Below are 54,721 nucleotides of genomic sequence, written 5' to 3'. Positions count from 1 at the left end.
TTCAGCGGTAGAGATGCGCGGGCCGTTTGGTTGACTGCTCGATGTTGGCCGAAGCGGCGACGAGCAGATCGGTCCCGAGCGCGATGAGCGCGCGGGCGGCCGCGATCTCCTCGCCGATCATCGGCGCACTCGGATCTTTGGGATTGCGGTAGGCATCCCCCGTCGTGGCGATGCTGTCGTCACGGAGCCGGGCATGCGCCGAGGCGTGGGTGTGAACATCGTCCTCGAAGAACTCGATCTCGACGTGCCACTTGTTGGTCAGATCCTTGTCGTACATGTCGATCACCTTCCCGATTCCAGGGTGCGCTTTGCGCCGCCTGATGTCGATACGTGACCAGTGCCGATGGGGCCGTTCTGGCCCCGCGGGAGTGCATCTGGCAGCTCGTCGAGGAATTCGGCGCCGCAACACCCGACTGCTCCCCCGGCAGCCATCTCAATGCCCGCCTTGCAGTGACTTTCGTCCCTGGTGCGAGCGCGGTCGCACAGTGTGAGCTAACGGTGACAAGCAGTCGGGTATCGGAGGCATCATGTCAGAGGCGATGGTCGTGATGCGGCGGCGGTCAGACTTGGACCCGGCACTGATATGCGCTATGGAAACCCCACCCACTCAGCGTGATTTCTCAACGCGCACCGAGGATGTCGGCGATCGGGGCGCGGGGCCGACCGACTGGGCCGTTCTGGTCGTGACCTGGGGTCCACACCCTGGATCGCGGTTCCTGTTGGATTCGGCGGTCACGTCCATCGGCAGGCTGCGCGACAGCGACATCTTTCTCGATGACATCACCGTCAGTCGACGGCACGCTGAAATCCGTTGGCACAACTGCGCATTCTCATTGGCAGACGTCGGCGGTCTGGACGGCACCTATCTCAACGGTGAGTTGGTCGATGCAGCCGCGCCGCTCAGCAGTGGAGACCTGGTTGCGGTCGGCGAGAGTCAACTGGTCTTTCTCACTCATCCTGCGGTACCCGCCTCATGGCACCACCCCGTCAACGCGGGGCAAGAGTCCGAAAACGTCGGCGTCCATTAGTCGGCGACGCCGGGGCCCGGTGGGAACTGCCGCCCGTTACGGGTAGACGGTGTAGCAGCTCGTACCACCGATTCCGAGTACGTATACCGAGGTGCAGCGCTGAAAACTGCCGTCTGGCTGAAGCGGGCCATCACACTGGTAGCCGCCATTGCCCCACACGACCGCGCCGCCGCACGGTTGCATAGGCGACGGGGCCTGGCCCCCCACCCGGGCGATTCCACCGCCCACAAGACCAACCAGCAGTGCCGTCAGCAACAGGACCATCACGCCCGCGACAGCAACCGCCACACCGACCAGAAACCGCTTCGCATAAATGGATCTCGTCATCGGAACCCCTCAACCAACACCTAAACCGGGTTCCCTACTGTGCGCTCGCCTGATCACCCACCGACAGGGACTTTGGGCCCGTGATCGCGCCCCGCAATGCCCCCATTCAGCCCCGCGCAAGCGCGCGGCGGCCCGTCGTCCCCAAGCTGCCGATACGGGATGAGTCGCGCCGGATTCAGGTGTATACAGATTGAGTAATCTGTTCACTCCGGTCGGGGTGACACGACAGCCTTGGCCCAGGAGAACCCAGTGAGCACACAGCGCAGCGCCCTCATCGTCGGCGGGGCTTCCGGCATCGGCTGGGCCTGCGCCCAGGGTCTGGCCGCGCAGGACTACCGCGTCGTCATCGCCGACCGGAACGCCGAACTCGGCGCGGCCCGCGCCGCCGAACTCGGCGCACCGCACTCGGCGGTCGTTGTCGAGGTGACTGACGAGGCGTCCGTCGCCGCCGCCTTCGAGCAGGCCGGCGAACTCGACGCCGTGGTCAGCTGCGCCGGGTTCTCGACCTTCGGACTCATCGTGGACATGCCGGTCGACGATTTCCGCGCCGTCGTCGACTGCTGCCTGACGGGCTCGTTCATCGTCGCCAAGTACGCCGGCCGGCGGTTGCGCGAAGGCGGGTCACTGGTGTGCATCTCGTCGCTCAACGGCCGCCAGCCGGCCATCGGCATGAGCGCCTACAGCGCCGCCAAGGCCGGCCTGTCGATGCTGACCGAAGTGGCCGCATTAGAGTTGGGCCCCAAGGGAATTCGCGTCAACGCCGTCGCCCCCGGCTTCGTGCACACCCCGCTGACCGAGGGTGCGGCGCTGATCCCCGGCGTCGTCGACGAGTACGTGGAGAACACCGCTCTGGGCCGCGCCGGCACCCCCGAGGACATCGCCAATGCCGTGCTGTTCCTGTGCTCGGAGCAGTCGTCATGGATGACGGGCGAGGTGCTGGACCTCAACGGCGGCGCGCACCTGAAGCGCTATCCGGACATCATGAGCCACATACTCAAGCTCGCGTCGGGGTAGCCGCCGGCCCCGAATCCGACAGAATCACCGTTATGGACACCGATTTCACGGTCACCCAGAAGCGGGCACTTGCCGTCGCGACGGTTTTGGCGGTCGGGTTCGGCGCATATTTCCTGCGCGGCCAGTTCATCCTGGTCGTGATCGCCGGAGTGGTGGCCTACCTGTTCACCCCGTTGTTCCGCCGGCTGTCCACGCGGCTGAGCACCGGCCTGTCGGCCACCCTGACCTTGCTGGCAGCCCTGGTCATGGTGATCGTGCCGATCGGCGCCGCCATCGCCATCGGCGTCGTCCAGATCGGCAACATGGTCCGCAACGTGTCGGACTGGGTGAGCCGTACCGACATGGGCGCGGTCGGTACCCGTTCGCTGCAGGCCGTCAACGACCTACTGGCACAAATCCCGTTCCTGCACGACGTGACGCTGACCCGTGAGTCGCTCCAGAAATGGATCATCACGTTCGCGCAGCGCGCCGGCGAGTGGGGCCTGAACGTGCTGCAGGACGCCGCGGGCGGACTGTTCGGCGCACTGGCCGGCGCGGTGATCTTCCTGTACGTGTTCATCTCGCTGCTCACCAACGGCGACGAAGTGGTCCTGCTGATCCGCCGGCTCAATCCGCTCGGCGAGGAGGTCACCGACCTCTACCTGGCCAAGATGGGCGCCATGGTGCGCGGGACGGTCCTGGGCCAGTTCGTCATCGCCCTGGCCCAGGGTGTGGCCGGCGCGATCTCGATCTACATCGCCGGATTCCACGACGGGTTCTTCATCTTCGCGATCCTGCTGAGCGCGCTGTCGGTGATCCCGCTCGGCGGCGGTGTCGTCAGCATCCCGTTCGGGATCGGCATGGCACTGTTCGGCAATGTCGGCGGCGGGCTGTTCGTCATCGCGTTCCACGTCCTGGTGGTCACCAACATCGACAACGTGCTCCGGCCGATCCTGGTGCCCCGGGCCGCCCGGCTGGATTCGGCGCTGATGTTGCTTTCAGTGTTCTCCGGGATCGCGATGTTCGGCTTCCTGGGCCTGGTGATCGGCCCGGTGCTGATGATCGTCGTCGTCACCACGATCAGCGTGTATCTCGCGGTCTACAAAGGCGTCCCGCTCAGCGAACCCGACCCCGACGAACGTCCGGGCCGCCTCGCCCGGCTGATCGCCGCGATCCGGGCCCGCCGAACACCGCCCGCAGCACCACCCGCTAAGGCAGCGGCGTCGCCTTCTGCGTCGCCTCTGCCAGAGTCCGGTAGTCCGCCGCACCCGCCGACCCACTGACGGCCACCTGCGCCGGCCCGGTCGGACCATTGAGCTTGGCCGTCCAGATCGGCTCGGTGCCCTGCTGGTCCTCGCCCGCACCCTCGTAGACCACCCAGTGCACGCCACCCAGGTCCCGCGCCCCGGTCGGGTACATACCGCTGTGGATCGAGGACACCAGCTTCTCCTCGTCGGCGTTGCTCTGGATCAGCGCCACGTACATGCCGGCGGCCGTGAGATAACCCACCTTGGACGTCAGCGCCCGCGCGGACTGCTTGGTGACGGGGTCGGTACGGCCGCCGTCGATGCTGCCTCGCGATCCCGAATTGGCGTGCCACCCGTCCGGGAGCACCGGCACCCGGATCGGAATGTGCAGGGCAGCAGAGTCGGCCTTGAGCGCGGCCGGGGCGTCGTACTGCGGTGCCGGGCCCTTACCCGGACCTTGCGGCGCAAATGAACACATCCCGAGCATCCCGGCCAGGGCGACGCACGCCACGACCAGCGGCACGATGGACCACAACATGTCGCGGCCGTCCTGCAGCAACCGGTCCTTGGCCGGGCGGGGCACCGGCACCGACTGACCCTCGGCAACCACGTTGGGTTCGGCGGCGGGCCGCCCATCAGCTGCTGGGGCGGGCGGACCCCCAGGCTCCGGGGATGATGACGTCACGGTGCTCAGTATCCCAGCTCCCCGAAGCGCACTGCCTAATGGGACAATTTGCGCATGACGCCTTCGCGCCGGGAAGCCCCAGACCGCAACCTCGCACTCGAACTCGTCCGGGTCACCGAAGCCGGGGCCATGGCCGCCGGCCGCTGGGTCGGCCGTGGCGACAAGGAGGGCGGCGACGGCGCCGCCGTCGACGCCATGCGTGAGCTGGTCAATTCGGTCTCGATGCGCGGTGTGGTGGTCATCGGCGAGGGCGAAAAAGACCACGCGCCGATGCTCTACAACGGCGAAGAGGTCGGCAACGGCGACGGGCCGGACTGTGACTTCGCCGTCGACCCCGTCGACGGCACCACCCTGATGAGCAAGGGCATGCCCAACGCCATCTCGGTGCTGGCGGTCTCCGAGCGCGGCACCATGTTCGACCCGTCGGCCGTCTTCTACATGAACAAGATCGCCGTCGGACCCGACGCGGCCGACGTCATCGACATCACCGCACCCATCGGCGAGAACATCCGCCGGGTCGCCAGGAAGCTCAACGAGTCGGTGGCCGATGTCACGGTGTGCATCCTCGACCGCCCCCGGCACGCCCAGCTGATCAGCGACGTCCGGGAGGCCGGTGCGCGCATCCGGCTGATCTCGGACGGTGACGTCGCCGGCGCGATCTCGGCCTGTCGCCCCGAATCCGGCACCGATATCCTCGCCGGTATCGGCGGTACTCCGGAGGGCATCATCGCCGCGGCGGCGATCCGTTGCATGGGCGGCGCGATCCAGGCCGTCCTCGCCCCCACCGACGACGCCGAGCGTCAGCGGGCCCTGGACCGCGGCTACGACCTGGAACGCGTGCTGACCACCGAAGACCTGGTGGCCGGCGACAATGTCTTCTTCTGCGCCACCGGCGTCACCGACGGCGACCTGCTCAACGGCGTCCGTTACTTCGCCGGCGGCTGCACCACGCAGTCGATCGTCATGCGGTCCAAGTCCGGCACCGTCCGGATGATCGAGGCCTACCACCGGCTGTCCAAGCTCAACGAGTACTCCGCGGTGGACTTCACCGGAGACCTCTCCGCCGCGTACCCCCTGCCGTAGTTTCCGTTCACCTCAACAAAAGGGAGCACATGTCCGACAACGCTGTCGAAGTGGAGTACCGGATCGAGCACGACACCATGGGCGAAGTCCGGGTGCCGATCAACGCCCTGTGGCGCGCGCAGACGCAACGGGCGGTGGAGAACTTCCCGATCTCGTTCCGCGGCCTCGAGCGCACTCAGATCCGCGCGCTGGGTCTGCTCAAGGGCGCCTGCGCACAGGTCAACAAGGACCTGGGCCTGCTGGCCCCCGAGAAGGCCGACGCGATCATCGCCGCCGCCGGTGAGATCGCCGACGGTCTGCACGACGACCAGTTCCCCATCGACGTGTTCCAGACGGGCTCGGGCACCAGCTCGAACATGAACGCCAACGAGGTCATCGCGTCGATCGCGGCGCGCAACGGCGTTGATGTCCACCCCAACGACCACGTCAACATGTCGCAGAGCTCCAACGACACCTTCCCCACCGCCACGCACATCGCGGCGACGGAAGCTGCTGTGCGCCACCTGATCCCGGCGCTTGAAGTGCTGCACGAGTCGCTGGCCAACAAGGCCCGCGCGTGGCGCACCGTCGTCAAGTCCGGCCGTACCCACCTCATGGACGCGGTGCCCGTCACCCTGGGCCAGGAGTTCGGTGGCTACGCCCGCCAGATCGAGGCGGGCATAGAAAGGGTGCGCGCGTGTCTTCCTCGTTTGGGTGAACTGGCCATCGGCGGCACCGCCGTCGGCACCGGCCTGAACGCTCCCGACGGCTTCGGCGCCAAGGTCGTCGAGGTGCTGATGAACCAGACCGGCATCGCCGAACTGCGCACCGCCGCAGACTCTTTCGAGGCCCAGGCCGCCCGCGACGGGCTCGTCGAGGCGTCCGGCGCGCTGAAGACCATCGCGGTGTCACTGACCAAGATCGCCAACGACGTGCGCTGGATGGGCTCGGGCCCGCTGACCGGCCTCGGCGAGATCCAGCTGCCGGACCTGCAGCCGGGTAGCTCGATCATGCCGGGCAAGGTGAATCCTGTTCTGCCCGAAGCGGTTACCCAGGTCGCCGCGCAGGTCATCGGCAACGACGCGGCTGTCACCGTCGGCGGCCTGTCCGGCGCCTTCGAGCTGAACGTCTACATCCCGATGATGGCCCGCAACGTGCTGGAGTCCTTCACGCTGCTGTCCAACGTGTCCCGGCTGTTCGCCGCCAAGTGCATCGACGGCCTCGTCGCCAACGAGGACCACCTGCGCACGCTGGCGGAGTCGTCGCCGTCGATCGTGACGCCGCTGAACTCGGCCATCGGCTACGAGGAGGCCGCCAAGGTCGCCAAGGAAGCCCTCAAGGAGAAGAAGACCATCCGGCAGACGGTCATCGACCGCGGCCTGATCGGCGAGAACCTCTCCCTGGCCGAGCTGGACAAGCGCCTCGACGTGCTGGCCATGGCGAAGGTCAAGGACGGCGAGTAGTTCCTCGCGGCAAGGATGCCCCCTTCGTGGGGAGGGGGCATTTTTGCGTCTCGGGCGCATTTCACATCGCAGGTGAAGCGAATGTGAACAGCTCCTTACTGGACGGATACTGCCGGGAAACGGGAATCGACCGGTGCATTTGCGATCGTGTGGCAATGACGGCAGAGCTCACTGATTCGCCTGCAGGTGTTCAGCTGGATGCCGTCCCGTGCATGACAAATGGGCGCTACCACGTGCCGCACCCGCACGCCGATGAGCCGCAACCCAAACCCCAGGCCGATGTCCTCAAACTGGTGACGACCTCACCGGGTCAACGAAATGCCGACGTGCTGCAGGCCCGGCTGTTCATCGAACTGCTCGAAGACGAACTGGCCGAACTGAATTCGCATCTGGCGGCGACCGAGCGACGGGCTGCCAAGCAGGGCGCCGACAAGCATCGAGATGTGTTGCGCAAGCGGATCGCCGACATCATGGCGATGCTCGATGCGATCGGAGACCGCTTCCCCACTGCCTAGTCTGAAGGCAATCGGCTACTGACCGTTGTTCACGCCACCGGAGTTGGCGCCCGGGATGTCCGTGATCGGGATGTTCGGCATCGGGGCCGGCGAGGGGGTGTTGGGCAGCGTCGGAATCTCGGCCGGCGGAATGTCGGTCAGATCGTTGACCGGCGGCCCGTTCTCGCGGCTGCCGTAGCTGGTGCCCGGCTCTCGGTGGCCGACCATCTGGCTGACGGTCACCATGTGGTAGCCGTTGGCCTTGAGCACCGGGATGAACTGCTGCACGAGATCGACGGTCGACGAATAGGTGTCATGAAACAGCACCACCGAATTCGGCTTGATCTGTGTCATCAGCATGTAGCGGGTGGCCGCGGTGTTGGAGTCGTTGGCCCAGTCGAACGGGATGACGTCCCAGTTGATGTCGGCCAGGCCCTGCTTCTTGGCCTCGGCGAGCACGGCGTCGTTGATCAGGCCGCCCGCGGTGCGGAACAGCTTGGGCCGCTGGCCGGTGGCCTGTTCGACGGCGTCAGTGGCCTTGGACAGCTGCGACGGGATGTCCTCCGGCGGAATGGTCGTCATGTTGGGGTGTTCCCAGGTGTGCTGACCGAGCTCCATGCCGGCCTCGACGACGCGCTTGGCACCGGCGGGGTTGGCCGCGACCTTGTTACCGATCTCGAAGAACGTCGCCTTGGCGTCGTTGTCCTTCAGGATTTTCAGCAGCCGGTCGGTGTACGGGCTGGGCCCGTCATCGAACGTGAGCGCAATGCACTTGTACTTGCTGCAGTCGACCTCGTCGGCCTTGGCGACGTGACCGGTCTCGCAACCCACCACGACGATGGTGATACCGGCGCAGACGCCGAGCACGGTCCGCCAATAAGCCCAGGACAGGCTGTCGGGTCGGCGCGGCACAGCAGAAATTCTAGCGGCCGCGGCTGAGTGGTCTCTGGCATGGGCGTTTGTGGGGGCTAGCACTACCGCCACATGTAGGGCCAGCAGCGTGGTGCCCGAGCTTCTGGTCGAGCAGGGTTGACCACACACGACATCGGAATGAAGGAGCAGTTCATGAGTTCGACGGTTCGCGAGGATCTGATCTTGTCGCATGCGGTGTTCACGGCCGAGGTGCAGGCGCCGTTCGATCACGTCGACATCGCGCGGTGGCTGAAGACACTTCCCACACATGAATATCAGCGCTGTGCCCCTGGCGACCACAAGGCAGCCGGCTACACCGTCGACGACGACGGCACGCCGATGTCGATCAACGTGGAGATGATCGGCACCGGATTGGTGGTGCAGCAATATCGATTCGAGGTCGCCGAACCTCACTACTGCCGGATGGTGTCGCTGTCCGATGTGTTGACCCCCCTCGGATGGACCAGCACGCAGGTCATCTGGGAGCTACAGATGGAGCAGGTCGGCGGTGACCACTGCCGCTACACCAACACGGTCACCTCACACCCGACCGAGCACTTCCTCGGCTTCATCGCCCAGCACGGGCAGACCTTTGCCGAGGCGGCCGCGGCCCGTCAGGACGCCTCGGGGCGACACTGCCGCGTCGAGACCCCGCGATATGCCGAGAGCATCGCCCGCTGGGCGATCGATCGCGCCGCAGCCGCGGCCTAGCCACTCAACCAGGTAAGGACACTTCGCATGCCCTCAGCAGTGCTGTTCGACCACCCCGGCGACCCAGACGTCCTGCAATGGCAACCGGTGGACCCCGTGCTTCCCGGGCCGGACGAGGTGGTGATCGGGGTCGTGGCGGCCGGGATCAACAACGCCGATCTGCTTCAGCGGCGCGGGCGGTATCCGGTGCCGCCTGGGGCGCCGCGCCCACTCGGATTGGAATGCGCGGGAACCATCCTCGCGGTGGGCGCAGGAGTCACCGGCTGGTCGCCGGGTGACGAGGTGTGCGCCTTGCTCGACGGCGGCGGCTATGCCGACCAAGTCGCGGTTCGCGCCACCCAGGTCATGCCGATCCCAGCAGGACTGAGCATGATCGAGGCCGCCGCGATCCCTGAGGTGGCCTGCACGGTGTACTCCAACCTCGCGATGGTCGCCGGACTCGCCGAAGGGCAGAGCGTACTCATCCACGGCGCCGGAGGCGGCATCGGCACGTTCGCCATCCAGTGGGCCGCCGCGATCGGCGCTGACGTCATCACCACCGCCGGCAGCGACGACAAGGCCCGCGCTGGACGCGATCTCGGCGCGCGGCGGGCGATCAACTACCACAGCGAGGATTTCGTCGCCGCCACTCTGGCCGCCACCGATGGCCGCGGTGTCGACGCCATCCTCGACGTGGTGGGCTCGGACTACTTGGCGCGCAACGTCGAGAGTCTGGCGCCGGACGGGCATCTGGTGGTCATCGGCGGTTCCACGGCCCCGGCCATGTTGGATCTCGGCCTCCTGATGGCCAAGCGAGCCAGCGTCACCGCCACGATGCTGCGGGCCCGCCCAGCCGATCAGAAAGCCGCAATCGTCGCCGGCGTCATCCGAGAGGTGCTGCCCTTGTTCGAGACAAAGGCCATCCGCGCGGTGGTCGACACCGTCCTGCCGCTATCGGATGCCGGACGAGCTCACCGTCTACTGGAGTCCGGAGAGACTGTCGGCAAGGTCATCCTCGACAACCACATCACGGCAGGGTGCCGGGGGTGATCTCCTCGAGCATCTCGGTGACCAGCGCGGCGATCGGCGAGCGCTCGCTGCGCATCAGGGTGATGTGCGCGAACAGCGGGTGGCCCTTGAGCTTCTCGATCACCGCGGCGACACCGTCATGCCGGCCGACGCGCAGGTTGTCGCGCTGGGCGACGTCGTGCGTCAGCACCACCCGCGAGCCGGAGCCCAGCCGGGACAGTACGGTCAGCAGGACGTTGCGTTCCAGCGACTGAGCCTCGTCGACGATGACGAAGGAGTCGTGCAGCGAGCGGCCGCGAATGTGGGTCAGCGGCAACACTTCCAGCATGCCGCGGGACAGCACCTCTTCCAGCACGGCTGGACTGGCGAGCCCTTCGAGCGTGTCGAAGACGGCCTGCGCCCACGGGCCCATCTTCTCGCTCTCGCTGCCCGGCAGGTAGCCGAGGTCCTGTCCACCAACGGCATACAGCGGCCGGAACACCACGACCTTGCGCTGGGTGCGGCGTTCGAGCACCGCCTCCAGACCGGCGCACAGCGCCAGCGCCGACTTGCCGGTACCGGCCTTGCCACCCAGGGAGACGATGCCGACGGATTCGTCGAGCAGCAGATCGAGGGCGACACGTTGTTCGGCTGACCTTCCCCGGAGGCCGAACACTTCGCGATCACCACGGACCAGCTGCACCCGCTTCTCGGCGTTGACCCGGCCCAGCGCGTGGGAGGTCCCACCCAGCAGCCGAATTCCGGTGTGGCACGGCAGATCCCGCGCCTCAGGGATGTCAACCTCGCCGTCCGCGAACAACGTGTCGATGTCTTCCGGCGTGGCGTCCATCTCGGTCATGCCGGTCCAGCCGGACGTGACGACGTCCTGCGCGTGGTACTCGTCGGCGAGCAGGCCCACCGCTCCGGCCTTCACCCGCAGCGGAATGTCCTTGCTGACCAACGTGACTCGCTTACCTTCGGCGGCGAGGTTGGCGGCACAGGCCAGGATGCGGTGGTCGTTGGTGTCGGTACGGAATCCGGACGGCAGCACGGACTGATCGATGTGGTTCAACTCAACCTGGAGCGAACCGCCTTGTGTCCCAACAGGAATCGGCTGGTCCAGCCGTCCGTGTTCCAAACGCAGGTCGTCGAACATGCGCAGGGCCTGGCGAGCGAACCATCCCAGTTCATGGTGGTGGCGTTTACCCTCCAGTTCACTGATGACCACCAGGGGGACAACCACCTCGTGCTCTGCGAAACGCGTGCAGGCCCAAGGATCGGACAACAGCACGGAGGTATCGAGCACATAAGTACGGACCTGCGAATCAGACACGTGGCGCTCCTCGGCCCGTGCGGCCCCACACGAGCTCTTCGGTGGACGCAGCGGTACCTGGGCCGGGACCGGCCCCTAACACTTGGGTGCCGCCCGGATAGCAGAGCAATTCGCTAGCCATCACCGGCGACGCTACTCCCGGCGGCCGCCCCACGCAGACGGCGCGCCGTGACTGTCTTGTGACGTCTAGATGAACTGGGCGAGCGACGGTTCGTCGCTGAGGCCCCACGCCTTGATGCGGTCGGAGATGACGGTGCGCAGCGCGGCGGCGTCGAAGATGCCGGCGTCAGCAACGACCTGGACCTTGTCCTGATAGGCGTCGATGTCCGCACCGATGACCTCGATGGCCGCGGCCCGGGCGGCGATGGCGGCGATGGTCTCGTCGCGGTGCGTCTCCAGCAGGTGCCCGACAAGGTTGGCGAAGAATTCCTCGTGCCGCTCCTCGTCACGTGCGATGCGGCCGGCCATGGCGGCGAGCACGGGCTCTTCGATCTGCGCCTGCAGGTTGCGGGTGAAGACGGCGTGCGCACGCTCGAAGAACGCCATGAAGACCAGCGTCTCGATCTGGCTGAGCTTGTCGGCCCGGTAGCCCTTCATGACGTGCTCGACACGCACGTCCTCGTTGGCGGTCGGGTCGATCTGGCGGGTGACCACCAGGTAGTTGCGCAGCGCGATGGCGTGCAGGTGCTCCTCGGCGGTCCAGCGGCCCAGCCAGCGGCCCCACTTGTCCTCGAGGATGAAGTGTTCGACCAGCTCACGGTGATAGCCCGCGAGGTTGTCCTTGGTGATGAGCAGGATTTCCAGCGCATCGGTGACGGGCTTGGGAAGGGTGACGCTCGAGGCATCCCAGTCCGTGCCGCCAAGGAAGGCGAAGTTCTCGCCCTGCTCGAACGGCACGTAGTCGTGGGCGTACCAGGCTTCCTCAGTCGCGAGGTGCCGGGACAGCTCGGTGTCCACCACGGGCTCGAGCTCGAGGGTCAGTGCGTTGGCAACCGGTTTCTCAGCCATAAAAGTAACTGTAACCCGAATTCACATGTTTTTGAAATCAGGCCCGCCGAAACGTAACCAATACGCGCCGAGCGTGGGGCCTATGACCGAAATCTCGCGATTTCGCGGTCACAGGCCCCACGCTCGGCGCCGAAAATTCAGAGCGTCAGACCCGGGTACAGCGGGTTGGCGTCCAGCATCTCGGCCGAGGCGGCGCGGACGCGGTCGGCGGTGCCGTCGGCCAGGGTGTACTTGGCTTTCGACGGGCCGTTCGGGCCGGCGTCGGCGCTGGCGTTCTTGAGCACGTCGACCACCAGCTCGGCGACCTTGTCGAACTCGTCCGCGCCGAAGCCGCGCGTGGTCAGCGCCGGGGTGCCGAAACGGATACCGCTGGTGTACCAGGCGCCGTTCGGGTCGTTCGGGATGGCGTTGCGGTTGGTGACCACGCCGGCGTCCAGCAGCGCCGACTCGGCCTGCCGGCCGGTCAGGCCGAAGGACTGCACGTCCAGCAGCACCAGGTGGTTGTCGGTGCCGCCGGTGACCAGCGTCGCGCCGCGCTTGAGGAAGCCCTCGGCCAGCGCCTTGGCGTTGTCGGCGACGTTCTGTGCGTAGGTCCGGAACTCGGGCCGGCGGGCCTCGGCAAGCGCAACAGCCTTGGCGGCCATGACGTGCGACAGCGGGCCGCCGAGCACCATCGGGCAGCCCTTGTCGACGGCCGGGGCGTATTCCTCGGTGGCCAGCACCAGGCCGCCGCGCGGGCCGCGCAGCGACTTGTGCGTCGTCGTGGTGGTGATGTGGGCGTGCGGCACCGGGTCCTCGTCGCCGGTGAAGACCTTGCCGGCGACCAGGCCGGCGAAGTGCGCCATGTCGACCATCAGAGTGGCGCCGACCTCGTCGGCGATCTCGCGCATCTTGGCGAAGTTCACGCGGCGGGGGTAGGCCGAGTAGCCGGCGACCAGCACCAGCGGCTTGAACTCGCGGGCGGCAGCGGCGACGGCGTCGTAGTCGATGAGGCCGGTCTGCGCGTCGGTGCCGTAGCTGCGCTGGTGGAACATCTTGCCGGAGATGTTCGGGCGGAAGCCGTGCGTGAGGTGGCCGCCGGTGTCCAGCGACATGCCCAGCAGCCGCTGGTTGCCCAGCTTGTTGCGCAGCTTCTCCCAGTCCTCCTCGGACAGGTCATTGACGTTCTTGGCACCGAGCTCGGCGAGGCCGGGCGCCTCGATGCGGGTGGCCAGAATGGCCCAGAACGCCACCAGGTTGGCGTCGATGCCCGAGTGCGGCTGCGCGTAGGCGTACGGCGCGCCGAACAGCTCGCGCGCATGCTCGGCGGCCAGGGCCTCGACAGTGTCGACGTTCTGGCAGGCGGCGTAGAACCGGTGCCCGACGGTGCCCTCGGCGTACTTGTCCGAGAACCAGGTGCCCATGGTCAGCAGCACGGCCGGCGACGCGTAGTTCTCGCTGGCGATCAGCTTCAGCGAACTGCGTTGGTCGGCAAGCTCTTTCCGGGTCGCGTCAGCGACGCGGGGCTCAACCTGCTCGATGACCCGCAGCGCCGCCTGATAGGCCTCGCTGGCGGTAGCGGCGTACTCGGCCCCAAGGCCGGCGTTGGACACGGAAGCGTCAGAGGTCATGCGTTCAGCCTAGTCGGCGGGGGTTTGACGGCCCAAGCGGCCACTGGCGCACGCTAGGCGGCCGCGAGCGTTCGCAAAATCCACACGCGCCACGGTGTGTCGTCCGCCGACACGCACGCTCGCGGCCAAGAACTAGCCCGCGCGCAGGCTCGACGGGATCAGCGGCTCGTCGAGCAGGCGGCCGAACCGCGCGGTGAGGCTGACGCCGTCGGGCCGGGCGTCCAGCCAGCCGCGCAGCAACCGGTAACCCTCGACATAGGTCGACGTGTACGCCCGCCACAGCGGCGACGACAGGAACCTCATGGATTGCCGGGCCCGCTCCGGGCTGGTCAGCAGCCAGCGCTGCAGGAAGGCGACGACGTCGTCGGGGTCGCGATGTTCGTCGTGCAGCATCAGCGCGGCATCCTGGCGGACATCGGCCAGCGCGGCACTGGCCGACGAAATCGCTTCTGCGCGTTCGCCGTCGAAGCGCAGGCCCAGATCGTTGTAGATCTCGGACGCCCAACTGCCCCAGTCCGGACCTATCGCGGCGTAGAGAGCCAGGTCGGCGAGCCCCTCCGCCATCAGGCATTGCGGGGTGTTGACCAGGAAGATCGTCTGCTCGGCCTGATGTTGACCGGCCACCAACCCGAACTCTTTGCGGCAGTGTTCGGTGTGGTGACCCGGGTACGACTCGTGCGCCACCAGCCGCGGCAGGTTCGACATCTGCTGCTTGAGGTCCGCGTTGACCGCGACCGTCGACCGGTAATTGCCCTCGTAGTAGTTGAATCCGGACCACGGCTTGTCGGTGACGATCTCGTAGTTGATGGTCTCGGTGTCCGGCAGCGGGAAGTCGGCGCGGACCCGGTCGCGCAGCGCGGACGAGAACGCGTAGATGCATTCCTCGAGCCGCTCGGGCGGAATCTCCTCGGCGGAACGGTGGGCCTGCATGCGCTCGACCAGCGGGCCGCTGCCGCCCAGCGCTTCGTCGAGCGCCCGGTGTGCCTCGCGGTACCGGTCCTCGTCACCTTTGGCGATCGAGACGTCGAAGTAGTCGCGCACCTCGTCGACGAAGCCGACGTCCTCCCCCGCGAACTTGCGACCCGCGCAGTCCAGGGCCCGCAGATGAGCCTTGAGATAGTCCGCGCGCTGCGGGTTCAGCCCGGAGCCGTCGACCTCGTCGTGCAAGCGGCGGGCCTGCCGGGCCAGGGCCGCGGGGTCCGGCGCGGGCTCGTCGGCGACCGCGTGCCGCAGCGCGGGGTCCCCGGTGAACGAGTCGACGTATCCCTCCTCGATGCGGTCGAACCGCAGACCGAGCAGCAGGTAGTCGCGGATCAACCCTTCGGCGGCGGTGTCGGGAACCGGCATCGCGATATGCCCAGTGCTCATACCCGCCCACGTTAGCCGGTACCCCCGCGTTCACCGCCCGGCAATTACTGCAAGACTGAGCACATGCCGCGGCCGAGCGAGCCGAGTCCGTACGTCGAGTTCGACAGGCGCCAATGGCGCGCACTGCGTATGGCGACTCCCCTGAAACTGACTGCTCACGAGCTGCTGGGCCTGCGCGGTATGGGCGAGCAACTCGACCTGCTGGAAGTCGAAGAGGTCTACCTGCCGCTCGCCCGGTTGATCCACCTGCAGGTCGCCGCCCGGCAGCGCCTCTTCGCGGCCACCTCCGAGTTCCTCGGCGAACCGCAGCAGAGCCCGGACCGCCCGGTGCCGTTCATCATCGGCGTGGCCGGCAGCGTCGCCGTCGGCAAGTCGACCACCGCCCGTGTGCTGCAGGCGCTGCTCGCCCGGTTCGGCCACCACCCGCGCGTCGACCTGGTCACCACCGACGGTTTCCTGTATCCCAACGCCGAGCTGATGCGGCGAAAGATCATGCACCGCAAGGGCTTTCCCGAGAGCTACGACCGCCGGGCGCTGATGCGGTTCGTCACCGCGGTCAAGTCGGGCGCCGACCAGGCGTCCGCCCCGGTGTACTCGCACCTGATCTACGACATCGTGCCGGGCGAGAAGATCGTCGTCCGGCACCCGGACATCCTCATCATCGAGGGTCTCAACGTCCTGCAGACCGGGCCGGCCCTGATGATCTCGGACCTCTTCGACTTCTCGGTGTACGTCGACGCCCGCATCGAGGACATCGAGCAGTGGTACGTGTCGCGGTTCCTGGCGATGCGCGCCGGTGCGTTCTCGAACCCGCAGTCGCACTTCCACCACTACTCGACCCTGACCGACGAGCAGGCGATCTTCGCCGCCCGCGACATCTGGCAGTCCATCAACCTGCCCAACCTGATCCACAACATCCTGCCGACCCGGCCGCGCGCGACTCTGGTGCTGCGCAAAGACGCCGACCACTCCATCAACCGTCTGCGCCTCCGCAAGCTCTAGGCAGCGATTTGTGCACGATCCCCAGAGAATCAGGCGCGGCGGACGCCGGCGTACTGCAACTCCGCCATCGCCAGTGTGTAGACCGCGCTGACGATCATCATCGCCACGCCCGTCGTCGTCAGCGGCCAGACGTCGTCGACGACCGCGAGTATCGCAGCGATGGTGAAGCCGACGTTGCCGATCGCGATGACGATGCCGGGGCGTCGCACGGCGGCCATGGTCGACAGCCCATAGACGCCGACGCCATAGCCGACGAGGACCGCGGCCAGCACATAGACGGCCGATTGCGGGATGCCGGACTCCGACGCCACGGCGCCGCCCGCAGCCGCCATGATGACGCCACCGGCGCCGCTGATGAGGGCGTCGGCGCGCAGGGCCAGGCGCAGCAGACGGTCGGACCGGACGCGAACAGGTGAGGTGATGGTGGTCATGGGGTTTCCTTTCGAGGGTTGGTGATTTGTGCACGGATCGGTCCGCTGAGCGCACCGAATCGTGCACAAATCGCTGGAGAGGGCCGGCGCGGGGACGTCAACTGCAACCTCTGTCAGCGACGCCCCCGCCCGGCGGGAAAGGAGTCACGCCAGACGGCGCACTCCGAGGTACTGCAGCCAGGCGCAGCCCAGGCCCACGGCCATGACCGACAGGGCCAGGACGTTGCCCGCGGCGGTCAGCGGAAGCACTCCAGACGCCAGTACGCCGAGCACCGCGACGGTGGCGACGAGATTGCCGATCAGCACGCCGGTCCCGACGCGCCGAATCCTGGGCACTGCGGCCATGACGTAAAGGGCGACCCCCCACGCAACGAGCACCGCGCCGATGATCCATTCGGATGTCGCCGACAGCCCCGACAAGCGGGACAGCGGATTCGCGGTGAAAGCCATCAGCAGGCCGGTCAGCGCGCACAGCGTGCCGTCGACCCGTAGGGCGAAACGGAGCAGGGAATCGGAACTGTCGGACAGTGGTCGGGTGTGGAGTCCGGGGTTGATTGCGGTCATGGCGGTCGCTCCTTGCGGTGCCGGTTGGGGGACACCCATGACACTGCTCGGACCGAGCTGCCCGGTCTGTACAAAACACTGCCGATTACTGCCAGGCACTGCCAACCGCAGGTCAGCGCCCTGACGCTAGCTAGCCCAGCGTGGACACCGGAGTGCCGCGCAAGTCGGCGGCGATCACCCGGGCGGCAGCGTTCTGCCAGTTGTGCAGCGACCGCTGCGGCACCTCGGTGACGAACCACTGCCATGCCTGGCGCGCCACGGGGTCCAGCCCCGCCGCGGTGGCATTCTGCGCATAGGCGCGCACCCCGACGACATACGGGAAGTACAGCGAGTTGTAGTGCCGCCACTGCTCGGTGGTGCCGAAGTCGCCGCCATCACGCGGCTTGAGCGCCGCGATGCGATCAGCCAGCAAATCCTTGAGTTCGTTGGCGCGCTCCAACGGCTGGTCCGGCGCGCCGCGGCGGGCCAGTCTGTCGTCGATCACCGGCAGCGTCGTCAGCGGAGAGGCGACGAGCTTGGAGAGGTCGGCGTAGTGCCCCAGCGCGCGACGGGTCAGCCGGACGAAGGTTTCGTCATCGACGTGGTCCAGCGGGTTGGTGGCGCGCAGCGGCAGCGCCGCCTCGGTGCGACGCAGCGCGGCGCGGTCTGCCCGCAGATCCGGCTCCCCAGAGAACGCCAGCCGGTCCAGCAGTCCGGACAACGGATCAGCCAGCACGTTGATGGCGATGGCCACCGCAAGACTCGTGAACAACAGCACCATCAGCGCCAGAGGTTTGTCGGTGACCGCGAGCCCGATCAGCACCTGACCGCCGAACAGCACCGATACCGCCATGCTGCCCACCAACGAGCGGCGCATGCCGGCACGCAGGGCCTGTCCTTCGTCGAAGGCGTCCCACCATGCGACCGCGATACCGAGCAGCAACACGTCGAAGGCCGCGGACGCCAGCACCACCCAACTGGGCAGCAGCCCCAGCGGGATCAGCAGAATCGCGTTGCCGAGCCCGAAGAACAACGTCGCCGCCACCACGGGCGCCACGATCTTGCGCGACGACGCACCGCGGCGCAACCGTCGCACCGCCAGCACGAGGGCCCCGAACGCCGACAGCGCGATGGCCGCGACCATCACCCAGTGCCCGGGCCGCAGCGGCGGATGCACACCACCGGAGAGCCCGGCCCCGACCAACGCGACGGCTGCCACCGCAGCCACGACAAGAGCACCCCATCGGCTGCGCGCGGAATCGACCGGCCGGGCCAGTTCGAGCAGCACGGTGAGCCAGGCGATGCCGGGCAGCACCGCCAGATACGCCTCGACGTGACTGAGTGGACCGGTCGGTGAGGGGCCGGCCAGCCGGATCGCGTCGACGGCGACCACAACGGCGAAGCTGCACAACCCGACCGCGGACCACGCCAGGATCGGCTTACGGGGATCGCGCGCCAGCAGGTACAGCCCAAGCCACCAGCTCAGGGCGAAGACCACTGCCGACAGCGCAGCCATGTCTTCAGTTTGGCACGAACGCTATTTTCCGTAGCGGCGGTTGCGCAGCGTGTAGTCGCGCAGTGCGCGCAGGAAGTCCACGCGGCGGAACGCGGGCCAGTGTGCGTCGGTGAACCACATCTCCGAATAAGCGCTCTGCCACAACAGGAATCCGCTGAGCCGCTGCTCCCCCGAGGTGCGGATGACGAGGTCGGGGTCGGGCTGGCCGGAGGTGTAGAGGTTCTCCGAGATGGCGTCGACGGTCACCGCCTCGATGAGCTCCTCTGCCGTCGCGCCGTTGGCCAGGGCCTTGCTCAGCAGCGTGCGGACAGCGTCGGCGATCTCCTGCCGGCCGCCGTAGCCGACGGCGACGTTGACGTGGAACGAGCCGGCGCCGGTGTGCTCGGTCGTCGACTCGACGGCGTCCCGCAGCCGTTTGGCCGGTTCCTCACCCAGCAGTTCCAAGTCGCCGACGGTACGAACGGTCCAGTGCTTGTCGGGCGCGCAGATCTCTTCGACGACGTCGGTGATGATCTCGATCAGCGGCTCCAGCTCCTGCGGGTCGCGCTGCAGGTTCTCGGTCGAGAGCAGGTAGATCGTCGCCATCTCGATGCCGGCCTGCTGGCACCAGCGCAGCACCTCGGCGATCTTGGCGGCGCCCATGCGGTAGCCGTAGCTGACGTCGTCGTGACCTGCCTCACGTGCCCAGCGCCGGTTTCCGTCGCACAGCAGCGCAATATGGCGTGGCAGTTGCGCTTTCGAGTGCGCTAGCTCCTGACGCAGCCGCAGCTCATAGAGCCGGTACGCCGGTTCCTTGAGGCGCGGAGGAATGATGTCCACGAGAAACCAGACTACTGTGGACTTCTGGGTATCCCATGGGTGTTAGTGGAGGAACGTTGACCGCTCCGAGCAATACCGGTCCGGCTGCCGCCGACCCGGGGAAGATATCGTCGAACACGGCCTCGCACACCACCAAGCCCTACCGCGCGGCCGCGGTACTCCGGCACTCGGATTCGCTGCCTGACGTGATGGTCGAAAGCGTCGTCGAAATCCTGGGCAGGCCCCGGGCCCGCGGCTGGATCCACGTGTACTCAGCCGTGGTCGCGTTCGTTGCCGGCGCCGCACTGGTTTCGGTGTCGTGGGCCCTGCAGGGCACCCGCGCCGGCTTGGCGACGTTGCTGTACACCTTCACCATCGTGGCGATGTTCGCCGTCAGCGGCACGTATCACCGGGTGACGTGGAAGTCACCGAACGCGCGCATGTGGATGAAGCGCCTCGACCACTCGATGATCTTCGTCTTCATCGCCGGCAGCTACACGCCGTTCGCGCTGCTGGCGGTGCACGCCGACGGCTGGCTGCTGTTCTGGATCGTGTGGGGCGGCGCCCTGGCCGGGGTGGCGTTGAAGATGCTGTGGCCGACGGCGCCGCGCTGGCTCGGAGTGCCGCTGTACATCCTGTTGGGCTGGGTCGCGGCCTGGTTCATCGGCCCGATCCTGGAGGGCGCCGGCGTCACCGCGGTGGTGCTGCTGATCGTCGGCGGCGCGCTGTACTCGATCGGCGGCGTGCTCTACGCGCTCAAGTGGCCCAACCCGTGGCCGCGGACGTTCGGGCACCACGAGTTCTTCCACGCCTGCACCGCGGTGGCGGCCATCTGCCACTACATCGCGATGTGGTTCGCGGTCTTCTCCGGTTAGAGCTGGGTGACGTTCGCGGGGCCCCAGTACGCCTTCATCGACGTGATCTTGGCCTCGGCGTCGAAGTTCATGGTGCTGATGATGTCGATGCGCATGGCGCTGTTGACGGTCAGGCTCCAGTAGAACGCGGCCTCGTGGCCGCAGACCCGCAGCGTGTGCAGCTCGTGGGAGTTCTTGGTGCCCGCGATGTTCGAGTAGAAGCCGTGGATCGTCTGACGGCCGACGTGCACCTCACCGCCGACCGGATCCTCGATGGCGGCGTCGACGGCGTACAGCTCCGCGATCCCGTCGGCATCGGCGACGTCGACGAGGTCCAGGTAGCGGTTGACGTTTTCGGTGATCTGCTCGGCGCTCGGCATGCGCCGCACGCTACACGGCCACGCCAAGCGCATCGGCGAGATCCCCCGGCGTCGTCACCGGGAGGTCACACAACTGTCCGCGGCAGACGTACGCGGCATCCTGACCGTTCACCGGGCCGCGTCCGTTCAGCAACGCCGACGACCCTTCCGGACCGCCGACGACGATCGCTCCGCCCGGCGCGAACCTGCGTGCCGCACTGAGCAATTCCGATCCCGGGTCGGTGCAGACCACCGCGATCTGGATGGGTCCGCGCACTGCCGTTTCGGTGACCGCCAGCCAGTGGCCGCCGCCCCGCGGCGAGCGGGCGAGGATCGGGGTCGCCGACGCCAGCGTGGCAGCGGCGGCGGCGACATACCGCTCCGGCTCAGAAGCCAGGTGGGCAAAGGTCAGCAGCGCCTCGGCGACCAACGAGGCGCCCGACGGCGTCGCGCCGTCGACCGGGTCGGAGGGACGCACCAGCAAGGCCTCGGCGTCGTCGGCAGTGTCGAACCAGCGGCCGCCCTGGTCCGGATCCGTGAAGTGCGTCAGCGCGGTGTCCAGAAGCACTTGCGCGGCGTCGAGCCAGGACTGATCGCCCGCGACCTGATGCAGCGTCAGCAGGCCCGTCGCCAGGGCCGCGTAGTCCTCCAGAATTCCGGCACTGTCCCCGACCGCACCACCCAGGCTGGCTCGCCGCAGCCGGCCGTCGACCAGATGCAGGTCCAGCAGCCCGCGGGCGCAACCTGTTGCCGCGTCGAGGAATTCGGGCTTCCCGAGTGCGACGGCGGCTTCCGCGAGGGCGGTGACGGCGAAGCCGTTCCAGGCGGTGACGACCTTGTCGTCGCGACCCGGCTGCGGCCGCAGCGCCCTGGCCGCCATCAGTTTCGCGCGGACCTGCTCGAAGCGCGCGGTGTCGTCGGGATCGGCGAGCAGCTGCAGCACCGAACTGCCGTGCTCGAACGTGCCGGCAGTGGTGACCTCAAAAAGCGAAGCGGCCCAGCGTCCATCGTCGACCCCCAGCACGGAGACCAGCTCCGCGGGCGTCCACACGTAGGTCAGGCCCTCATGTCCGGCGGTGTCAGCGTCCAGCGACGACACGAACATGCCGCCGGCACCGAGGTCGTCGATGATGAACCGCGCTGTCTCCTCGGCAACCTTGCGCGCCAGGGGGTTTCCGGTCAGTCGCGCCCAGTGCGCATATACCCGCAGCAGCAAAGCATTGTCGTACAACATCTTTTCGAAATGCGGCACCACCCACGAGGCGTCCACGCTGTACCGGGCGAAGCCGCCGGCGAGTTGGTCGTAGATGCCGCCGCGCGCCATGGCGCCACACGTACGCTCCACCGCATCCAGACCGGACCCGGTGCGTTCGTAGTGCCGCAGCAGGGCTTCCAGCAATGCCGAGGGCGGGAACTTGGGTGCAGCCCCAGAGCCGGTGCCGAAGCCACCTCTGTCGGTGTCCTCGTCCCGCAGCACGGCGGCAACGGCGTGGTCGCACAGTTCGGGCGAAGGGACCGGTCCGCCCGAGGGCAGTCCGGACGACATCTTGCGGAGCTCGGAGGCGATCTGGTCGGACGCCTTCTCCACCTCGTCCCGCCGGTTCTGCCAGGTGTCGGTGACCGCCGAAAGCAGCTGTAGGAAACTGTCTTTCGGGTAGTAGGTGCCGCAGAAGAAGGGCCGGCCGTCGGGCGTCAGGAAGCACGTCATGGGCCAGCCGCCCTGTCCGGTCATCGCGACGGTGGCACTCATGTAGATCGCATCGAGGTCGGGGCGTTCCTCCCGGTCGACCTTGATGCACACGAAACCCGCATTGGCCACAGCGGCAACGTCCGCGGACTCGAAGGACTCGTGCGCCATCACGTGACACCAGTGGCACGCCGCATAGCCGATCGACAGCAGGATCGGCACGTCCCGTCGCGCGGCCTCGGCCAGCGCCTCCGGTGTCCACTGCTGCCAGTGCACCGGGTTGTCGGCGTGCTGGCGCAGGTACGGGCTGGTGGCCCCGGCGAGTAGGTTAGCCATCCTTCGAGTCTGACCCAGTTTCTGGCTTGCCCGCATCCTCGCGCCCCGCATCGGCCGCCGGAGTCTCCGGTGACACGCCACCGACAGTGCCGTCGTCGACCGCCTGATCCGGTTCCGGATGCGCGGGGTCGAAGGATTCGGGCAGCTTGCGCAGGTGCCGATTCATCGACCAGACCAGGGCCACGACAGCGATCAACAGGACCAGCGTGATCACCAGCCCGGCGGGGCTGGCCTTGCCGAAGTCGGGACCCGTCTGGCGGGGACCCTCGGCCAGCAGGATGGTGAGCGGAACAGAAATCACAGTGATACTCCCGTGAACAGATCGGTCTCGGGCAACGTCACCGGAACCCTGGATCGGGCCAATTCGTACTCCTCGGTCGGCCACAGCCGCTGCTGCCATTCGATGGGCGCGCGGAAGAAATCGCCGTTCGGGTCGATCTGCGTGGCGTGGGCCAGCAGCGCCTGGTCCCGCTGCTCGAAGAAGTCGGCGCACTCGATGCGGGTGGTCACCCGGTTGGCGAACGGATCGTGCTCGGGGTCCCAGTGCTGCAGCCACTTCTCGAACGGGCCGACTTCCCCGTATTTGGCGAACTCGTCCTGCAGCAGCTGCATGCGCCGGCGCAGGAAGCCGTGGCCGTAGTACAGCTTCGAGATGGTCCAGGGATCGCCCTCGTCGGGGAACCGCACATGGTCGGCGGCCGCTTCGTAGGCGGCCACCGACACCTGGTGGCAGCGGATGTGGTCGGGGTGCGGGTAACCGCCGTTCTCGTCGTACGTGGTGATCACGTGCGGCCGGAACTCGCGAATCACCCGCACCAGCCGGCGGACGGGCTCTTCGATCGGCACCACCGCGAAGCAGTCGTCGGGCAGCGGCGGCAGCGGGTCACCCTCGGGCAGCCCCGAGTCGACGAACCCCAGCCAGTGGTGCTCGACGCCCAGAATCTCGGCGGCCTTGGCCATCTCGTCGCGACGGACCTCGTGGATCCGGCCGTGCACCTCGGGCAGGTCCATTGCCGGATTGAGGATGTCGCCGCGCTCGCCCCCGGTCAGGGTCACGACCATGACCCGGGCGCCGTTGGCCGCGTATTTGGCCGTGGTGGCCGCACCCTTGCTCGACTCGTCGTCGGGGTGCGCGTGCACCGCCATCAACCGCAGTTCGCTCACGTGTGCCTTACCTACTGTCTCTACTCGGTGGGACAACTCGATGCAGTCCAACCATGTCGCTGGGTTCTATAGTTCCAGTCCAAGTAATTCGAACTGACCGATGGGCACCCAAAGCAGCCATGATCGAGCGTCCGACCGCCCGCTACGGGCCGCAGCGCATGTCCCGGCTGACCCGTCGCCGCATCGCGATCGGCCTCACGCTTCTCATCGTCGTCGCTGGTGTAGCGCTTGCCTTCGTCGGTTTTCAGCGTCTGGGGACGTCCCCGGTCAAGGGCGAGTTGAGCAGCTACAAGCTGGTCGACAACGAAACGGTGGCGGTGACGATCTCGGTCACGCGCGAGGACCCGGCCCAGCCGGCGGTGTGCATCGTGCGGGCCAAAGCAGTCGACGGCAGTGAAACCGGGCGGCGCGAGATTCTGATCGCGCCGGCAGCGGCCAAGACCGTCCAGGTGACGGCGGTGGTGAAGTCGACAAAACCGCCGGTCGTCGGCGACGTCTACGGCTGCGGCACGGACGTGCCGTCGTACCTCGTCGCGCCCTGAACGCCGGCCGGGCGGCCAACCGTCGGGCGAACTCCGAACTGCGAAATCATGACAGTTTGGAGACGCCCAAGTGGTACGCTTGCTCAGTACACGGTTCCGACTGGGGCCGTGTATTGCTGCATTAGCGGGCACCTGCTGGCACCTTCGGGGGGACCCAGAACCTAGCGGCGCCCTCGCCATCGCAGCACCGCCGGCCCCAAGCAACGGGGCAACCCCGGACACGACGCCCGGGTATACACGCACGCTTACAACGACAGGAGAGCAGCAGACATGACCGATACCCAGGTCACCTGGCTCACCGAAGAGGCATTCGAGCGCCTGAAGGCTGAGCTCGATCAGCTGATCGCGAACCGCCCGGTCATCGCTGCCGAAATCAACGACCGCCGCGAAGAGGGCGACCTCCGCGAGAACGGCGGCTACCACGCAGCCCGCGAAGAGCAGGGCCAGCAGGAAGCCCGCATCCGTCAGCTGCAGGACCTCCTGAGCAACGCCAAGGTCGGTGAGGCACCGAAGAAGTCCGGTGTGGCACTGCCCGGCTCGGTCGTCACCGTCTACTACGACGAGGACCAGAACGACACCGAGACGTTCCTCATCGCCACCCGCCAGGAAGGCGTCACCGACGGCAAGCTCGAGGTGTACTCCCCCAACTCGCCGCTCGGCCACGCGCTGATCGATGCCAAGGTCGGCGAGGTGCGCAGCTACACGGTGCCCAGCGGCGCCACCGTCAAGGTCACCCTGGTCAAGGCCGAGCCCTATCACGCCTAGTCCTGCCACGGCCGGCCCCGACCGGCCGGCCACCGGCTGACCATCCATGGCTCAGATCGCCGAAGACCTGTATCTGCTGCTCCTGGACAATTCGTCGGCACAGCCAGGTCTGGACCAACCACGTCGGCACCGGGTGTTGTCCGGTGCCGTCCTGCTGGACCTGGCGCTGGCGTGCCGTATTCGGCCCGCCGCGCCAGGTGACAGCGCACCCGGCGGCCACCTGGTCGCCCTTTCCGGCGACGACGTCGTCGACCCCGTATCGGCGCCGGCACTGGAGTTGCTGCGGCAACGTCCGCGGCGACCTGCCGCGGTGCTGTCCAAGCTCCGTAAAGACACCGAGCGCAGTCTCATCGACCAGCTGGAGCGCGCGGGGCAACTGCGACGGCAGCCGTTGGGCGGCAACAGGTTCCGTCCACAGTTTGCGTTGCCGATGACGGACCGGGCGCGAGTCGGCCGGGCTCGTTCGGAGATGCTGTCGGCACTGTTCGATCGCAGACCACCCAGTCCGGCGACGGCAGCCATCATCACGCTGCTGCACACCGTCGACGGTCTGGGTTCCCTGATGAGCCTCAACGACCGCGGCTGGCGCTGGGTGCATTCGCGCGCCGGCGACATCGCCAGCGGGCATTGGGTCAACGAATACGAGACCGGCGTGGCCGAGGTGAACCTCGCCGTCACCGCCGCCGCGGTACGGGGCGCCCTCGTCTCCTGACGACCCGGCTAACCCAGCGCCTGCTCCAGGTCACCGACCAGGTCGGCCACATCCTCGATGCCGACCGACAGCCGGACCAGGTCGCTCGGCACCTCCAGCTGCGAGCCGGCGGTCGACGCATGCGTCATGGCACCCGGGAGCTCGATCAGCGACTCCACGCCGCCAAGCGACTCGGCGAGGATGAAAATCTCGGTGCGCGAGCATAATTCGCGGGCGGCCTGCTCACCCCCGCGCAGCCGCACCGACACCATGCCGCCGAAGCCACTCATCTGCCTGGCGGCCACCTCGTAGCCCGGATGACTGGACAGTCCCGGGTACAGCACCGTCGCGACCGCCTTGTGGTCGTTGAGGAATTCGGCCACCCGCAGAGCATTTTCGCAGTGCCGCTGCATACGCAGCGGCAGCGTCTTGAGGCCGCGGTAGGTCAGGTAGGCGTCGAACGGACCCGGCACCGCGCCGGCACCGTTCTGCAGGAACGCGAACTTCGCGTCGAGCTCTTCGTCGCCCGTCACCAATGCGCCGCCGACGACGTCCGAGTGCCCGCCGATGTACTTGGTGGTGGAGTGCAGCACGATGTCCGCCCCGAGCGACAGCGGCTGCTGCAGCGCCGGCGAGGCAAACGTGTTGTCCACCAAGACCTTCACCCCCGACGTCGCGCCGATCTGCACGATGCCCGCGATGTCGGCGATGGACAGCAGCGGGTTGGTCGGGGTCTCCACCCAGATCAGCCGGGTCTTCGACGTGATCGCCGCGCGCACCTCGTCGAGATTCGACAGCTGCGCCGGCGTATGCGTGATGCCCCACTGGGTGAACACCTTGTCGATCAGCCGGAAGGTGCCGCCGTAGGCGTCGTCGGGGATGACGATGTGGTCGCCCGGACGCAGCAGAGCACGCAGCGCGCAGTCGGTGGCGGCCATGCCGGAGCTGAACGCGCGCGCGTAGTTCCCGCCCTCGACCGCGGCCAGCAGCGTCTCCAACGCGGACCGGGTCGGGTTACCGGTGCGGGCGTACTCGAAACCGCCACGCAGCCCGCCGACACCGTCCTGCGCGAACGTCGAACTGGCGTAGATGGGGGTGTTTACGGCGCCGGTCTGTGGGTCCGGCCGGAACCCGGCGTGGATTGCGCGGGTGGACGGCCCGTAGGCCCGGTAGTGGTCTGCCTGGCTGCGCTGCTCACTCACAGGCGCCAGCCTAGTCGCGCAGTTTGCGTCCTTGGGGGTCGGGAACGTTCCCCATCAGGATCATGATGCCGTCGATCAACGGCCAGATGGCGCCGATGCCGCAGGTGACGAGTGAGACGACGAGCTGCAGCACACCGATGTTCGTGTAGCCGAGATAAAATCGCCCGACGCCGAGGCCGCCCAACAAGATCTGCAGCAGGCCGGCCGTCACCTTCGACTTGTCCGACAACGGCAGCCCGGTCAACGGGTCGCGACCGAACGGCGCGGACGGATCGACCGCGTACTGCGGCGCATAGCCATAGCCCGGTGGCGGGTAACCCGGCTGCTGCGGATACCCCGGTGGCGGATAGCCGGGCTGCTGCGGATACCCCGGCTGTTGCGGGTAACCCGGATATTCCGGTTGCCCGAACTGCGACTCACCCGGTTGCTGCGGTGCGGACCCGTCGCCGGGCTCGTATGGATTCGACATGGCGTCCCCTAGTAGGTAGTCGTTGTGGAGCCGGTGCTGCCCACGATGAGCGCGATCAGGCCGAAGTAGAACAGGGCGATCAGCGCGAAGATGGCCAAACCGATATAGCCGACGATCATGCCGGCGAGGGCCATGCCCTCGCCCTCCTCACCGCTCTGCTTGATCTGCGACTTGGCCAGATGCCCGAAGATGACGCCGAGAATCGAGGTGGCCGCACACGTCGCCAGGCCCAGCAGCGAACAGACCAACGACGCGATGGCCAGCCCGTTGGTCTTCGGCACCGGCGCGTAACCCATGGGCATCATGCCCGGCATCGGCGGCATGCCCGGATATCCCTGAGCTACAGGCGGATACGGCGCGGCCGGCGGCGGGTAGCCGGGGCCCGGGTAGCCGGGGCCCGGGTAGCCGGGGCCCGGGTATTCGGGACCCGGGTATCCGGTGACCGGCGGCGGGGTAAACGCCTCGGGCGCCGGCGTCGACGGGTAGGCCTCCGTGCCGTAGGCCGGGAGCGGCGGCATCCCGTAGGCCGGGGTCGAAACCTCCGGCTCCCCCGCACCCTGGTTCTGGTCGTCCTCAGTCATCGTTCACCCCGTCTATCCGAGCCCTGAGCGACCAGCGTAGCCGGGGCCGGCACTCGCTTTCCGGCGAACTCCCGGTGTAGAACTGCACCATGACAGCCTCGATCGACAACTTGCTGGGCACTGACGACCTGCTGAGCGCCGAGGACATCGAATTGCGCACCATGGTCCGCCAGTTCGGCGAACAGCGGTTGCGTCCTTTCATCGCCGAGTGGTTCGAGAACGGTTCAGTACCGGTTCGGGAGATCGCAGCCGAAGTCGGCAAGCTGGGCCTGCTCGGCATGCACCTCACCGGGTACGGCTGCAGTGGTTCGACCGCAACGGCATACGGGCTGGTGTGCCAGGAACTCGAAGCGGTCGACAGCGGAATCCGCTCGCTGGTGTCGGTGCAGGGGTCGCTGGCGATGTTCGCGATCCATCACTGGGGCAGCGAGGAACAACGCGAGCAGTGGCTGCCCGGAATGGCGGCCGGCGATTTGATCGGCTGTTTCGGTCTCACCGAACCGGACTTCGGATCCAACCCCGGTGGCATGCGCACCACCGCCCGCCGCGACGGTGCTGACTGGATCCTCAACGGGTCGAAGATGTGGATCACCAACGCTTCCGTCGCCGACGTCGCGGTGGTGTGGGCCCGCGCCGAGGAAGGCGTGCTGGGATTCGCGGTGCCCACGGACACACCGGGTTTCAGCGCCCGGGAGATGACGCGCAAGATGTCGCTGCGGGCCTCGGTCACCTCCGAATTCAGCCTCGACGACGTGCGCCTGCCGGAATCGGCCCGACTGCCCGGCGCCCGCGGCCTGTCCGGTCCGCTGAGCTGCCTATCGGAGGCGCGCTTCGGCATCGTCTTCGGCGCGGTCGGCGCGGCACGTGATTGCCTGCAGGCGGCGCTGGACTACGTCGGCACCCGCACGGTGTTCGACAAGACGCTCGCGGAGTACCAACTGACGCAGGCCAAGATCGCGGACATGGCTGTCGAACTGGGCAAGGCGCAACTGCTCGCGCTGCAACTCGGCCGACTCAAGGACGCCGGGAAGATCCGGCCCGAACAGGTCAGCGTCGGCAAGCTGAACAACGTGCGCGAGGCCATCAAGATCGCTCGACAATGTCGAACTCTGTTGGGCGCCAACGGCATCACCCTGGAGTACCCGGTGATCCGTCACGCCAACAACTTGGAGTCGGTGCTGACCTACGAGGGCACATCCGAGGTACACCAGCTGGTGATCGGGCAGGCCTTGACAGGAGTCAGTGCGTTCCGCTGACGGGGGTGCGCTTGCGTGGCGGTGCCACGCAGACTGTCTCCATGACCGAGTCGGCGAACGTCTGCCGCTTGGCATCCCACAGCGGCCGCAGGTACCCGACCACCGACAGGTCGGTCAGATGCACCGCCTGCCGGAGCAGAGACCGCGCGAAACCTATTGGTGCCCCAGAGGTTTCACCGACTACCCGCAAGTGCAGCGCGGTCTTGCCCAAGCTGGCGCCGGTGCGTCCCTGGCGGTAACCGAAGTTCCAGACCAGATACCCGACCATCAGCACCCAGGTCGCGACGAGGCTGACGTAGCCCAGCGTCGAGTAGCCGTCGCCGCATTGAGCGCCACCGTCGAATGCGGAGGTATCGGTGTCGCACAGCCGGTCTCGGGTGAGCCAGACCAGCGCCGCACCGGCCGCGGTGAGTACGAGCAGCGGCAGCAGGTCGATGACGGTGGCAACAGCTCGTCGCCACCACGGCGCATATGTCATCAACGGGTCGGCACGCAGACGGTCGACATGATCTTGTCCGCCAGGGTCTGCCGCTTGGCATCCCACAGCGGGAACAGGTACCCGGCAAACACCGGGACCGCGTCGACGAGGTGGGCCAGCTGCCGCACCACCGACCGGCCGAAGCCGATGGGCTCGCCCGTCTTTTCGTCGATCACCTGGAAGTGGAACAGCCGCTTACCCAGGCTGGAGCCCGTGGCGCCTTGCAAATAGCCGTGATTCCACACCATGAACAACACCGCGATGACGATGCCGGCCAGCCAGATCAGCACCCCGGCGACAGAGTTTCCGGTGGCACAGATCGGCCCGATGCTGTAGTCCGCTTGATCGGCAAGGCATTTCGTCACGCGCTGAGATCGCTCGATCAGTCCGCCGAGGATGATGACGAACAGCGGGGGAACCCGGTCGACGAGGCTTGCCGCCACGCGGGCCCACCAAGGTGTGTAGTTCACGTCGTCCTGTTTCATGTGGTGCCGTCATGCCTGTTCGGGGGCCGCGACCAACCGGCCACGTCCCCCAAACAGGCCACGGCGTTACGGCGTCAGCGGGGCGACCTGACCGCCGCTGAGGCGACGGTAGGTGTACACCAGCATCAGCGAGGCAACCGGACCGGAAATCAGCACACCGACGCCGCAGGCGAGCACGCCGGCCGCGGCGATCAAACCCGCCACCAGCCAAACCAGGATCACCTGTCCGACATTGGCTTTCACGATGTCGATGCTGGCCTTCACTGCGTCGATCGGTGACAGATTCCGATCGACCAGCGCCGGGTGCGCGAACATCGCGAACAAAGCGACGATCAGACCGGGGATGACGCACAACACGTAACCGATACCGACGAGCACACCGACGATGAGCGTCAGCAGGATCATCGGGCCGATGTAGCGCGGCTTGAAGAACGAGCCGATGGTGGTCGGCTGTCCGTCTGCGATGCCCAGCAGGCCGACGTACTGAGCCGACGAGATGGCCGCCGCGACCACCAGCAACACGAGGTAGCCGAGCACCAATACGGCGATGCTGGCCGGCCCCAGCGAGGTGACGTTGTACGAGTAGCTGAAGCCGGCGTCGTCCGCCGAGGAGCTGGACATCGAAGTATCGGCCAGCCCCAGGACGCCGAACTCCACGATTGTTGCGATCACACCGATGATGAGGCTGTAGACCAACGTCGACACGATCAGCGGTGCCGGATTCTTGGTGAACTTGTTCCAGGCCCACGACACCGCGTCGCCGATGCTGAAGGCGGCCGCGCCGCCCGGTGCACCGTACGGGTACCCGGCGGGCGGGTATGCACCCGGAGGCGGAGGAGCGAAGCCACCCTGCGGCGGCGGAGGCGGCGGGTAGGCCCCGCCCGGCGGGGGCGGCGGCGGGTATCCGCCTTGCCCCGGAGGCGGCGGGTAGCTGCCGGGGGGTGGGGGGTAGCCGCCGGGGGGCGGGGGCGGGAATCCTCCGCCCGGAGGCGGCGGGTAGCCACCCTGCGGGGGCGGCGGGTAACCACCCTGTGGTGCCTGCGGAATGTATTCCGTTGGCGCACCTCCTGGAGGCGGCGGCGGGGGGAACCCACCCGGCGGCGGCTGCGGAATGTACTCCGTCGGCTGATTGGCGTCCGGCGGAGTGCCGTCCGGCGGTTGGTCCGTCATAGTTCAGTCCCTCTCCGAGAGGATATGGCGTGACTACGGTCGCCACGGCACGAGATCAACATCGAACTACACGAATATACGAACAGCGTGGCGCGAACGGCATGCTGTAGCCGAAAAACACGCGGACTCCACAACTTGCCGGGCGTTTCGCGCCGCCACAAACAGTCACCATGAAGGATGTGGGAACACCTCATACCGCACGTCACAGCCGGGCAATCTGCTGAGTCCGAGCCGAAAATGCTGCGCGTTCAGACCCTCGTTCGTGCCCGTCAGATCCGTCTTCGCAGTGCGCAAGCACGCAACTTGCGTCGAGCACGGGATTTTTCTGGCAGATAATGGGAGTCGAGCGCCGGTAAACCGCGGACACGGAATTGGGGACGACTGGTGGATTACGAACAGATCGTGGCAGACATCGTCCGCAGTGTCGGCTCCGCAAACGTGATTCCCATCGGGATCTACGACAATATACGCAACTTTAAGAACGATCCGTTCGGATCAGCCACTAACCTCGCAGGCATACTCGTGCCGTCACTCAATGTGGCATCTTCCACAGTTGCCGCGCTCAGCGACAAGCCCAACGCTTCAGGTTCGGGAAATGCACCGATTATTGCCGCTGCGCTCGCGGTACTTAAGGACATGCTCCAGCAATGCGGCACCGGAGTTCCGGATTCAGGCGCTGATTTCAAGTCCGGCGCACAAGCGTACGCAGCCACGGCTGAGCAAATGGGCGCCGCGTCAGCGCCGGATAGTTGGACCGGATCGGCATCGACCGCCTATTCAGATGCAAATGAAGTCCAGAAGCACAGGGCCGAAGCAATGGCGAAGGCAGACGACGCAGTAGCTGCCGCGCTCGGTAGCGAAGCCTTACATGTAGCTGCCACTCGGGACAGTATCGAGAGCACCTCGCAGACACTGAATCTCGCGGTGCCAGTCGCAATCCTTCTCGGCGCCCTGCCGCACGGAGACATCATCTCGTACGGCTTTCAAGTGCAGACGGTAATGTGCACGATGCCCTTGCCCGTCGCGGATTTTCACCGCCTCACCACAGCGGTGACCCGCTACGCCACGTCCGTAAAATCCGCCGCGATTTCGTACAGCCAATCTGATGAAATAACCGGCCCGCCGTCGTTCAATCAAGCTCCGCAACTCGCTGTCGACGCGAATGCACTGCGGCGACTTTCAGGCAGCCAGCACGTAGCTGCCGCCATGTCAAAGCAAGCGGGCGCCGTCGCAGCTGAAACAGCCGGCAAGGTATCTGCCACGCACGGGTCTGCATGCGCGCCGACAACTGCAGCTCTCGCGCAAGCATGCACCGAGCGGGTTAATTCATCGGAGGCAATCACCAACCGAGCCAATGGGTTGGCCACCAGTCTCAGCGCCGCAGCGGATTGGTATGACCGGACCGACGCGCAGGAAAAAGTGCAACTGCAAACCCAGATGCGCCTCGAGTAGCTGCACCGGCGTTATGCGGCTATTTAGGCGAGCCGCCCTGTGACAGGAAACCAAGCAGATCGTGGCGGGTCAGCACCCCGACGGGCTTGCCGTCGTCGACGACCATCACGGCGTCGACCTCGCGCAGTTCCTTGGCCGCCGCGGACGCCAGCTCGCCGGCACCGATCAGCGGCAGCGGCGGGCTCATGTGCTGCGCCACCGCGTCGGCCAGTTTCGCCCGGCCTTCGAAAACCGCTGAGAGCAGCTCACGTTCGGACACGCTGCCCGCGACCTCACCGGCCATCACGGGCGGCTCGGCCCCGACCACCGGCATCTGGGAGACGCCGTACTCGCGCAGGATGCTGATGGCGTCACGCACCGTCTCCGACGGATGCGTATGGACCAGGTCCGGCAGCGCGCCGGACTTGCCACGCAGCACATCGCCGACGGTGTGCTCCTCCGGAGTGCCGTCCAGCCGGCTGCGCAGGAAGCCGTACGACGACATCCACTCGTCGTTGAAAATCTTTGACAGATAACCTCTTCCGCCATCCGGCAGCAGGACGACGACGACGGCGTCCGGACCCTCGCGCTCGGCCACCTTGATCGCGGCGACGGCGGCCATGCCGCAGGAACCGCCGACCAGCAGGGCCTCTTCGCGCGCCAGGCGCCGGGTCATGTCGAACGAGTCGGCGTCGGACACGGCGACGATCTCGTCGGGGATGCTCGGGTCGTAGGCCGACGGCCAGAAGTCCTCACCGACGCCCTCGACCAGGTACGGCCGGCCGGTGCCGCCGGAGTACACCGAACCCTCGGGGTCGACGCCGACGATCTTCACCCGGCCACCCGAGACCTCTTTGAGGTAGCGGCCGGTGCCGGTGATGGTGCCGCCGGTGCCGACGCCGGCCACGAAATGCGTGATCTTGCCGTCGGTGTCGGCCCAGATCTCCGGGCCGGTGGTCTCGTAGTGGCTGGCCGGGCCGTTCGGGTTGGAGTACTGGTCGGGCTTCCACGCGCCGTCGATCTCGGCGACCAGGCGGTTGGAGACGCTGTAGTAGCTGTCCGGGTGGTCGGGCGCGACGGCGGTCGGGCAGACGACGACCTCGGCGCCGTACGCGCGCAGGACATTCTGCTTGTCCTCGCTGACCTTGTCCGGGCAGACGAAGATGCACTTGTAACCACGCTGCTGCGCGACGATGGCGAGCCCGACACCGGTGTTACCGGAGGTGGGTTCGACGATGGTCCCGCCCGGCTTGAGCAGTCCGGCCTCTTCGGCGGCGTCGATCATCTTGACCGCGATGCGGTCCTTGGCGCTGCCGCCGGGGTTGAGGTATTCGATCTTGGCTGCCACCATCCCGGAACCCGCTGGGACAACTGAGTTCAGTTGGACCAGAGGGGTATTGCCGATGAGCTCACTGACGTGCCGGGCGATGCGCATGGGTACATGGTGTCAGGCCGCAGCCCGGTCGCGCATGCGGGATTACCAGGTTGCCTCGCGGATGTACTCGCCGATCTGCTTCAGCGACCGGTCGGCCTCCTTGACCAGCGGGGTCGCGAGCTGGAACACGTGCATCTGACCGGGCCACACGTGCACCTCGACCGGCACACCGCAGGCGGCAAGCATGTGGGCGGCCTTGCGCGCGTCGTTGAGCAACACCTCGGAGCCGGAGACGTGGATCAGGGTGCGCGGCAGACCGGGCTCGATGTGGTCGAGCGGCTCGTAGATCTCTTCGGGCTGGCCGTCGACGAGGTGGCGCTTGGCCGCGTGCTCGATGAGTTCGACCAGCGCGTCGAAGGCATGCGGGGGGAACATCGCGTCGGACTTCATGTTCGGGTGCTGGGCCCGGCTGTCGTTGTCGATCTCGAACAGCGGCGACATGGTCGCCACGGCGGCCGGCAACTCGTCTTCCTCCTGCAGCTTCTCGGCCAGCGCCAGTGACAGATAGCCGCCCGCCGAATCCCCGGCGAGCACGATCTGATCCGGCTCGTAGCCCTTCAGGCGCAGCCAGCGGTAGGCGTCGTGGCAGTCCTCGAGCGCCTCGCCGATCGAATGCTTGGGGATCATCCGGTAGTCGACCACCAAGACGGGAGCGTCGGCGTACTTCGACAGCGCACCCACCACACGACCATGGGTGTGCACGCCGCAGGTCAGGAACGCTCCGCCGTGCATGTAGAGGATGACGCTGCGCCTGCCGTCGGCCGGCAATACGCCTTTGGCCCGCACCAGGTGCGCCGTGCAGTTCGGCAAACCGATGGTGGCGCGGACGGTGCCCGGCTCGGGCCGCATGACGCGGGCGACGAAGTCCACCATTCCCCACGGCCAGGGTGCCTTCGGAGCGTAGCTGCCGATGGTCAGAGTTGACTTGATGGCGAGTGTCGCGGCCAACGACACCAGGCGTCCGGCGAAGCTCGGACCGTCCTCGATTATCTCTACCGGTGCGCCGTCGCTGACCGGATAGCGGCGTGGTTTTCGCCCCTTAGCAGCATTTATAGCAACACTATGGGTTCTGACAACCCTGCTCGGTGCGGTCATCGCCACCACTCCTACGCCTTTGTAGTTCCGGTGCACTTCGTTAGCTATGCCAATTTTTAGACAACCCGCGTAACTTAGCTTCCCACTGGCATCTAGATCAACAATCAAAGTCGCCGAATTGATGTCACAGTCGATATGTTCACGTGACCGCGCCACCCGCGGTTCATCGACCTGCGAATCGCCGCAACCCACCTAAACTGAACGCTGTGGGCACACGTGCACCGCGCCGGACGACCATCGCTCTGGCGACCGCAGCCACCATTGCCTCGACGGGTTCGTTCTACGTCGGGGCACGGAACCTCTTGAGCGGCCAGGCGGCCAAGGCGCGCCGGGTGATCCCCAAATCGTGGGAGGTCCCGCCCCGCGCCGACGGCGTCTACAGCCCCGGTGGCGGACCCGTCGAGAAGTGGCACCGCGGGGTGCCGTTCGACCTCCATCTGATGATCTTCGGCGACTCCACCGCCACCGGATACGGCTGCCGCGTCGCCGATGAGGTGCCCGGCGTGCTGGTCGCCCGCGGGCTGGCGCAGCAGTCGGGCAAACGAATCCGGTTGTCCACCAAGGCAATCGTGGGGGCGACCTCGAAGGGCCTGTCCGGCCAGATCGACGCCATGTTCGTGGCCGGCCCACCACCGGACGCGGCGGTCATCATGATCGGCGCCAACGACATCACCGCCGTCAACGGCATCGGGCAGTCGGCCCGCCGGCTCGGCAACGCGGTGCAGCGGCTGCACGCCAGCGGCGCGGTCGTCGTCGTCGGCACGTGTCCGGACTTCGGCGCCATCGCCGCCATCCCGCAGCCCCTGCGCTTCGTGGCCCGCAACCGGGGCCTGCGGCTGGCGCGCGCGCAGGCCGGTCAGGTGCGTTCGTACGGCGGCGTGCCGGTGCCGTTCTCCGACCTGCTGGCACCCGATTTCCTCAAGGCGCCCGAGGTGCTCTTCTCGTCGGACATGTTCCATCCGTCGGCCGCCGGGTACTCGCTGGCCGCCCAGCAGTTGCTACCCGCGCTGTGTGAAGCGTTGGGCGAGTGGACAACTGACTCGCCGCCGGCATCCGCGCTGGTCTCCCGGACCGCGGACGTGACGAGCGTGCTGGCCCGGCTGGCCGGCATGGCACGCGTGTGGCGTCGCACAACAGGTGTACCCGCGCCGATCGTCGCTCCCGTCACGGGATAAATTCGCCGGGAAGCAATTTTTGGATCCTTAGGAGCCCGTCATGCCCGAAGCCGTCATCGTCTCTACCGCCCGCTCCCCCATCGGCCGTGCCGTCAAGGGCTCGCTGGCCACCATGCGGCCCGACGACCTCGCCGCGCAGATGGTGCGCGCGGCCCTGGACAAGGTCCCCGCGCTGGACCCGCGCGACGTCGCCGACCTGATGATGGGTTGCGGACAGCCCGGCGGTGAGGCCGCCTACAACATCGGCCGCGCCGTGGCCGTCGAGCTCGGCTACGACTTCATGCCGGGCACCACCGTCAACCGCTACTGCTCGTCGTCGCTGCAGACCACCCGCATGGCCTTCCACGCCATCAAGGCCGGCGAGGGTGACGTGTTCATCTCCGCCGGTGTCGAGACCGTGTCCCGCTTCGGCGTCGGCGCCGCCGACGGCGCCCCGAACAGCAAGAACTCGCTGTTCGACGAGGCTCAGGCCCGTACCGTCAAGCAGGCCGAGGGTGCCACCGAGTGGCACGACCCGCGCGAGGACGGCGTGCTGCCCGACGTCTACATCGCCATGGGCCAGACCGCCGAGAACGTCGTGCTGCACACCGGAATCAGCCGTGAGGACCAGGACCACTGGGGCGTGCGTTCGCAGAACAAGGCCGAGGAAGCCATCAACTCGGGCTTCTTCGAGCGCGAGATCGTCCCGGTCACCCTGCCCGACGGCACCGTCGTCTCCAAGGATGACGGCCCGCGCGCCGGCACCACCTACGAGAAGATCAGCCAGCTGCAGCCGGTGTTCCGCCCGAACGGCACCATCACCGCCGGTAACGCCTGCCCGCTGAACGACGGCGCCGCCGCCCTGGTGATCATGAGCGACGAGAAGGCCAAGGCCCTGGGCCTGACCCCGCTGGCTCGCATCGTCTCGACCGGTGTGTCGGGTCTGTCCCCGGAGATCATGGGCCTGGGCCCGATCGAGGCCGTCAAGCAGGCCCTCGGCCGCGCCAACATGGCCATCGGTGACGTCGACCTGTACGAGATCAACGAGGCCTTCGCCGTGCAGGTGCTGGGTTCGGCCCGTGCCCTGGGCATGGACGAGGACCGCCTGAACGTCTCCGGCGGCGCCATCGCCCTCGGCCACCCGTTCGGTATGACCGGCGCCCGCATCACCGCGACGCTGATCAACAACCTGCAGACCCACGACAAGCAGTTCGGCATCGAGACCATGTGTGTCGGTGGCGGCCAGGGTATGGCCATGATCATCGAGCGGCTCAGCTAGTTCGTTTCGGCCCGCTCAGGGCCCCGCGCGTTGACCCTGTACTGAGGGCGCAAAAGTTCGAGTGACTTGTGCCCCAGGTACAGGGTCAACGTGTTCCTGGGGAGTTTCTGGCGTTGACCCTGAATCCTTGGGCTAACTTGCGCGTCCGGCGCTGCGAAATGGCAGAAATACTGCAGGATTTCGTCGATACAGCGCCCGCGCCCACGCACGATTCATCCAGCCGCTGATCTCTGCACGACGATGACCGGCGGCCACTTTCACAATCGTCCACCCAAGGCCGGCGAGGTATTCATTTCGCGCGATGTCATAGCCGATCTGGGACGCGTGCTGCTCACCGTCGTACTCCACCGCCAACATCAATTCCTCCCATCCCATGTCCAAGTAGTACTTGGGCCTGCCGTTAGTGCCTGGCACCGGAATCTGGGTCCGCGGCCGCGGAAAACCTTCGTCCATCAGCAACAGCCTCAACCAGGTTTCTCTCGGGGATTGGGCACCAGCGTCATAGAGATCCAGGGCGCGCTCCAGTTGGCGCAGCCCGCGGGTGTGGTGGTGCCGGCTCGCCACCGCGCGAACGGCGTCGGCGGTGAAACTCGTCGCCGCACCGAGAGCGTCGAGTCGTGCAACGGCGTCGTTGAGATGGCCCCGGCGCCCGAGGTCGAATGCCGTACGGGCGGGCGCGGTCACCGAGATGCCCTCAATCTGACGAACCTCGCCCTCGAGGACCAGGTCGTCGCGGACGACGACGTTTTGCGGCGGACGGGTGTTCGCGTAGATGAGCTCGATGGGCGCGTCGTCAGGTACCCAGCGAGCGCCGTGCAGCGCGGCTGCAGCACTCCCTGCAATGAGGGCCCGGCGTCCAGACCACAACCATGCGGCCTTTGTCCGCTGCCGCAACGACGGGTCCGTCCGCTTGTCTACGTAGACGTTCGGCAGTATCGCCCGGTAGCGGCGACGAAGCTCGTAGCGGGTGAGCGCCCCCGTCTCGACAGCCTCGCTGCCGAGGAACGGCTCGGATTCGATGTGCATGCCGACACGGTCCGGCGACGGGCCGACATCAGAACCACGACAACGACAGCCAGCGCCGCGGTGTGTGGATCAACTGCGATCTGTGCACAACTCACGTTGAGCCTGAATACGCGGCGCGCCGGTGCGGGCAGATCGCGCCATGCGTACAGGGTCAAGGCCGCGACGGGCGATCGGGACGTTCACCCTGAATCTGCGGCGCAAGAGTGCGAGTACCGCGCGCCATCAGTACAGGATCAACCGCAGGCGGCGGCCGCCCCATAGACTTTCCGCCCAATGATCACCATCGGAACCCCTCTGTCACCCAGCGCGACCAAGGTCATGCTGCTCGGCTCCGGCGAACTCGGTCGCGAAGTACTGATCGCGTTGCAGCGCCTGGGCGTCGAGACCATCGCCGTCGACCGCTACCCGAACGCACCGGGACACCAGGTGGCCCACCACGCCCGGACCATCTCGATGACCGATCCCGACCAGCTCAAGGCACTGATCGAGGCCGAGAAACCGGACCTGGTGGTGCCCGAGATCGAGGCCATCGCGACGCCGGCGCTGCAGGAACTCGAGGATGCCGGTGTGGTGCGGGTGATCCCGACTGCCCGGGCCGCCCGCCTGACCATGGACCGCGAGGGCATCCGCCGACTGGCTGCTGAGGAGCTCGGGGTGCCGACCAGCCCCTACAAGTTCTGCGATTCGCTGGAGGAGCTGCAGGACGCCATTGGTGCCATCGGCTACCCCTGCGTGGTCAAACCCGTCATGAGCAGCTCGGGCAAGGGCCAAAGCAAACTCGACGGACCGGACGACGTCGCGAAGGCCTGGGAGTACGCGATGGGCGGGGCACGCGTCACCAATACCCGGATCATCGTCGAGGGCTTCGTCGACTTCGACTATGAGATCACGCTGTTGACGGTCCGCGCCCGAGGCGCTGACGGCGCCATCGTTACGAAGTTCTGCGAACCCATCGGGCACCGCCAGGTCGCCGGCGACTACGTGGAGAGCTGGCAGCCGCACCCGATGTCGGCCGCAGCCCTGGCCAATGCCCAGCAGATCGCGCACAAGGTCACCGACAACCTCGGCGGGCAGGGCGTTTTCGGTGTCGAATTGTTCGTCAAGGGCGACCAGGTGTGGTTCAGCGAAGTCAGCCCACGGCCGCACGACACCGGGATGACCACGATGATCACCCAGTGGCAGAACGAGTTCGAGCTGCACGCCCGCGCCATCCTCGGCCTGCCCGTGGACACCTCGCTGAAGAGCCCGGGGGCCAGCGCGGTGATCTACGGTGGCGTCGAGGCCGAGGGCATCGTCTTCGACGGCGTCGATGACGCCCTCCAGGTGCCGGGCACCGACCTTCGCCTGTTCGGCAAGCCGGAGAGCTTCCGGACCCGCCGGATGGGTGTGGCCCTGGCCCGGGCCGAGGATGTCGGCACCGCACGCCGCAACGCCGCCGAGGCCGCGAGCCGGGTCACGCCCCGCGCGGTCTGATCACGACGCGAAGAAGGGGCGCCCGCCGCAGCGGACGCCCCTTCTCTCGGAACAGAGCTAGTCGTTGTTGAAATAACTCAGCAGTCGCAGGATTTCGACGTACAGCCAGACCAGGGTGACGGTCAGGCCGAGGGCGACGCCCCACGCTGCCTTCTCCGGCGCACCGGCACGGATCATCTGATCCGCGGCGTCGAAGTCGACCAGGAAGCTGAATGCCGCCAGCGCGATGCAGACCAGCGAGAAGATGATCGCGATGGTGCCACCACTGCGCAGGCCCATGCCGGCGCCGCCGCCCACACCGAACATGCCTAGCACCAGGTTGCCGAGCATCAGGGCAAGGACACCGAACATGCCGGCGACGAGCATCCGGGTGAACTTCGGGGTGACACGGATGGCGCCGGTCTTGTAGACGACGAGCATGCCGAAGAACACACCGAAGGTGCCGAGGATGGCCTGGCCGATCAGGGCGCCGGCGTTGGCGCCGGACACCGCGAAGTTGGCCATCACGAACGAGAAGGCACCGAGGAACATGCCCTCGAGCACCGCGTAGGTGAGGACGATGGCCGGGTTGTCCTGCTTGCGGCCGAACGTGGCGATGAGCACCATCACCAGGCCGCCGAGGGCGCCGATCATGGCCAGCGGCCCGGCCAGCGCCAGGTTGGACATGATCACGAAGTACGAAACGACCGCGCTGACCGACAGCACCGCCAGCGTGATGCCGGTCTTGGTGACGACGTCGTCGATGGTCAGCGGGCGGGCGAAGCCGGCCTGCTGAGGTGGGTACTGGGTGTATGGCTGGGCCATGGTCTGCTGGGCACCGTATGCGGCGGCGCCACTACCGAATTGCGCGTAACCGCCCTGCGACTTGGGCAGGGAACGAAATATCGGGTTGCTGCTCTCGCGCACCGTCTGGGTTCCTCTCCTGAAGCTGTGGTCCGTCTGCTGACGAACACCCACACAACGTACGGCTTCGGGTGTTGGTTCCCGGCGAGACGGAGAAACTGGGAACTTACTGTGAAACGGTACCTGGTCGGCGTGGCCAGTGCGCAACGATCTAGATTGCTTACCGTGGCGGAAAACGAGGATATCCTAGTAAATGTCGAGAACGGCGTCGGCGTCGTCACGCTGAACCGGCCGAAGGCCATCAATTCGCTCAATCATGTGATGGTCACGGGCCTCGCCGACGCACTCAACGCCTGGGAGCACGACGACAGCGTGCGCGCGGTCCTGCTGACCGGCGCCGGCGAGCGCGGCCTGTGTGCAGGCGGTGACGTCATCGCGCTCTATCACAGCGCCAAGGCCGGAGACGACAACGCCAGGACCTTCTGGCACGACGAATACCTGCTCAACGCACACATCGGCCGTTACCCCAAGCCGTACGTCTCGCTGATGGACGGCATCGTGATGGGCGGCGGCGTCGGCGTCGGCGCCCACGGCAACATCCGCGTCGTCACCGAGAAGACCAAGCTCGGCATGCCCGAGGTCGGCATCGGCTTCATCCCCGACGTCGGCGGCACCTACCTGCTGTCGCGGGCGCCTGGACTGACCGGTCTGCACGCCGCGCTCACCGGTGCGCCGTTCTCCGGCGCGGACGCCATCGCGCTGGGATTCGCCGACCATTTCGTCCCGCAGGCCGACCTCGCCGCCTTCCGCGACCTGGTCATCAACTCCGGTCCGGACGCGGCACTGGCCAAGTACGCCGTCGAGCCACCCGCCAGTGAGCTGCTGGCGCAACGCCATTGGATCGACGAGTGCTATGCCGCCGACACCGTCGAGGCGATCTTGGCGAACCTGCGCGGCCATGCGGCCGCCGAAGCCAACGCCGCGGCCGACCTGATCGCCACCCGGTCGCCCATCGCGCTGACTGTCACACTGGAGGCCGTGCGCCGCGCCGCGAAACTACCGACCCTCGAAGACGCCCTCGTCCAGGAGTTCCGAGTCTCGATGGCGTCGCACAAGTCCCATGACTTCGTGGAGGGCATCCGTGCCCAGCTCGTCGACAAGGACCGCAACCCGCAGTGGTCGCCCGCTAGCCTGTCGGACTGCACCGCCGCCGACGTCGACGCCTACTTCGTCTCCGCCGACCCCGACCTGACTTTCTAGGAGCCCTCATGACTTTTGAAACCATCCTGGTCACCCGCGACGACCGGGTCGCCACCATCACCCTGAACCGGCCCAAGGCGCTCAACGCACTCAATAGCCAGGTGATGACCGAAGTCACCACGGCCGCAGCCGAACTCGATGCCGACCCGGGTATCGGCGCCATCATCGTCACCGGTAGCGAGAAGGCCTTCGCCGCGGGCGCCGACATCAAGGAGATGGCGAGCCTGACGTTCGCCGACGTGTTCTCACAGGACTTCTTCGCACTGTGGAACAAGTTCGCCGCGACCCGCACCCCCACCATCGCGGCCGTCGCCGGCTACGCGCTCGGTGGCGGTTGTGAACTGGCCATGATGTGCGACCTGCTGATCGCTGCCGACACCGCCAAATTCGGCCAGCCCGAGATCAAGCTGGGCGTGCTGCCCGGGATGGGTGGCAGCCAGCGCCTGACGCGCGCCGTCGGCAAGGCCAAGGCGATGGACCTGATCCTCACCGGCCGCAACATGGACGCCGAGGAAGCCGAGCGTTGCGGCCTGGTGTCGCGCGTCGTCCCGGTCGACAAGCTGCTCGAAGAGGCCAACGCGGTCGCCAAAACAATTGCCGGCATGTCTCTTTCGGCGTCGCGCATGGCCAAGGAGGCCGTCAACCGCGCCTTCGAGAGCACGCTCGCCGAAGGTCTGCTGTACGAGCGCCGGCTGTTCCACTCGGCCTTCGCCACCGACGACCAGACCGAGGGCATGGCGGCCTTCACGGAGAAGCGCGCGCCGAACTTCACGCATCGGTAAAGTCGAGCGGTGGCTGACACCGTTCACGACGCCGATCCTGCCGACGACGACGGCACCGCTGTCGCGGTCGCCGAGCCGTCGAGTGAAGAGTCGCTCGTAGCGAAACTGGAAGAGCCGCCATCAGATTGGTGGGTGCGCCACTACACGTTCTTCGGGACCGCGGTGGGTCTGGCCTTCGTCTGGCTGTCGATGACCCCGTCGCTGTTGCCGCGCGGCCCGCTGTTCCAGGGCATCGTCAGCGGTGCCGCCGGCGCGTGCGGCTACGGCCTCGGGGTGTTCAGCGTCTGGCTGGTGCGCTACATGCGATCAAAGGACAGCAGCCGCAAGGCGCCCCGCTGGGCCTGGCTGATCCTGATCGGGATCGGTGCCATCGGCCAGGTGCTCGCGATCATCTGGTTCCACGTCTGGCAGGACGAGGTCCGCGACATGATGGGCGTGTCCCGGATGACGTTCTGGGATCACCCACTCACCGCGGCCTATTCGATTCTCTTCCTGTTCGGCTTCGTCGAAATCGGCCAGCTGATCCGCAAATTGGTGCGGTTCCTGGTACGTCAGCTGGAGCGCATCGCCCCACCGCGGGTGTCCGGCGTGGTGGCGGTGCTGCTGATCATCGTGGTGGTCGTGGAAGTGTTCAACGGCGTCGGCGGCAGATATGCGATGTCCCATATCAACCAGACCTTCGCCTCGGCCAACGACGAGGACGCCCCCGACAACCTGCCTCCGACAACACCATTGCGCTCGGGTGGGCCGGGCTCTCTGACCACCTGGTCGTCGCTGGGCCGGCAGGGCCGCATCTTCGTAGGCAACGGACCGAGCGTCGAGGAACTGTCGAAGTTCAACGGCAGCAGGGCAATCGAGCCCATCCGCGCCTACGCCGGCCTGCACTCCGCGGACAGCATCAGGGCGACGGCCAAGCTGGCCGCCCAGGAACTCAAGCGCACCGGTGGACTCGAGCGCGCCGTCGTCGCCGTCGCCACCACCACGGGCACCGGCTGGATCAACGAAGCCGAGGCCGCATCGCTGGAGTACATGTACAACGGCAACACCGCGATCGTGTCGATGCAGTATTCGTTCCTGCCCAGCTGGATTTCGTTTCTCGTCGACAAAGCGAACGCGCAGGAGGCCGGCCAGGATCTCTTCGAAGAGGTCGACGCGCTGGTGCGGCAGATGCCCGAGGCCAAGCGGCCGAAGCTGGTGGTGTTCGGCGAGAGTCTGGGTTCGTTCGGCGCGGAGGCTCCGTTCCAGGCGCTCAACAATCTGGTGGCACGCACGAACGGCGCGTTGTTCTCGGGGCCGACCTTCAACAACCCCATCTGGACCCAGCTGACGCGCTACCGCGACGCCGGATCCCCGGAGAAGCTGCCGATCTACGACCACGGCCGCAACGCCCGATTCGCGTCGCGCCCTGAGGATTTGAACCGTCCGGCCGATGCTCCGTGGGATCACCCGCGGGTGGTCTACCTACAGCACGCGTCCGACCCCATCGCCTGGTGGAACCCCGATCTGCTGTTCGCCCGGCCGGACTGGCTGGACGAGCCGCGCGGCCGCGACGTCTCCCCGCGGATGGAGTGGATTCCCGTCGTGACGTTCCTGCAGGTGTCGGCCGACATGGCCGTCTCGGTCGACGTGCCGGACGGGCACGGCCACGTGTACGTCCGTGACGTCGCGAACGCGTGGGCCGCCGTACTGCAGCCTCCGAGATGGACTCCCGAGAAGACGGAGCGGTTGCGTCCCCTGCTACACCCAAGCGCCGGCACGTAGCAGCACCGAGGCCGCCGTCCCGCCCAGCAGGCCTTCGGCCACCAGCGCCCGGTAACCACCGATGACGTCGGTGGCCCGGTACAGCCCCAGATCCTGCAGTGCCGCGGCGGCCAGGCTCGAGGTGTAGCCCTGCGAGCACAGCACCACCCACTCGACGTCGTCGCCGGTCGCCTGCGGCAGGCGGGCGTCACTGGTCGGGTCGCAGCGCCATTCCAGGACGTTGCGTTCCACCACCAGTGCGCCGGGAAACTCGCCCTCGACGGCGCGCTGCGCGGCGGGCCTGATGTCCACGAGCACGGCGCCGCGATTCAGCGCTGCCGGGATTTCGGCGGCGGGCAGCCGAACCAGCCGCTCCCGGGCCGCGTGCAACATCTTGTCGACTTTGCTCAGCCCATTTCCCGTCGCTTCGCTCGCCCTGGCTACGTTTCCCGTCGCTTCGCTCGCCCTGGCCATTCAGTCCCCCTCGGGCTTGTCGGTGAGTTCGGTGTAGACGCGACGCAGCTTCTGGCTGTCGGTGACGTCGTAGTACGACATGGCGGTCAGCGGCGGCGAGTAGGCGTGCACGCTCAAGGTGGGATGCGACGCCGTCGGCTGCTCACCGCCTGCCCGCACCACGTCGTGGACCCATCCCAACGGGAACGCCGCCTGGTCACCTGCCGCCAAGGTGCGCTGGCGCAGCCGGCGGCCGTCCCAGCGGGTTTCCTCCAGGGCGCCGGACACCACGGTCAGGGCGCCCAGCGATCCGCCGTGGTCGTGCAGCTCGGTGCTGCGCTCGGGAACCCAGCTGATCAGCCAGAGGTCCAGTTCATCGTCGCCGTACAACCGGCGGTACCAGCGTTCTTCGAGCGGCAGGCCGTCGGCGGGCAACAGCCGGTCGTAGCGGCCACTCAAGACGTCGTCTGCGCACCGGTCGGTGGCGTGCAGCAAGTCGGCCAGACGCAATCGGGTCGGCGCCAGGGAATTGGGACGAGAAACAGAAAAATCTGTCAGGACGGACATGACGGAACTCCAATGCAGAAAACGAACGGTGGGCTAAGCCCTCACAAGGCCGGGCTCAAGCCCGACAACACTGCGTGTTCTGCACGTTCTGCACTGCCATGTTCCCCATGGTGGCGGGCTTACGGCCTGCGGGGAAGGGTTAGCGTCAGGGTGATCCTGAATTCAATCGGATCTAGATTGGCAATCATGCAGACCAACGTCACCCGGGCCGCGCTGCTCACCGCCACTGCCTTGACCGTGCTCACCGGCTGCGGTCAGGGCAAGCAGGCGGGAACCGCCCACACGCCGGCCGCCGAGGTGCCCACGCAGACGCAGGAACGCCCGGCACCGGGCGGCGTCGCCGTCTCTCCGGGCGGTGTGACGACTGCCGTCGACGTCCCTTCGGCGGCGACCGAGTCCGAGTTCGGCCAGGCCTGCCATGCCGCAAAACTGTGGATGGACGCTCAGCACGCTGATCCGGCGACGCTCGTCGAGCCCTATCTGAGCATCTTGCAACGGCCGCAAACACGTGATCCCGGTAACTTCAACACTCCGTGGACCGAGCTCACGGCAGCCCAACAGGCCGGCGTGATCATGGCCGCGACCAGCGCATCCAGGGGCGAATGCGGCTGATCACCGGCCTTCGCTGGGGATTCGCTGAGTCTGCGGCGGTGCCCTAAAATCGGTGCTGCTGCCGTCCGATCACACTGACGCATCCACGCGGGCCGCGGTGATAGCAAACTACCGACCGCCCGGATCCGACCGGCAGTCCCCACGTACCCGCGAGGCCCGCCGAGATGAACGCCATGACCGCATCCCCTCGGGGTCGCACCTGAGCACCTCCGAGCTCGAGCGCAGCGACTCCGCCCGCCACCGTCTTCCAGCCCGGCACCGCCGGAGCCGGCTGCAAAGCCTGCTCAGCACGCGGGTGGGCTGGGATACCGTCGGCCGCGTGGCGCTTGCGCTGGTCACCGCGATGGCCGTGGCTGCGACGGGTCTGGGCTGGTGGACGGTGCGCGGCGCGTTGCACGGCATCACCGTCAGCGACGCCCTCGGGGCGGACGCGCCCAAGTCCACCGGCGGCGCGATGAACATCCTGCTGATCGGCCTGGACTCCCGCAAAGACCAGCAGGGCAACGACCTGCCGCAGGCGCTGCTGGACAAGTTGCACGCCGGCGATTCGGACAACGGCGGCTACAACACCAACACGCTCATCCTGGCGCACATCTCCGCCGACAACCATGTCGTCGCGTTCTCCATCCCGCGTGACGACTACGTGCGGGTGACGGGCATCCCCGGGTACGACCACATCAAGATCAAAGAGGCGTACGGCCTGACCAAGGCCAACGCCATGCAGCACCTCATGGACAAGGGCGTCACCGACCAGGCCGAGCTGGAGCGCAAGAGCCGCGAGGCCGGACGCGCCGCGACGCTGGCCGCGGTCCGCAACCTGACCGGTGCGCCCATCGACTACTTCGCCGAGGTGAACCTCGCGGGCTTCTACGACATCGCCGAGAGCCTCGGCGGCATCGAGATCTGCCTGAACCACCCCGTGTACGACGACTACTCAGGCGCCGATTTCCCGGCCGGCCGGCAGACGCTCGACGCCTCGCAGGCCGTCGCGTTCGTGCGGCAGCGCCATGGCTTGGACAACGGCGACCTGGACCGCACCCACCGCCAGCAAGCGTTCCTGATCTCGGTGATGCACCAGCTCCAGCAGGACGGGTCGTTCAGCGATCTCGACAAGCTGAACCAACTGATCGGCGTCGCGCAGAAGGACGTCGTGCTCTCGGCCGGATGGGGCCAGGAACAGTTCAAGCGCATGGGCGAAATCGCCGGCGGCGCCAACGTCCAATACCGGACCCTGCCGGTGGTCCGGTACGACACCATCGACGGCCAGGACGTGAACATCGTCGACCCCATGGCCGTCAAGACCGAGGTCGCCAAGGCCTTCGGCCTCAAGCCGCCGCCGGGAGCGACGACCACCTCGACGCGCAGCACGTCCACCGAGCCGTCCACGCTGGACAAGGCCGCAGACACGACAGGCAACACGGGCACCACGACCAAGCCATCCAAGACGGCAGTCATCGACGTCATCAACGGTTCCGACGTCACGGGCCTCGGCCGGCAGATGTCGCAGATCCTGGCCGATCTCGACTACAACATGGGCCAGACCCGAAGCTCGCAGGACGGCGACCTGAGTTCGACCGCCGTCGACTTCGGCGCCGGCGCGGACGCCGAGGCCAAGCGCCTGGCAGAGCTGCTGGGCATCGACGCAGTCCGGCCCGACCCAGCGGTTCCTGCCGGCCGCATCCACATCACGCTGGGTCCGGGCTACCAGGTGCCCGACACCCTGGACAGCGTGTCCATGGCCGCGGCCAAGTCGTCCAACTACGACACGACGCTGCCGACGCCGGAGTCCGGCCCGCCGGTGCGGGCCAACGGCGGGATCCCCTGCGTCAACTGACGCGCTTCAACGCAGTACGGTCGGCGCTCACCCAAAGCGCTTATATCTGCTAATCAAATTGGGCACCGCAAGAACGCCGCGGCGCTATTAGTTTGATTAGTCCAACGAATTAATTTGAGGCGCTGCAGAGCCACGAAATCGGGCACCACCGCCATTTTCAGAACACAAAGCACAACTAACAAATATGTTCGTCGACCAGGCAAAACGTCGCAAAAGCGATGAGGTCAGCTAACGAATGCGACCAATTTCCCAACTACTGGCCAGTAATTGTGCTTTGCCTCACATAATGGTGCACACTATGGGTTGTCTCACTCATTGTCGAAGGGATGAGCTCAATGGTTGCTCCTCAGCACGTACCGGTCGCTCGGGCCCACAGTGGCGCGGTCAACGGGCGCCGGGTGCTCTTCATGGGCATCCTCCTGCTGCTCATCGCGGTCGCCGCCGTCAGCGGCATCCTCTTCGCCATGAGCAGCGGACAGCCGCAGGTGGCCCTGATCATCGGCCTCATCTCGGCGGCGTTCTTCTCTCGCATCCGCTGCTGACGCCATCTCGTCTCGCCACAGCCTGATCCGCACGCCAAAATAGGGCCATGCGGGTCGCACTGGTCCTTGGCAGCGGCGGCGCCCGAGGTTACGCACACATCGGAGTCATCGACGCGTTGCGCGAGCGCGGATTCGACATCGTCGGTATCTCCGGTTCGTCCATGGGCGCCCTCGTGGGCGCGCTGCAAGCCGCCGACAAACTCGACGAATTCACCACGTGGGCAAGCGGCCTCACCCAGAGCGCGGTGCTCCGCCTTCTCGATCCGTCCCTGACTGCCGCCGGAGTGCTCCGGGCGGAGAAGATTCTGGCGACCGTCCGCGAGATCATCGGCCCGCGGAACATCGAGAGCCTGCCGATCCCGTACACCGCCGTCTCGACCGACCTCATCGCCGGAAAATCGGTCTGGCTGCAGCGCGGCCCCATCGACGCCGCGATCCGGGCCTCCATCGCCATCCCCGGCGTCATCGCTCCACACCTCGTGGACGGCCGACTGCTGGCCGACGGCGGCATCCTCGACCCGCTGCCCATGGCACCGCTCGCGGCGGTCAACGCCGACCTGACCATCGCGGTCAGCCTCAACGCCAGCGACCCCGCTCGCCCGGCGGACTCGCCCAGTGCGACAGCAGAGCTCTTGGCCCGGATGCGCCGCAGCACAACCTCTTTGATCGACCGGGCCGCGGCGAGCACCCTACTCGACGGCCCGACGGCACGCTCGGTGCTCACCCGCTTCAGCAACGCGGTCGACAGCATCGACCACGTGGCCGACCCCGACGTCGACACCGAAGAAGACAACCCCGTGCCGCGACTCGGCGGGTTCGAAGTCATGAATCGCACCATCGAGATCTCGCAGGCCGCGTTGATGCGGCACACCCTCGCGGCGTACCCGCCCGATCTGCTGATCGAGGTGCCGCGCACGGTGTGCCGCAGCCTGGAGTTCTATCGCGCCGAAGAAGTCATCGAGATCGGACACGAATTAGCCTGCGCCGCAATTGATTCCCTCAATCTCGGCGGTTAGGCAAGGAACGCGGCCACCTCGGCTGCCACGCGGCGGCCCTGCACCCGACCGGCCTGCGCCGACGGAATGCGGCAGGCCGGATCCAGCGGATCGGCGCCGAAGGCGGCGATGGACTCGGCGTCGGCGTAGATGGCACAGGCGCTGCCCGCGAAACTTCTGACGTCCGCGCCGGGGCCCGGCCCGAACGGTGACGGCGAGTCCGCGAGCGCCGGGACCAAGACGATCGCGGCGTCACAATCACCGACCGCGATCATGTTGACGCTGCTGCCCATGCCACCGTCCATGAACCGTCGACCGTCGATGGTCACCACCGGCCAGGCCCCGGGTACCGCGCAGCTGGCCTCGACGGCGTCGACCAGGGAAACTCCCGATTCGCGGGTGAACACCACCAACTCGCCGGTGTCGATGTCGACGCCGGTGATGCGCAGGTCATGGTCGGGCCACTCGTGCGACGGCAGCCGACGTTCGATGACGTTGCGGCGCACGGCGGGGTCGACGGTTTCCGCGGCGGCCGCCGCTTTCCCGAGACGCTGCAACTGCTCGGCGCCGCTGCCGGTGCCCTGCGACATCGCGTCCACGAACAACTCCATGACGCCGTCGATCTTGATACTGGGGCTGATCTCCGCCGATTCGGCGGCGATCTGGCGTTCGAACAGCTCACCGATGCTCAGCGCACTACCCAGCTGCGCACCGACCGCCGAGCCCGCCGAGGTGCCCAGCACCACGTCGGCATTGCGGACCGCCGCCGCGATCTCGGGGGCTTCGTCGGCAATTCCCTGCAGGACGCCGGTCTCCCAGGCAATGCCGGCAATGCCGCCACCTGCCAGCACCAGTGCACGCTTGGTCATTAGTTCATCTAACATGATGCGCCGTGCGCCGAGGGAACGTCATCCCACCAGGAGGTCGGAAAGATGCTCCAGCGACCGGCCGGCGTAGCCCTTCCACAACTTGCCGAACACCGGCAGCAGCGGAGCGGTCAGCGAGCTGCGCGGGTGCAGGGTCCAGCGCCAGGTGATCTTCGTGCTGGGATGCTGCCCGCCGGAAACGTCCTGGAACATCCACATCCCTTGCACGCCACTCACCAGCGGCGCCAGCGGCCCGGTGATGTCGGACAGGGTGTAGCCGAACGAGTGCGGCTCGTCGTACGAGGTCAGGGTCTCGGCCATGCTGCCGCCACCGGTCAGCAGGATGGTCCGGGTCTGCCCCACCGCGTCCCAGATGCCGGTCTGGTCGCGCACGGCCTTGATCGGCGGGATGGGTCCGTACCAGCGACAGAACAGCTCATTCAGGGGAATCGGGGCGGTGCCGCTGAACGCCTCGGCCACCGGGACGGGAACTATTCGTGATTGCTCGACCACCACTGCCTGCGCCATGATTGCGATCGTAACCATCGAAGCTGACCACTGGAGTGTCATGACCTCAACGATGCGGGCCCAACGGTTCTACGCCGACACCAAAAAGGTTGTCGTGGAGGACGTTCCGATTCCAGAACCAGGCCCGGGCGAGGTGCTGGTCAAGGTCGCGTACTGCGGCATCTGCCACTCCGACCTCAGCCTCATCAACGGCACGTTCCCGGCACAGCTCCCGGTGGTCACCCAGGGCCACGAGACCTCGGGCACCATCGCCAAGCTGGGACCGGGCGTCACCGGCTGGGCTGAGGGCGACCGTGTCGTCGTCGCCGCCGGCAAGCCGTGCATGGAGTGCGTGAACTGTCTGCGCGGCGACATGTCGAACTGCCTGCGGATCCGGCTCATGGCATTCGCGTACGACGGCGGCTGGGCCGAGTACACCGTGGCGCAGGCCTTCGGGCTGACCCGGGTGCCCGACAACGTGCCGCTGGAGCAGGCCGCGATCCTTGCCGACGCGGTGTCCACGCCGTTCGGCGCCGTCGTCCGGACCGGCCACGTGGGCATCGGTGAATCCGTCGGCGTGTGGGGCGTCGGAGGACTCGGGACGCACATCGTGCAGTTGGCCCGGCTGGTCGGCGCGGCACCGATCATCGCGGTCGACGTCAACCCGGCGGTGCTGGAGCGCGCACTGGAGGTCGGTGCCGACTACGCGTTCGACGCGCGTGACCCGGAGTTGGCGGCGCAGATCGCGCAGGCGACCGGCGGGCGGATGCTCGACGTCGCGTTCGACGCCGTCGGCAGGGGGTCGACATTCGATCAGGCGCTGGCATCACTGACCGTGGGTGGCCGGTTGGTCGGGGTCGGGATGAGCGCCGACGCCCCGACGATCGGCCCGACGTCGTTCTTCAACCTGAGCAAGAAGCAGGTGCTGGGACATCTGGGCTACCAGAACGCCGACATCGGCACCCTGGCCACGCTGGTGTCCCGCGGCCGTCTGGACCTCACCCGCTCGATCAGCGAGATCGTCCCGCTGGAGGACATCGCCGAAGGAATCGCGAAACTCGAGCGGGCCGAAGGCAATCCGATCCGGATACTCGTGCAGCCCTAGCCGAGGGCACCTTCCGCGAGCGTGCGGGTCTGTACCCCGACACGCCGCTTTCGGCAGGCCATCTGCGCACACTCGCAGCCGGCGAGCGCGACGTTATTGCTCGTCAGCGGAGCCTGGGCGTCGCCTTCGCGCTGAAGAACGGAAGGTCCAGATAGGTGGCGATACCCGGTTCCGCGGCACACACCGCCGGCACGGAGTTGACGCAGTGGGCGGCGGTGGCGACGACGCCGGGTTCGGGTCCGTCCTCTCCGACCAGTCCCTGAAAGCCCTTGATCGACACGGTGAAGTCCGGATTGCCCTTGACCTCCATCTCGTAGCGTTGCCCTTCGGGGCCGAAATCCCATGCGGGGTCCAGGTTTTCCTCACCCATGAACCAGTTGACGGTGACGCGGACGACGACCTCGTCGCCGACGACCGCCTCCCAGTGAAACTTGCGAGCCGCCACCTGGCCGGGCTGGATCGGCCCCAGCGGTGAGTCGATCGGCGCGGAGGCCACCGCAACCTCTTGGCGGGCGCGGATTTTCGGGTCGGCATTGAATCCGAACTCGTCGACGCACATCCGGACGGCCTGGATGAAGCCGCTGTCCAGTAGCTTCTGCATCGGGCCGGTCAGCGCCTTGTCCGGCGTCTCGCCGAACCCCATCACGTGCCGCAGCACGTCCGGTGCTTCATAGGTCCGCAGATCCGAGAACTCTTCGGCCCGAACGAAAGTCACGCCGGTGGACATCACCGAGAACAGCAGTGGGAACTTCTCGCTGATGCCGCCGGGTGCGATGCCGGTGCCGTGCAGCGTGGCTCCGCCGGCCAGCGCGGCTTCGCGCATCGGCGCGCCCTGCTTCTCGCTCGGATACACCCAGCCGACCGGCGTCACCACGTTCTTGCCGGACCGCAGCAGCGCGGCGACCTCGTCGGGGTTCGGCAGCAGCGGGGCGTAGATGACGGCATCGGCATCCAGGTCGAGGATGTCCTGGACGTTGTTGGTGGCGGTGACGCCCAGCCGCTCACCGCCGATGATGTCACCAACGTCCTTGCCGTTCTTGGCTTCCGAGTGCACCCAACAGCCGACGAGTTCCAGGTCCGGATGTTCCAGCACGCCTTTGATCGCAGCGACGCCGACTCCGCCGGTTGCCCACTGCACGACCCGCAACGCCATGAAACCTCCCGAGCACCGCCAGAACTAGAACGCGTTCTAGGTTGTATACCACCGGCTCGGCGCCGGAGACCAGACCTTTGGGGTCTTGACTAAAAGCGCCGCGCGTGACTGAACTACAGGTAGTAACGAAAGGAACCCCATGGCCAAGAATCGTGTGTTCGTCGTCGGTGTCGGCATGACCAAGTTCGAGAAGCCCGGCAGTCGCGAAGGCTGGGACTACCCGCAGATGGCAAACGAGTCGGGCAACAAGGCCCTCGCCGACGCCGGCATCTCGTACGACCAGGTTGAGCAGGGCTACGTCGGTTACTGCTCCGGCGATTCGACCTCCGGCCAGCGCGCCCTGTACGAGCTCGGCATGACGGGCATCCCGATCGTCAACGTCAACAACAACTGTTCGACGGGTTCGACCGCGCTTTACCTTGCCGCGCAAGCGATCCGCGGCGGCCTCGCCGACTGCACCATGGCGCTGGGCTTCGAGAAGATGCAGCCGGGGTCTCTCGGTGGTGGCGCACAGGACCGCGAATCGCCGCTGGGCCGGCACGTCAAGGCCCTGGCCGAGATCGACGAGTTCGCCTTCCCGGTGGCGCCGTGGATGTTCGGCGCGGCCGGCCGTGAGCACATGAAGAAACATGGAAGCACTCCGGAACATTTCGCAAAGATCGGCTACAAAAACCACAAGCATTCGGTCAACAACCCGTACGCCCAGTTCCAGGACGAGTACACCCTCGACGACATCTTGTCGGCAAAGATGATCTCCGACCCGCTGACCAAGCTGCAGTGCTCCCCCACCTCCGACGGGTCGGGCGCGGCGATCGTGGCCAGCGAGGCGTTCGTCGACAAGCACGGGCTGGCCTCTCAGGCCGTCGAGATCGTCGGGCAGGCCATGACCACCGACTTCGCCTCGACCTTCAACGGCAGCGCCGCCAACATCATCGGCTATGACATGAATGTCCAAGCCGCCCAGAAGGTTTACGACCAGTCGGGCCTGGGCCCCGAGGACTTCCAGGTCATC

General features: G+C 66.9%; 58 protein-coding genes (1 of these 58 running past the window's edge). 27 read left to right on the top strand and 31 right to left on the bottom strand.

Annotation, left to right across the window (positions count from 1 at the left end; translation table 11 throughout):
• Position 1 precedes the first annotated feature (1 nt).
• The gene (locus AC3WTE_RS05370) at positions 2-277 is read right to left on the bottom strand and encodes a dsRBD fold-containing protein (RefSeq protein ID WP_492436203.1); all 276 of its coding nucleotides are present in this window, start codon (positions 275-277) and stop codon (positions 2-4) included.
• 271 nt (positions 278-548) lie between these two features.
• Between AC3WTE_RS05370 and AC3WTE_RS05365 the strand changes: the two genes are divergently transcribed.
• Complete coding sequence (locus tag AC3WTE_RS05365) at positions 549-1,028, top strand: FHA domain-containing protein (RefSeq protein WP_492436313.1); 480 nt, start codon at positions 549-551, stop codon at positions 1,026-1,028.
• Positions 1,029-1,064: 36 nt separating this feature from the next.
• On the opposite strand, the gene AC3WTE_RS05360 is transcribed toward AC3WTE_RS05365, so the two are convergent.
• On the bottom strand, positions 1,065-1,211 hold the full coding sequence (locus AC3WTE_RS05360) for a CDGP domain-containing protein (protein ID WP_492436311.1): 147 nt from the start codon (positions 1,209-1,211) through the stop codon (positions 1,065-1,067).
• Positions 1,212-1,604: 393 nt separating this feature from the next.
• On the opposite strand from AC3WTE_RS05360, the gene AC3WTE_RS05355 reads away from it, so the two are divergent.
• Positions 1,605-2,369, top strand: coding sequence for an SDR family NAD(P)-dependent oxidoreductase (locus tag AC3WTE_RS05355; RefSeq protein ID WP_492436201.1), 765 nt, complete (start codon positions 1,605-1,607; stop codon positions 2,367-2,369).
• A 32-nt stretch (positions 2,370-2,401) separates the two neighbouring features.
• Entirely contained in the window at positions 2,402-3,631 is a 1,230-nt protein-coding gene (locus AC3WTE_RS05350; RefSeq protein WP_492436200.1) for an AI-2E family transporter, read from the top strand.
• Here AC3WTE_RS05350 and AC3WTE_RS05345 read toward each other — a convergent pair.
• Positions 3,558-4,280, bottom strand: a complete 723-nt coding sequence (locus AC3WTE_RS05345) for a DUF4245 domain-containing protein (protein ID WP_492436198.1) — start codon at positions 4,278-4,280, stop codon at positions 3,558-3,560. The two genes, AC3WTE_RS05350 and AC3WTE_RS05345, sit on opposite strands and share 74 nt — an antisense overlap.
• 54 nt (positions 4,281-4,334) lie before the next feature.
• Here AC3WTE_RS05345 and glpX point away from each other — a divergent pair, with 54 nt between their 5' ends.
• From glpX to AC3WTE_RS05330, 3 genes are all read left to right on the top strand, one after another.
• Entirely contained in the window at positions 4,335-5,363 is a 1,029-nt protein-coding gene (gene glpX, locus AC3WTE_RS05340; RefSeq protein WP_492436197.1) for a class II fructose-bisphosphatase, read from the top strand.
• 29 nt (positions 5,364-5,392) lie between these two features.
• Entirely contained in the window at positions 5,393-6,805 is a 1,413-nt protein-coding gene (locus AC3WTE_RS05335) for a class II fumarate hydratase (protein ID WP_492436195.1), read from the top strand.
• Positions 6,806-7,017: 212 nt separating this feature from the next.
• Positions 7,018-7,320, top strand: coding sequence for a hypothetical protein (locus tag AC3WTE_RS05330; RefSeq protein WP_492436194.1), 303 nt, complete (start codon positions 7,018-7,020; stop codon positions 7,318-7,320).
• Positions 7,321-7,335: 15 nt separating this feature from the next.
• Here the strand turns inward: AC3WTE_RS05330 and AC3WTE_RS05325 are convergent, their stop codons facing one another.
• Positions 7,336-8,211 carry a polysaccharide deacetylase family protein gene (locus AC3WTE_RS05325; protein ID WP_492436192.1) on the bottom strand — a complete coding sequence of 292 codons (876 nt, stop codon included), beginning with the start codon at positions 8,209-8,211 and terminating at the stop codon, positions 7,336-7,338.
• A 153-nt stretch (positions 8,212-8,364) separates the two neighbouring features.
• Here AC3WTE_RS05325 and AC3WTE_RS05320 point away from each other — a divergent pair, with 153 nt between their 5' ends.
• Positions 8,365-8,922, top strand: a complete 558-nt coding sequence (locus AC3WTE_RS05320) for a hypothetical protein (RefSeq protein ID WP_492436191.1) — start codon at positions 8,365-8,367, stop codon at positions 8,920-8,922.
• A gap of 27 nt (positions 8,923-8,949) precedes the next feature.
• A complete protein-coding gene (locus AC3WTE_RS05315; RefSeq protein WP_492436189.1) occupies positions 8,950-9,951 on the top strand; it encodes an NAD(P)H-quinone oxidoreductase in 1,002 nt (333 codons plus the stop codon).
• On the opposite strand, the gene phoH2 is transcribed toward AC3WTE_RS05315, so the two are convergent.
• From phoH2 to AC3WTE_RS05295, 4 genes are all read right to left on the bottom strand, one after another.
• Complete coding sequence (phoH2, locus tag AC3WTE_RS05310) at positions 9,929-11,242, bottom strand: RNA 5'-3' helicase PhoH2 (RefSeq protein WP_492436187.1); 1,314 nt, start codon at positions 11,240-11,242, stop codon at positions 9,929-9,931. The genes AC3WTE_RS05315 and phoH2 overlap by 23 nt on opposite strands.
• 186 nt (positions 11,243-11,428) lie before the next feature.
• Positions 11,429-12,250: an acyl-ACP desaturase gene (locus AC3WTE_RS05305; RefSeq protein ID WP_492436185.1), complete on the bottom strand. Its 822-nt coding sequence runs from the start codon at positions 12,248-12,250 to the stop codon at positions 11,429-11,431.
• Between the two features lie 137 nt (positions 12,251-12,387).
• Positions 12,388-13,860 carry a glycine hydroxymethyltransferase gene (locus tag AC3WTE_RS05300; RefSeq protein WP_492436183.1) on the bottom strand — a complete coding sequence of 491 codons (1,473 nt, stop codon included), beginning with the start codon at positions 13,858-13,860 and terminating at the stop codon, positions 12,388-12,390.
• A gap of 132 nt (positions 13,861-13,992) precedes the next feature.
• Positions 13,993-15,228: a DUF885 domain-containing protein gene (locus tag AC3WTE_RS05295; protein ID WP_492436182.1), complete on the bottom strand. Its 1,236-nt coding sequence runs from the start codon at positions 15,226-15,228 to the stop codon at positions 13,993-13,995.
• Between the two features lie 63 nt (positions 15,229-15,291).
• On the opposite strand from AC3WTE_RS05295, the gene coaA reads away from it, so the two are divergent.
• Entirely contained in the window at positions 15,292-16,230 is a 939-nt protein-coding gene (gene coaA / locus AC3WTE_RS05290; protein WP_459368534.1) for a type I pantothenate kinase, read from the top strand.
• Positions 16,231-16,259: 29 nt separating this feature from the next.
• Here the strand turns inward: coaA and AC3WTE_RS05285 are convergent, their stop codons facing one another.
• The 4 genes from AC3WTE_RS05285 to AC3WTE_RS05270 all read right to left on the bottom strand — a co-directional run bounded on the left by AC3WTE_RS05285 (position 16,260) and on the right by AC3WTE_RS05270 (position 19,539).
• Entirely contained in the window at positions 16,260-16,661 is a 402-nt protein-coding gene (locus tag AC3WTE_RS05285) for a hypothetical protein (protein WP_492436180.1), read from the bottom strand.
• Between the two features lie 144 nt (positions 16,662-16,805).
• Positions 16,806-17,225, bottom strand: coding sequence for a hypothetical protein (locus tag AC3WTE_RS05280; protein WP_492436178.1), 420 nt, complete (start codon positions 17,223-17,225; stop codon positions 16,806-16,808).
• Positions 17,226-17,355: 130 nt separating this feature from the next.
• Positions 17,356-18,720 carry a hypothetical protein gene (locus AC3WTE_RS05275; protein ID WP_492436176.1) on the bottom strand — a complete coding sequence of 455 codons (1,365 nt, stop codon included), beginning with the start codon at positions 18,718-18,720 and terminating at the stop codon, positions 17,356-17,358.
• A gap of 21 nt (positions 18,721-18,741) precedes the next feature.
• Positions 18,742-19,539, bottom strand: a complete 798-nt coding sequence (locus tag AC3WTE_RS05270) for a (2Z,6E)-farnesyl diphosphate synthase (RefSeq protein WP_459368530.1) — start codon at positions 19,537-19,539, stop codon at positions 18,742-18,744.
• A gap of 104 nt (positions 19,540-19,643) precedes the next feature.
• On the opposite strand from AC3WTE_RS05270, the gene trhA reads away from it, so the two are divergent.
• Entirely contained in the window at positions 19,644-20,393 is a 750-nt protein-coding gene (gene trhA / locus AC3WTE_RS05265; RefSeq protein ID WP_492436309.1) for a PAQR family membrane homeostasis protein TrhA, read from the top strand.
• On the opposite strand, the gene AC3WTE_RS05260 is transcribed toward trhA, so the two are convergent.
• Genes AC3WTE_RS05260 through mca form a run of 4 tightly spaced genes read right to left on the bottom strand, consistent with a single transcriptional unit; the run spans position 20,390 to position 23,918 of the window.
• Complete coding sequence (locus tag AC3WTE_RS05260; RefSeq protein ID WP_492436175.1) at positions 20,390-20,752, bottom strand: nuclear transport factor 2 family protein; 363 nt, start codon at positions 20,750-20,752, stop codon at positions 20,390-20,392. The two genes, trhA and AC3WTE_RS05260, sit on opposite strands and share 4 nt — an antisense overlap.
• 10 nt (positions 20,753-20,762) lie before the next feature.
• Positions 20,763-22,754: a thioredoxin domain-containing protein gene (locus tag AC3WTE_RS05255; RefSeq protein WP_492436174.1), complete on the bottom strand. Its 1,992-nt coding sequence runs from the start codon at positions 22,752-22,754 to the stop codon at positions 20,763-20,765.
• Positions 22,747-23,055, bottom strand: a complete 309-nt coding sequence (locus AC3WTE_RS05250) for a hypothetical protein (RefSeq protein ID WP_492436173.1) — start codon at positions 23,053-23,055, stop codon at positions 22,747-22,749. Before AC3WTE_RS05250 ends, AC3WTE_RS05255 begins: the two co-directional genes overlap by 8 nt.
• Entirely contained in the window at positions 23,052-23,918 is an 867-nt protein-coding gene (gene mca / locus AC3WTE_RS05245; RefSeq protein ID WP_492436171.1) for a mycothiol conjugate amidase Mca, read from the bottom strand. Before mca ends, AC3WTE_RS05250 begins: the two co-directional genes overlap by 4 nt.
• A gap of 119 nt (positions 23,919-24,037) precedes the next feature.
• Here mca and AC3WTE_RS05240 point away from each other — a divergent pair, with 119 nt between their 5' ends.
• The 3 genes from AC3WTE_RS05240 (at position 24,038) to AC3WTE_RS05230 (ending at position 25,937) form a co-directional block, all read left to right on the top strand.
• Positions 24,038-24,460, top strand: a complete 423-nt coding sequence (locus AC3WTE_RS05240; RefSeq protein WP_492436169.1) for a DUF4307 domain-containing protein — start codon at positions 24,038-24,040, stop codon at positions 24,458-24,460.
• Positions 24,461-24,730: 270 nt separating this feature from the next.
• Entirely contained in the window at positions 24,731-25,225 is a 495-nt protein-coding gene (gene greA / locus AC3WTE_RS05235; protein WP_459368524.1) for a transcription elongation factor GreA, read from the top strand.
• Between the two features lie 46 nt (positions 25,226-25,271).
• The gene (locus AC3WTE_RS05230; protein ID WP_492436167.1) at positions 25,272-25,937 is read left to right on the top strand and encodes a GOLPH3/VPS74 family protein; all 666 of its coding nucleotides are present in this window, start codon (positions 25,272-25,274) and stop codon (positions 25,935-25,937) included.
• 8 nt (positions 25,938-25,945) lie between these two features.
• On the opposite strand, the gene AC3WTE_RS05225 is transcribed toward AC3WTE_RS05230, so the two are convergent.
• From AC3WTE_RS05225 to AC3WTE_RS05215, 3 genes are read right to left on the bottom strand one after another with little or no spacing between them, the layout of a single operon-like run.
• Positions 25,946-27,118, bottom strand: coding sequence for a cystathionine gamma-synthase (locus AC3WTE_RS05225; RefSeq protein WP_459368522.1), 1,173 nt, complete (start codon positions 27,116-27,118; stop codon positions 25,946-25,948).
• Positions 27,119-27,128: 10 nt separating this feature from the next.
• Positions 27,129-27,587 carry a TM2 domain-containing protein gene (locus tag AC3WTE_RS05220; protein WP_492436165.1) on the bottom strand — a complete coding sequence of 153 codons (459 nt, stop codon included), beginning with the start codon at positions 27,585-27,587 and terminating at the stop codon, positions 27,129-27,131.
• Between the two features lie 8 nt (positions 27,588-27,595).
• Positions 27,596-28,168 carry a DUF4190 domain-containing protein gene (locus AC3WTE_RS05215; protein WP_492436163.1) on the bottom strand — a complete coding sequence of 191 codons (573 nt, stop codon included), beginning with the start codon at positions 28,166-28,168 and terminating at the stop codon, positions 27,596-27,598.
• Positions 28,169-28,257: 89 nt separating this feature from the next.
• On the opposite strand from AC3WTE_RS05215, the gene AC3WTE_RS05210 reads away from it, so the two are divergent.
• Positions 28,258-29,424 carry an acyl-CoA dehydrogenase family protein gene (locus AC3WTE_RS05210; RefSeq protein ID WP_492436161.1) on the top strand — a complete coding sequence of 389 codons (1,167 nt, stop codon included), beginning with the start codon at positions 28,258-28,260 and terminating at the stop codon, positions 29,422-29,424.
• Here the strand turns inward: AC3WTE_RS05210 and AC3WTE_RS05205 are convergent.
• The 3 genes from AC3WTE_RS05205 to AC3WTE_RS05195 form a co-directional block, all read right to left on the bottom strand.
• Entirely contained in the window at positions 29,408-29,902 is a 495-nt protein-coding gene (locus AC3WTE_RS05205) for an RDD family protein (protein ID WP_492436159.1), read from the bottom strand. The genes AC3WTE_RS05210 and AC3WTE_RS05205 overlap by 17 nt on opposite strands.
• The gene (locus tag AC3WTE_RS05200; protein WP_492436157.1) at positions 29,902-30,387 is read right to left on the bottom strand and encodes an RDD family protein; all 486 of its coding nucleotides are present in this window, start codon (positions 30,385-30,387) and stop codon (positions 29,902-29,904) included. Before AC3WTE_RS05200 ends, AC3WTE_RS05205 begins: the two co-directional genes overlap by 1 nt.
• Before the next feature lie 66 nt (positions 30,388-30,453).
• Positions 30,454-31,557, bottom strand: a complete 1,104-nt coding sequence (locus AC3WTE_RS05195; protein ID WP_492436155.1) for a hypothetical protein — start codon at positions 31,555-31,557, stop codon at positions 30,454-30,456.
• A gap of 384 nt (positions 31,558-31,941) precedes the next feature.
• Between AC3WTE_RS05195 and AC3WTE_RS05190 the strand changes: the two genes are divergently transcribed.
• Positions 31,942-33,009, top strand: coding sequence for an EspA/EspE family type VII secretion system effector (locus AC3WTE_RS05190; RefSeq protein WP_492436154.1), 1,068 nt, complete (start codon positions 31,942-31,944; stop codon positions 33,007-33,009).
• Between the two features lie 19 nt (positions 33,010-33,028).
• Here AC3WTE_RS05190 and AC3WTE_RS05185 read toward each other — a convergent pair whose 3' ends face one another.
• Together AC3WTE_RS05185 and AC3WTE_RS05180 are read right to left on the bottom strand one after the other, a co-directional pair.
• A complete protein-coding gene (locus AC3WTE_RS05185; protein ID WP_492436152.1) occupies positions 33,029-34,423 on the bottom strand; it encodes a cystathionine beta-synthase in 1,395 nt (464 codons plus the stop codon).
• Between the two features lie 42 nt (positions 34,424-34,465).
• Positions 34,466-35,518: an alpha/beta hydrolase gene (locus AC3WTE_RS05180; RefSeq protein WP_492436151.1), complete on the bottom strand. Its 1,053-nt coding sequence runs from the start codon at positions 35,516-35,518 to the stop codon at positions 34,466-34,468.
• 206 nt (positions 35,519-35,724) lie between these two features.
• Here AC3WTE_RS05180 and AC3WTE_RS05175 point away from each other — a divergent pair, with 206 nt between their 5' ends.
• Positions 35,725-36,693, top strand: a complete 969-nt coding sequence (locus AC3WTE_RS05175) for an SGNH/GDSL hydrolase family protein (protein WP_492436150.1) — start codon at positions 35,725-35,727, stop codon at positions 36,691-36,693.
• 40 nt (positions 36,694-36,733) lie between these two features.
• Positions 36,734-37,951, top strand: coding sequence for an acetyl-CoA C-acetyltransferase (locus AC3WTE_RS05170; protein WP_492436149.1), 1,218 nt, complete (start codon positions 36,734-36,736; stop codon positions 37,949-37,951).
• Between the two features lie 132 nt (positions 37,952-38,083).
• Here the strand turns inward: AC3WTE_RS05170 and AC3WTE_RS05165 are convergent, their stop codons facing one another.
• Positions 38,084-38,977: an endonuclease domain-containing protein gene (locus AC3WTE_RS05165; RefSeq protein WP_492436148.1), complete on the bottom strand. Its 894-nt coding sequence runs from the start codon at positions 38,975-38,977 to the stop codon at positions 38,084-38,086.
• 273 nt (positions 38,978-39,250) lie between these two features.
• Here AC3WTE_RS05165 and purT point away from each other — a divergent pair, with 273 nt between their 5' ends.
• The gene (purT, locus tag AC3WTE_RS05160) at positions 39,251-40,450 is read left to right on the top strand and encodes a formate-dependent phosphoribosylglycinamide formyltransferase (RefSeq protein WP_492436147.1); all 1,200 of its coding nucleotides are present in this window, start codon (positions 39,251-39,253) and stop codon (positions 40,448-40,450) included.
• 57 nt (positions 40,451-40,507) lie between these two features.
• Here purT and AC3WTE_RS05155 read toward each other — a convergent pair whose 3' ends face one another.
• Positions 40,508-41,356 carry a Bax inhibitor-1/YccA family protein gene (locus tag AC3WTE_RS05155; RefSeq protein ID WP_459368507.1) on the bottom strand — a complete coding sequence of 283 codons (849 nt, stop codon included), beginning with the start codon at positions 41,354-41,356 and terminating at the stop codon, positions 40,508-40,510.
• 162 nt (positions 41,357-41,518) lie between these two features.
• On the opposite strand from AC3WTE_RS05155, the gene AC3WTE_RS05150 reads away from it, so the two are divergent.
• The 3 genes from AC3WTE_RS05150 to AC3WTE_RS05140 are packed head-to-tail and all read left to right on the top strand — an operon-like array spanning position 41,519 to position 45,096.
• Positions 41,519-42,553 carry an enoyl-CoA hydratase/isomerase family protein gene (locus tag AC3WTE_RS05150; protein WP_492436145.1) on the top strand — a complete coding sequence of 345 codons (1,035 nt, stop codon included), beginning with the start codon at positions 41,519-41,521 and terminating at the stop codon, positions 42,551-42,553.
• 8 nt (positions 42,554-42,561) lie between these two features.
• Positions 42,562-43,335: an enoyl-CoA hydratase gene (locus AC3WTE_RS05145; RefSeq protein ID WP_492436143.1), complete on the top strand. Its 774-nt coding sequence runs from the start codon at positions 42,562-42,564 to the stop codon at positions 43,333-43,335.
• Positions 43,336-43,344: 9 nt separating this feature from the next.
• Positions 43,345-45,096: an alpha/beta hydrolase gene (locus AC3WTE_RS05140; RefSeq protein ID WP_492436141.1), complete on the top strand. Its 1,752-nt coding sequence runs from the start codon at positions 43,345-43,347 to the stop codon at positions 45,094-45,096.
• On the opposite strand, the gene AC3WTE_RS05135 is transcribed toward AC3WTE_RS05140, so the two are convergent.
• Both AC3WTE_RS05135 and AC3WTE_RS05130 read right to left on the bottom strand, forming a co-directional pair.
• Complete coding sequence (locus tag AC3WTE_RS05135; protein WP_492436308.1) at positions 45,073-45,486, bottom strand: rhodanese-like domain-containing protein; 414 nt, start codon at positions 45,484-45,486, stop codon at positions 45,073-45,075. The two genes, AC3WTE_RS05140 and AC3WTE_RS05135, sit on opposite strands and share 24 nt — an antisense overlap.
• Positions 45,487-45,549: 63 nt before the next feature.
• Entirely contained in the window at positions 45,550-46,095 is a 546-nt protein-coding gene (locus AC3WTE_RS05130) for a cysteine dioxygenase (RefSeq protein WP_492436139.1), read from the bottom strand.
• Between the two features lie 186 nt (positions 46,096-46,281).
• On the opposite strand from AC3WTE_RS05130, the gene AC3WTE_RS05125 reads away from it, so the two are divergent.
• From AC3WTE_RS05125 to AC3WTE_RS05110, 4 genes are all read left to right on the top strand, one after another.
• Positions 46,282-46,707 (top strand): lipoprotein LpqV, encoded by a 426-nt coding sequence (locus AC3WTE_RS05125; protein WP_492436138.1) that lies wholly within the window; start codon positions 46,282-46,284, stop codon positions 46,705-46,707.
• A 343-nt stretch (positions 46,708-47,050) separates the two neighbouring features.
• Positions 47,051-48,541, top strand: coding sequence for an LCP family protein (locus tag AC3WTE_RS05120; RefSeq protein ID WP_492436306.1), 1,491 nt, complete (start codon positions 47,051-47,053; stop codon positions 48,539-48,541).
• A gap of 326 nt (positions 48,542-48,867) precedes the next feature.
• Positions 48,868-49,083, top strand: a complete 216-nt coding sequence (locus tag AC3WTE_RS05115; RefSeq protein ID WP_492436136.1) for a hypothetical protein — start codon at positions 48,868-48,870, stop codon at positions 49,081-49,083.
• A gap of 47 nt (positions 49,084-49,130) precedes the next feature.
• Complete coding sequence (locus tag AC3WTE_RS05110; RefSeq protein ID WP_492436134.1) at positions 49,131-50,099, top strand: patatin-like phospholipase family protein; 969 nt, start codon at positions 49,131-49,133, stop codon at positions 50,097-50,099.
• Here AC3WTE_RS05110 and AC3WTE_RS05105 read toward each other — a convergent pair.
• Both AC3WTE_RS05105 and AC3WTE_RS05100 read right to left on the bottom strand, forming a co-directional pair.
• Positions 50,096-50,947, bottom strand: coding sequence for a patatin-like phospholipase family protein (locus tag AC3WTE_RS05105; protein WP_492436132.1), 852 nt, complete (start codon positions 50,945-50,947; stop codon positions 50,096-50,098). The two genes, AC3WTE_RS05110 and AC3WTE_RS05105, sit on opposite strands and share 4 nt — an antisense overlap.
• Before the next feature lie 39 nt (positions 50,948-50,986).
• On the bottom strand, positions 50,987-51,472 hold the full coding sequence (locus tag AC3WTE_RS05100; RefSeq protein WP_492436131.1) for an SRPBCC family protein: 486 nt from the start codon (positions 51,470-51,472) through the stop codon (positions 50,987-50,989).
• Positions 51,473-51,512: 40 nt separating this feature from the next.
• Between AC3WTE_RS05100 and AC3WTE_RS05095 the strand changes: the two genes are divergently transcribed.
• On the top strand, positions 51,513-52,556 hold the full coding sequence (locus tag AC3WTE_RS05095) for a zinc-binding dehydrogenase (RefSeq protein WP_492436304.1): 1,044 nt from the start codon (positions 51,513-51,515) through the stop codon (positions 52,554-52,556).
• Between the two features lie 103 nt (positions 52,557-52,659).
• Here the strand turns inward: AC3WTE_RS05095 and AC3WTE_RS05090 are convergent, their stop codons facing one another.
• The gene (locus AC3WTE_RS05090) at positions 52,660-53,709 is read right to left on the bottom strand and encodes an NAD(P)H-dependent amine dehydrogenase family protein (protein WP_492436129.1); all 1,050 of its coding nucleotides are present in this window, start codon (positions 53,707-53,709) and stop codon (positions 52,660-52,662) included.
• Between the two features lie 139 nt (positions 53,710-53,848).
• Between AC3WTE_RS05090 and AC3WTE_RS05085 the strand changes: the two genes are divergently transcribed.
• Positions 53,849-54,721: the 5' portion of a lipid-transfer protein gene (locus AC3WTE_RS05085; RefSeq protein WP_492436127.1), read on the top strand. 321 nt of this gene lie beyond the right edge of the window; 873 of the gene's 1,194 nt are visible here — the first part of the coding sequence; the start codon lies at positions 53,849-53,851; its stop codon lies beyond the right edge, outside the window.

Source organism: Mycobacterium sp. FW102-FHT13B02 (assembly GCF_058790275.1).
This window is presented reverse-complemented; position numbering and strand designations above follow the sequence as displayed.

What these genes read in the sequence shown, in the direction of transcription:
- AC3WTE_RS05145 (WP_492436143.1), top strand. Translation starts at nt 42,562, where the DNA reads ATGACTTTTGAAACCATCCTGGTCACCCGCGACGACCGGGTCGCCACC.
- AC3WTE_RS05220 (WP_492436165.1), bottom strand. Translation starts at nt 27,587, where the DNA reads ATGTCGAATCCATACGAGCCCGGCGACGGGTCCGCACCGCAGCAACCG.
- AC3WTE_RS05285 (WP_492436180.1), bottom strand. Translation starts at nt 16,661, where the DNA reads ATGACCACCATCACCTCACCTGTTCGCGTCCGGTCCGACCGTCTGCTG.
- AC3WTE_RS05090 (WP_492436129.1), bottom strand. Translation starts at nt 53,709, where the DNA reads ATGGCGTTGCGGGTCGTGCAGTGGGCAACCGGCGGAGTCGGCGTCGCT.
- greA (WP_459368524.1), top strand. Translation starts at nt 24,731, where the DNA reads ATGACCGATACCCAGGTCACCTGGCTCACCGAAGAGGCATTCGAGCGC.
- AC3WTE_RS05330 (WP_492436194.1), top strand. Translation starts at nt 7,018, where the DNA reads ATGACAAATGGGCGCTACCACGTGCCGCACCCGCACGCCGATGAGCCG.
- AC3WTE_RS05240 (WP_492436169.1), top strand. Translation starts at nt 24,038, where the DNA reads ATGATCGAGCGTCCGACCGCCCGCTACGGGCCGCAGCGCATGTCCCGG.
- AC3WTE_RS05210 (WP_492436161.1), top strand. Translation starts at nt 28,258, where the DNA reads ATGACAGCCTCGATCGACAACTTGCTGGGCACTGACGACCTGCTGAGC.
- purT (WP_492436147.1), top strand. Translation starts at nt 39,251, where the DNA reads ATGATCACCATCGGAACCCCTCTGTCACCCAGCGCGACCAAGGTCATG.
- AC3WTE_RS05120 (WP_492436306.1), top strand. Translation starts at nt 47,051, where the DNA reads ATGGCCGTGGCTGCGACGGGTCTGGGCTGGTGGACGGTGCGCGGCGCG.
- AC3WTE_RS05350 (WP_492436200.1), top strand. Translation starts at nt 2,402, where the DNA reads ATGGACACCGATTTCACGGTCACCCAGAAGCGGGCACTTGCCGTCGCG.
- AC3WTE_RS05215 (WP_492436163.1), bottom strand. Translation starts at nt 28,168, where the DNA reads ATGACTGAGGACGACCAGAACCAGGGTGCGGGGGAGCCGGAGGTTTCG.
- AC3WTE_RS05275 (WP_492436176.1), bottom strand. Translation starts at nt 18,720, where the DNA reads ATGGCTGCGCTGTCGGCAGTGGTCTTCGCCCTGAGCTGGTGGCTTGGG.
- AC3WTE_RS05170 (WP_492436149.1), top strand. Translation starts at nt 36,734, where the DNA reads ATGCCCGAAGCCGTCATCGTCTCTACCGCCCGCTCCCCCATCGGCCGT.
- AC3WTE_RS05115 (WP_492436136.1), top strand. Translation starts at nt 48,868, where the DNA reads ATGAGCTCAATGGTTGCTCCTCAGCACGTACCGGTCGCTCGGGCCCAC.
- AC3WTE_RS05105 (WP_492436132.1), bottom strand. Translation starts at nt 50,947, where the DNA reads ATGACCAAGCGTGCACTGGTGCTGGCAGGTGGCGGCATTGCCGGCATT.
- AC3WTE_RS05280 (WP_492436178.1), bottom strand. Translation starts at nt 17,225, where the DNA reads ATGACCGCAATCAACCCCGGACTCCACACCCGACCACTGTCCGACAGT.
- AC3WTE_RS05095 (WP_492436304.1), top strand. Translation starts at nt 51,513, where the DNA reads ATGACCTCAACGATGCGGGCCCAACGGTTCTACGCCGACACCAAAAAG.
- AC3WTE_RS05205 (WP_492436159.1), bottom strand. Translation starts at nt 29,902, where the DNA reads ATGACATATGCGCCGTGGTGGCGACGAGCTGTTGCCACCGTCATCGAC.
- AC3WTE_RS05305 (WP_492436185.1), bottom strand. Translation starts at nt 12,250, where the DNA reads ATGGCTGAGAAACCGGTTGCCAACGCACTGACCCTCGAGCTCGAGCCC.
- AC3WTE_RS05100 (WP_492436131.1), bottom strand. Translation starts at nt 51,472, where the DNA reads ATGGCGCAGGCAGTGGTGGTCGAGCAATCACGAATAGTTCCCGTCCCG.
- AC3WTE_RS05185 (WP_492436152.1), bottom strand. Translation starts at nt 34,423, where the DNA reads ATGCGCATCGCCCGGCACGTCAGTGAGCTCATCGGCAATACCCCTCTG.
- AC3WTE_RS05260 (WP_492436175.1), bottom strand. Translation starts at nt 20,752, where the DNA reads ATGCCGAGCGCCGAGCAGATCACCGAAAACGTCAACCGCTACCTGGAC.
- AC3WTE_RS05360 (WP_492436311.1), bottom strand. Translation starts at nt 1,211, where the DNA reads ATGCAACCGTGCGGCGGCGCGGTCGTGTGGGGCAATGGCGGCTACCAG.
- AC3WTE_RS05110 (WP_492436134.1), top strand. Translation starts at nt 49,131, where the DNA reads ATGCGGGTCGCACTGGTCCTTGGCAGCGGCGGCGCCCGAGGTTACGCA.
- AC3WTE_RS05230 (WP_492436167.1), top strand. Translation starts at nt 25,272, where the DNA reads ATGGCTCAGATCGCCGAAGACCTGTATCTGCTGCTCCTGGACAATTCG.
- AC3WTE_RS05130 (WP_492436139.1), bottom strand. Translation starts at nt 46,095, where the DNA reads ATGTCCGTCCTGACAGATTTTTCTGTTTCTCGTCCCAATTCCCTGGCG.
- AC3WTE_RS05300 (WP_492436183.1), bottom strand. Translation starts at nt 13,860, where the DNA reads ATGACCTCTGACGCTTCCGTGTCCAACGCCGGCCTTGGGGCCGAGTAC.
- AC3WTE_RS05365 (WP_492436313.1), top strand. Translation starts at nt 549, where the DNA reads ATGCGGCGGCGGTCAGACTTGGACCCGGCACTGATATGCGCTATGGAA.
- AC3WTE_RS05125 (WP_492436138.1), top strand. Translation starts at nt 46,282, where the DNA reads ATGCAGACCAACGTCACCCGGGCCGCGCTGCTCACCGCCACTGCCTTG.
- coaA (WP_459368534.1), top strand. Translation starts at nt 15,292, where the DNA reads ATGCCGCGGCCGAGCGAGCCGAGTCCGTACGTCGAGTTCGACAGGCGC.
- AC3WTE_RS05255 (WP_492436174.1), bottom strand. Translation starts at nt 22,754, where the DNA reads ATGGCTAACCTACTCGCCGGGGCCACCAGCCCGTACCTGCGCCAGCAC.
- glpX (WP_492436197.1), top strand. Translation starts at nt 4,335, where the DNA reads ATGACGCCTTCGCGCCGGGAAGCCCCAGACCGCAACCTCGCACTCGAA.
- AC3WTE_RS05195 (WP_492436155.1), bottom strand. Translation starts at nt 31,557, where the DNA reads ATGACGGACCAACCGCCGGACGGCACTCCGCCGGACGCCAATCAGCCG.
- AC3WTE_RS05200 (WP_492436157.1), bottom strand. Translation starts at nt 30,387, where the DNA reads ATGAAACAGGACGACGTGAACTACACACCTTGGTGGGCCCGCGTGGCG.
- AC3WTE_RS05315 (WP_492436189.1), top strand. Translation starts at nt 8,950, where the DNA reads ATGCCCTCAGCAGTGCTGTTCGACCACCCCGGCGACCCAGACGTCCTG.
- AC3WTE_RS05320 (WP_492436191.1), top strand. Translation starts at nt 8,365, where the DNA reads ATGAGTTCGACGGTTCGCGAGGATCTGATCTTGTCGCATGCGGTGTTC.
- AC3WTE_RS05165 (WP_492436148.1), bottom strand. Translation starts at nt 38,977, where the DNA reads ATGCACATCGAATCCGAGCCGTTCCTCGGCAGCGAGGCTGTCGAGACG.
- AC3WTE_RS05370 (WP_492436203.1), bottom strand. Translation starts at nt 277, where the DNA reads ATGTACGACAAGGATCTGACCAACAAGTGGCACGTCGAGATCGAGTTC.
- AC3WTE_RS05335 (WP_492436195.1), top strand. Translation starts at nt 5,393, where the DNA reads ATGTCCGACAACGCTGTCGAAGTGGAGTACCGGATCGAGCACGACACC.
- AC3WTE_RS05295 (WP_492436182.1), bottom strand. Translation starts at nt 15,228, where the DNA reads ATGAGCACTGGGCATATCGCGATGCCGGTTCCCGACACCGCCGCCGAA.
- AC3WTE_RS05180 (WP_492436151.1), bottom strand. Translation starts at nt 35,518, where the DNA reads ATGACCGCACCGAGCAGGGTTGTCAGAACCCATAGTGTTGCTATAAAT.